The sequence below is a fragment of the Candidatus Persebacteraceae bacterium Df01 genome, assembly GCA_030386295.1.
Lineage (GTDB): Bacteria > Pseudomonadota > Gammaproteobacteria > Tethybacterales > Persebacteraceae > Doriopsillibacter > Doriopsillibacter californiensis.
Map to the genome: position 1 here is coordinate 229,975 of JANQAO010000003.1, position 57,671 is coordinate 287,645.

The 57,671-nt window shown below is 46.3% G+C and carries 56 protein-coding genes (2 of these 56 only partly in view); 27 read left to right on the forward strand and 29 right to left on the reverse strand.

The features are described from left to right. The 5 genes in view from dapE to NQX30_05835 are tightly spaced (at most 39 nt apart) and all read right to left on the reverse strand, a layout consistent with a single transcriptional unit that may run on beyond the window. Window positions 1-672, reverse strand: the 5' portion of a protein-coding gene (gene dapE / locus NQX30_05815; protein MDM5147882.1) for a succinyl-diaminopimelate desuccinylase. 471 nt of this gene lie to the left of the window's left edge; the window shows 672 of its 1,143 coding nt (coding positions 1-672); the start codon lies at window positions 670-672; its stop codon lies beyond the left edge, outside the window. Then, complete coding sequence (ispF, locus tag NQX30_05820) at window positions 665-1,147, reverse strand: 2-C-methyl-D-erythritol 2,4-cyclodiphosphate synthase (protein MDM5147883.1); 483 nt, start codon at window positions 1,145-1,147, stop codon at window positions 665-667. The genes dapE and ispF overlap by 8 nt, the downstream gene beginning before the upstream one ends. Beyond that, complete coding sequence (gene ispD / locus NQX30_05825; GenBank protein MDM5147884.1) at window positions 1,144-1,806, reverse strand: 2-C-methyl-D-erythritol 4-phosphate cytidylyltransferase; 663 nt, start codon at window positions 1,804-1,806, stop codon at window positions 1,144-1,146. Before ispD ends, ispF begins: the two co-directional genes overlap by 4 nt. 39 nt (window positions 1,807-1,845) lie before the next feature. Continuing rightward, window positions 1,846-3,369 (reverse strand): bifunctional phosphoribosylaminoimidazolecarboxamide formyltransferase/IMP cyclohydrolase, encoded by a 1,524-nt coding sequence (gene purH, locus NQX30_05830; protein MDM5147885.1) that lies wholly within the window; start codon window positions 3,367-3,369, stop codon window positions 1,846-1,848. Window positions 3,370-3,381: 12 nt separating this feature from the next. Continuing rightward, entirely contained in the window at window positions 3,382-3,633 is a 252-nt protein-coding gene (locus tag NQX30_05835; GenBank protein MDM5147886.1) for a Fis family transcriptional regulator, read from the reverse strand. Between the two features lie 472 nt (window positions 3,634-4,105). Between NQX30_05835 and NQX30_05840 the strand changes: the two genes are divergently transcribed. Continuing rightward, window positions 4,106-4,987 carry a DMT family transporter gene (locus NQX30_05840; GenBank protein MDM5147887.1) on the forward strand — a complete coding sequence of 294 codons (882 nt, stop codon included), beginning with the start codon at window positions 4,106-4,108 and terminating at the stop codon, window positions 4,985-4,987. A gap of 123 nt (window positions 4,988-5,110) precedes the next feature. Here the strand turns inward: NQX30_05840 and NQX30_05845 are convergent, their stop codons facing one another. Continuing rightward, window positions 5,111-5,734, reverse strand: coding sequence for a superoxide dismutase (locus tag NQX30_05845; GenBank protein MDM5147888.1), 624 nt, complete (start codon window positions 5,732-5,734; stop codon window positions 5,111-5,113). 85 nt (window positions 5,735-5,819) lie between these two features. Between NQX30_05845 and ribF the strand changes: the two genes are divergently transcribed. Then, window positions 5,820-6,749: a riboflavin biosynthesis protein RibF gene (gene ribF / locus NQX30_05850; GenBank protein MDM5147889.1), complete on the forward strand. Its 930-nt coding sequence runs from the start codon at window positions 5,820-5,822 to the stop codon at window positions 6,747-6,749. A 5-nt stretch (window positions 6,750-6,754) separates the two neighbouring features. Here the strand turns inward: ribF and NQX30_05855 are convergent, their stop codons facing one another. Next, the gene (locus tag NQX30_05855; GenBank protein ID MDM5147890.1) at window positions 6,755-7,129 is read right to left on the reverse strand and encodes an MTH938/NDUFAF3 family protein; all 375 of its coding nucleotides are present in this window, start codon (window positions 7,127-7,129) and stop codon (window positions 6,755-6,757) included. 70 nt (window positions 7,130-7,199) lie between these two features. Between NQX30_05855 and NQX30_05860 the strand changes: the two genes are divergently transcribed. The 5 genes from NQX30_05860 to NQX30_05880 all read left to right on the forward strand — a co-directional run bounded on the left by NQX30_05860 (window position 7,200) and on the right by NQX30_05880 (window position 12,728). Then, on the forward strand, window positions 7,200-8,519 hold the full coding sequence (locus NQX30_05860) for a homoserine dehydrogenase (protein ID MDM5147891.1): 1,320 nt from the start codon (window positions 7,200-7,202) through the stop codon (window positions 8,517-8,519). Continuing rightward, a complete protein-coding gene (gene thrC / locus NQX30_05865; GenBank protein MDM5147892.1) occupies window positions 8,516-9,622 on the forward strand; it encodes a threonine synthase in 1,107 nt (368 codons plus the stop codon). Before NQX30_05860 ends, thrC begins: the two co-directional genes overlap by 4 nt. Further along, window positions 9,619-10,947 carry a peptidoglycan DD-metalloendopeptidase family protein gene (locus tag NQX30_05870; GenBank protein ID MDM5147893.1) on the forward strand — a complete coding sequence of 443 codons (1,329 nt, stop codon included), beginning with the start codon at window positions 9,619-9,621 and terminating at the stop codon, window positions 10,945-10,947. Before thrC ends, NQX30_05870 begins: the two co-directional genes overlap by 4 nt. Continuing rightward, window positions 10,944-12,011, forward strand: coding sequence for an anhydro-N-acetylmuramic acid kinase (locus NQX30_05875; GenBank protein MDM5147894.1), 1,068 nt, complete (start codon window positions 10,944-10,946; stop codon window positions 12,009-12,011). The genes NQX30_05870 and NQX30_05875 overlap by 4 nt, the downstream gene beginning before the upstream one ends. A gap of 399 nt (window positions 12,012-12,410) precedes the next feature. Next, window positions 12,411-12,728, forward strand: a complete 318-nt coding sequence (locus NQX30_05880) for a (2Fe-2S) ferredoxin domain-containing protein (protein MDM5147895.1) — start codon at window positions 12,411-12,413, stop codon at window positions 12,726-12,728. A gap of 27 nt (window positions 12,729-12,755) precedes the next feature. Here NQX30_05880 and apbC read toward each other — a convergent pair whose 3' ends face one another. After that, complete coding sequence (gene apbC, locus NQX30_05885; protein ID MDM5147896.1) at window positions 12,756-13,829, reverse strand: iron-sulfur cluster carrier protein ApbC; 1,074 nt, start codon at window positions 13,827-13,829, stop codon at window positions 12,756-12,758. A gap of 108 nt (window positions 13,830-13,937) precedes the next feature. On the opposite strand from apbC, the gene rpsO reads away from it, so the two are divergent. The 5 genes from rpsO (at window position 13,938) to NQX30_05910 (ending at window position 19,320) form a co-directional block, all read left to right on the forward strand. Continuing rightward, on the forward strand, window positions 13,938-14,210 hold the full coding sequence (gene rpsO, locus NQX30_05890; protein ID MDM5147897.1) for a 30S ribosomal protein S15: 273 nt from the start codon (window positions 13,938-13,940) through the stop codon (window positions 14,208-14,210). Between the two features lie 94 nt (window positions 14,211-14,304). Further along, window positions 14,305-16,422 (forward strand): polyribonucleotide nucleotidyltransferase, encoded by a 2,118-nt coding sequence (pnp, locus tag NQX30_05895; protein MDM5147898.1) that lies wholly within the window; start codon window positions 14,305-14,307, stop codon window positions 16,420-16,422. A 128-nt stretch (window positions 16,423-16,550) separates the two neighbouring features. Next, window positions 16,551-17,192, forward strand: coding sequence for a 3-isopropylmalate dehydratase small subunit (gene leuD / locus NQX30_05900; GenBank protein MDM5147899.1), 642 nt, complete (start codon window positions 16,551-16,553; stop codon window positions 17,190-17,192). Beyond that, the gene (leuB, locus tag NQX30_05905; GenBank protein ID MDM5147900.1) at window positions 17,189-18,265 is read left to right on the forward strand and encodes a 3-isopropylmalate dehydrogenase; all 1,077 of its coding nucleotides are present in this window, start codon (window positions 17,189-17,191) and stop codon (window positions 18,263-18,265) included. Before leuD ends, leuB begins: the two co-directional genes overlap by 4 nt. 5 nt (window positions 18,266-18,270) lie before the next feature. Continuing rightward, on the forward strand, window positions 18,271-19,320 hold the full coding sequence (locus NQX30_05910; GenBank protein ID MDM5147901.1) for an aspartate-semialdehyde dehydrogenase: 1,050 nt from the start codon (window positions 18,271-18,273) through the stop codon (window positions 19,318-19,320). A 14-nt stretch (window positions 19,321-19,334) separates the two neighbouring features. Here the strand turns inward: NQX30_05910 and NQX30_05915 are convergent, their stop codons facing one another. The 8 genes from NQX30_05915 to moaA form a co-directional block, all read right to left on the reverse strand. After that, window positions 19,335-19,463, reverse strand: coding sequence for a hypothetical protein (locus NQX30_05915; GenBank protein ID MDM5147902.1), 129 nt, complete (start codon window positions 19,461-19,463; stop codon window positions 19,335-19,337). 105 nt (window positions 19,464-19,568) lie between these two features. Further along, window positions 19,569-19,715, reverse strand: a complete 147-nt coding sequence (locus NQX30_05920) for a hypothetical protein (GenBank protein ID MDM5147903.1) — start codon at window positions 19,713-19,715, stop codon at window positions 19,569-19,571. A gap of 197 nt (window positions 19,716-19,912) precedes the next feature. Continuing rightward, on the reverse strand, window positions 19,913-20,653 hold the full coding sequence (gene phbB / locus NQX30_05925) for an acetoacetyl-CoA reductase (GenBank protein MDM5147904.1): 741 nt from the start codon (window positions 20,651-20,653) through the stop codon (window positions 19,913-19,915). 14 nt (window positions 20,654-20,667) lie between these two features. Next, window positions 20,668-21,849, reverse strand: coding sequence for an acetyl-CoA C-acetyltransferase (locus NQX30_05930; protein MDM5147905.1), 1,182 nt, complete (start codon window positions 21,847-21,849; stop codon window positions 20,668-20,670). 11 nt (window positions 21,850-21,860) lie between these two features. Further along, on the reverse strand, window positions 21,861-23,588 hold the full coding sequence (phaC, locus tag NQX30_05935; GenBank protein ID MDM5147906.1) for a class I poly(R)-hydroxyalkanoic acid synthase: 1,728 nt from the start codon (window positions 23,586-23,588) through the stop codon (window positions 21,861-21,863). Between the two features lie 97 nt (window positions 23,589-23,685). Beyond that, entirely contained in the window at window positions 23,686-25,449 is a 1,764-nt protein-coding gene (xsc, locus tag NQX30_05940; GenBank protein MDM5147907.1) for a sulfoacetaldehyde acetyltransferase, read from the reverse strand. Window positions 25,450-25,687: 238 nt separating this feature from the next. Beyond that, complete coding sequence (locus NQX30_05945; protein ID MDM5147908.1) at window positions 25,688-26,518, reverse strand: formate dehydrogenase accessory sulfurtransferase FdhD; 831 nt, start codon at window positions 26,516-26,518, stop codon at window positions 25,688-25,690. Continuing rightward, window positions 26,515-27,573 (reverse strand): GTP 3',8-cyclase MoaA, encoded by a 1,059-nt coding sequence (gene moaA / locus NQX30_05950; protein ID MDM5147909.1) that lies wholly within the window; start codon window positions 27,571-27,573, stop codon window positions 26,515-26,517. Before moaA ends, NQX30_05945 begins: the two co-directional genes overlap by 4 nt. 228 nt (window positions 27,574-27,801) lie before the next feature. Between moaA and NQX30_05955 the strand changes: the two genes are divergently transcribed. The 3 genes from NQX30_05955 (at window position 27,802) to NQX30_05965 (ending at window position 30,014) form a co-directional block, all read left to right on the forward strand. Continuing rightward, window positions 27,802-28,449 carry a hypothetical protein gene (locus NQX30_05955; protein ID MDM5147910.1) on the forward strand — a complete coding sequence of 216 codons (648 nt, stop codon included), beginning with the start codon at window positions 27,802-27,804 and terminating at the stop codon, window positions 28,447-28,449. Beyond that, window positions 28,434-29,099, forward strand: a complete 666-nt coding sequence (locus NQX30_05960) for a glycosyltransferase (protein ID MDM5147911.1) — start codon at window positions 28,434-28,436, stop codon at window positions 29,097-29,099. Before NQX30_05955 ends, NQX30_05960 begins: the two co-directional genes overlap by 16 nt. A gap of 72 nt (window positions 29,100-29,171) precedes the next feature. Further along, complete coding sequence (locus NQX30_05965) at window positions 29,172-30,014, forward strand: phosphonoacetaldehyde hydrolase (protein MDM5147912.1); 843 nt, start codon at window positions 29,172-29,174, stop codon at window positions 30,012-30,014. An 87-nt stretch (window positions 30,015-30,101) separates the two neighbouring features. On the opposite strand, the gene oadA is transcribed toward NQX30_05965, so the two are convergent. The 6 genes from oadA to NQX30_05995 form a co-directional block, all read right to left on the reverse strand. Then, window positions 30,102-31,943 carry a sodium-extruding oxaloacetate decarboxylase subunit alpha gene (gene oadA, locus NQX30_05970; GenBank protein ID MDM5147913.1) on the reverse strand — a complete coding sequence of 614 codons (1,842 nt, stop codon included), beginning with the start codon at window positions 31,941-31,943 and terminating at the stop codon, window positions 30,102-30,104. 12 nt (window positions 31,944-31,955) lie between these two features. After that, entirely contained in the window at window positions 31,956-33,374 is a 1,419-nt protein-coding gene (locus tag NQX30_05975; protein MDM5147914.1) for an acetyl-CoA carboxylase biotin carboxylase subunit, read from the reverse strand. A gap of 187 nt (window positions 33,375-33,561) precedes the next feature. Continuing rightward, window positions 33,562-34,155 carry a DUF3726 domain-containing protein gene (locus NQX30_05980; protein ID MDM5147915.1) on the reverse strand — a complete coding sequence of 198 codons (594 nt, stop codon included), beginning with the start codon at window positions 34,153-34,155 and terminating at the stop codon, window positions 33,562-33,564. Then, window positions 34,155-35,771: a hypothetical protein gene (locus NQX30_05985; protein MDM5147916.1), complete on the reverse strand. Its 1,617-nt coding sequence runs from the start codon at window positions 35,769-35,771 to the stop codon at window positions 34,155-34,157. Before NQX30_05985 ends, NQX30_05980 begins: the two co-directional genes overlap by 1 nt. Before the next feature lie 38 nt (window positions 35,772-35,809). Then, window positions 35,810-36,787, reverse strand: coding sequence for a dipeptidase (locus tag NQX30_05990; protein MDM5147917.1), 978 nt, complete (start codon window positions 36,785-36,787; stop codon window positions 35,810-35,812). A 4-nt stretch (window positions 36,788-36,791) separates the two neighbouring features. Next, window positions 36,792-38,237 (reverse strand): aldehyde dehydrogenase family protein, encoded by a 1,446-nt coding sequence (locus tag NQX30_05995; protein MDM5147918.1) that lies wholly within the window; start codon window positions 38,235-38,237, stop codon window positions 36,792-36,794. Between the two features lie 385 nt (window positions 38,238-38,622). Here NQX30_05995 and NQX30_06000 point away from each other — a divergent pair, with 385 nt between their 5' ends. Next, window positions 38,623-40,182 (forward strand): hypothetical protein, encoded by a 1,560-nt coding sequence (locus tag NQX30_06000; GenBank protein MDM5147919.1) that lies wholly within the window; start codon window positions 38,623-38,625, stop codon window positions 40,180-40,182. Between the two features lie 37 nt (window positions 40,183-40,219). Here the strand turns inward: NQX30_06000 and NQX30_06005 are convergent, their stop codons facing one another. Continuing rightward, window positions 40,220-41,461 carry a DUF4147 domain-containing protein gene (locus NQX30_06005; GenBank protein ID MDM5147920.1) on the reverse strand — a complete coding sequence of 414 codons (1,242 nt, stop codon included), beginning with the start codon at window positions 41,459-41,461 and terminating at the stop codon, window positions 40,220-40,222. Further along, complete coding sequence (locus NQX30_06010) at window positions 41,462-42,463, reverse strand: trypsin-like peptidase domain-containing protein (protein MDM5147921.1); 1,002 nt, start codon at window positions 42,461-42,463, stop codon at window positions 41,462-41,464. A gap of 114 nt (window positions 42,464-42,577) precedes the next feature. Between NQX30_06010 and dctP the strand changes: the two genes are divergently transcribed. The 5 genes from dctP (at window position 42,578) to NQX30_06035 (ending at window position 47,823) form a co-directional block, all read left to right on the forward strand. Further along, a complete protein-coding gene (gene dctP, locus NQX30_06015; GenBank protein ID MDM5147922.1) occupies window positions 42,578-43,684 on the forward strand; it encodes a TRAP transporter substrate-binding protein DctP in 1,107 nt (368 codons plus the stop codon). Window positions 43,685-43,750: 66 nt separating this feature from the next. After that, window positions 43,751-44,278, forward strand: a complete 528-nt coding sequence (locus NQX30_06020) for a TRAP transporter small permease subunit (protein ID MDM5147923.1) — start codon at window positions 43,751-43,753, stop codon at window positions 44,276-44,278. Between the two features lie 6 nt (window positions 44,279-44,284). Beyond that, window positions 44,285-45,652: a TRAP transporter large permease subunit gene (locus NQX30_06025; GenBank protein ID MDM5147924.1), complete on the forward strand. Its 1,368-nt coding sequence runs from the start codon at window positions 44,285-44,287 to the stop codon at window positions 45,650-45,652. A 91-nt stretch (window positions 45,653-45,743) separates the two neighbouring features. Further along, complete coding sequence (locus NQX30_06030) at window positions 45,744-46,559, forward strand: ion transporter (protein ID MDM5147925.1); 816 nt, start codon at window positions 45,744-45,746, stop codon at window positions 46,557-46,559. A 31-nt stretch (window positions 46,560-46,590) separates the two neighbouring features. Beyond that, window positions 46,591-47,823: a molybdopterin molybdotransferase MoeA gene (locus NQX30_06035; protein ID MDM5147926.1), complete on the forward strand. Its 1,233-nt coding sequence runs from the start codon at window positions 46,591-46,593 to the stop codon at window positions 47,821-47,823. Window positions 47,824-47,843: 20 nt separating this feature from the next. Here the strand turns inward: NQX30_06035 and NQX30_06040 are convergent, their stop codons facing one another. Further along, window positions 47,844-49,115, reverse strand: a complete 1,272-nt coding sequence (locus NQX30_06040; protein ID MDM5147927.1) for a GGDEF domain-containing protein — start codon at window positions 49,113-49,115, stop codon at window positions 47,844-47,846. Between the two features lie 190 nt (window positions 49,116-49,305). On the opposite strand from NQX30_06040, the gene NQX30_06045 reads away from it, so the two are divergent. From NQX30_06045 to rraA, 6 genes are all read left to right on the forward strand, one after another. Beyond that, a complete protein-coding gene (locus NQX30_06045) occupies window positions 49,306-49,920 on the forward strand; it encodes a LysE family transporter (protein ID MDM5147928.1) in 615 nt (204 codons plus the stop codon). A gap of 125 nt (window positions 49,921-50,045) precedes the next feature. After that, on the forward strand, window positions 50,046-50,804 hold the full coding sequence (locus tag NQX30_06050) for a transporter substrate-binding domain-containing protein (protein MDM5147929.1): 759 nt from the start codon (window positions 50,046-50,048) through the stop codon (window positions 50,802-50,804). Between the two features lie 39 nt (window positions 50,805-50,843). Continuing rightward, window positions 50,844-51,536 carry an ABC transporter permease subunit gene (locus NQX30_06055; protein ID MDM5147930.1) on the forward strand — a complete coding sequence of 231 codons (693 nt, stop codon included), beginning with the start codon at window positions 50,844-50,846 and terminating at the stop codon, window positions 51,534-51,536. Further along, window positions 51,529-52,251 carry an ABC transporter permease subunit gene (locus NQX30_06060; GenBank protein ID MDM5147931.1) on the forward strand — a complete coding sequence of 241 codons (723 nt, stop codon included), beginning with the start codon at window positions 51,529-51,531 and terminating at the stop codon, window positions 52,249-52,251. Before NQX30_06055 ends, NQX30_06060 begins: the two co-directional genes overlap by 8 nt. Window positions 52,252-52,356: 105 nt before the next feature. Continuing rightward, on the forward strand, window positions 52,357-53,055 hold the full coding sequence (locus tag NQX30_06065; GenBank protein MDM5147932.1) for a DsbA family protein: 699 nt from the start codon (window positions 52,357-52,359) through the stop codon (window positions 53,053-53,055). Window positions 53,056-53,173: 118 nt separating this feature from the next. Then, entirely contained in the window at window positions 53,174-53,665 is a 492-nt protein-coding gene (gene rraA, locus NQX30_06070) for a ribonuclease E activity regulator RraA (protein MDM5147933.1), read from the forward strand. A 112-nt stretch (window positions 53,666-53,777) separates the two neighbouring features. Here the strand turns inward: rraA and NQX30_06075 are convergent, their stop codons facing one another. The 4 genes in view from NQX30_06075 to NQX30_06090 are tightly spaced (at most 12 nt apart) and all read right to left on the reverse strand, a layout consistent with a single transcriptional unit that may run on beyond the window. Beyond that, a complete protein-coding gene (locus tag NQX30_06075) occupies window positions 53,778-54,425 on the reverse strand; it encodes an energy-coupling factor ABC transporter ATP-binding protein (protein ID MDM5147934.1) in 648 nt (215 codons plus the stop codon). Next, window positions 54,422-55,111 carry an ABC transporter permease gene (locus NQX30_06080; protein ID MDM5147935.1) on the reverse strand — a complete coding sequence of 230 codons (690 nt, stop codon included), beginning with the start codon at window positions 55,109-55,111 and terminating at the stop codon, window positions 54,422-54,424. Before NQX30_06080 ends, NQX30_06075 begins: the two co-directional genes overlap by 4 nt. Window positions 55,112-55,123: 12 nt before the next feature. Continuing rightward, window positions 55,124-55,966 carry a substrate-binding domain-containing protein gene (locus tag NQX30_06085; protein ID MDM5147936.1) on the reverse strand — a complete coding sequence of 281 codons (843 nt, stop codon included), beginning with the start codon at window positions 55,964-55,966 and terminating at the stop codon, window positions 55,124-55,126. Next, window positions 55,966-57,671, reverse strand: the 3' portion of a protein-coding gene (locus NQX30_06090) for a M48 family metallopeptidase (GenBank protein ID MDM5147937.1). The gene runs 244 nt beyond the window's last position; only the last 1,706 of its 1,950 coding nucleotides appear in the window; its start codon lies beyond the right edge, outside the window — the gene reads right to left on this strand; it ends in the stop codon at window positions 55,966-55,968. The genes NQX30_06085 and NQX30_06090 overlap by 1 nt, the downstream gene beginning before the upstream one ends.

A 57,671-nucleotide genomic window follows, 5' to 3' on the forward strand; every position in this document is an offset into this window, starting at 1 on the left:
GCTTGCTTCCGCTGTCAAACAAGGCGGCCAGTTCTGCCGCATTGTTTCCAATGCATTGATAAGCTGGTGATTGGGATTGTCACCGCGGTGGGGATAAGCTACATGCGTTTGCTGTCCATGTACGATGATACGGGCGGTTAATGAACCACGCCGACCGGTTTTAATGGTGTCACCAAAAAATTCCTCGCAAGTAGGTTCGCCAACGATGGCATAGTCAATGCACTCTTCGTTATTTTTCTGCCACCATTCCACCACATGGCGAGTGCCATGCAATGCCGGTCCTTCTTCATCTGAAGTCAACAATATGGCGATGCCGTTAATACCTTGTTGCCGCAGGCGAGTCGCCGCACACAGCATTGCCGCCACACCGGCTTTCATATCTGCTGCACCGCGACCATAAATATAACCATCTCGCTCTTCGGCAATGAATGGAGCACTATGCCACGCCGTTTCATCGCCCGGTGGCACCACGTCTATGTGACCAGCTAAAAGCGCACGCGGGCAAGCGTTATCCGTCGCCCACAGATTATCCACTTCACCCGCAGGCAACCGTTGTACGGTGAAACCGGCTTTACTCAGTAATTCTTGTGCTAAATCTAGCGCGCCAGCTTGTACCGGGGTGATTGATTGGCAATTGATAAGTGATTTAAGCAAAGCAATAACGTCAATCATCTGTTACTTCCACTAATGCTACGGCAAAAGCAGCGATTCCTTCTTCGCGGCCGACAAAACCCAACTTTTCGGTTGTTGTTGCTTTAACGCTAACTTGTGATAATTTAATATTCATAGCATCAGCTAACCGCTCACGCATGGCACAAGCATATGGGGCGAGTTTAGGGTACTGTAACGCCACGCTAACATCTACATTAACCACGTATCCGCCTGCTTCTCGCAGCGTATTGACGGTTTGTGTCAGCAACGTTAAGCTGTCAGCATCTTTATGAGCGTTGTCACTATCTGGAAAGTGGACGCCAATGTCGCCAAGTCCCAGTGTACCTAATAAAGCATCACAAATGGCGTGTGTTAGCACATCAGCGTCTGAATGACCAGTCAGTCCGTGGGAATGGGCGATTTCCACACCGCCTAACACCAGCCGCCGCCCGACGGCAAAAGCATGAACGTCAAAGCCACAGCCAACACGAATCATTCCCTTGCTGCCAATATTGCCGATGCCAAAATAAAATCCTCGGCACGAGTGATTTTAATATTAGTTGTTTCGCCTTCCACCAGTAAGGGTGCATGACCAGCCAACTCCATCGCTTGCGCTTCATCATCTCCCTCACCCGCCAGTGCCAATGCCTTACGCAAGGGCTCAACGCGAAACATTTGTGGTGTTTGCGCTAGCCATTTATCATCGCGCGGCAAAGTCTGCTGTGTTCTACTACCATCAGTTTGTTTGAGGCAGTCAACCATTGGACACGCCAATAAACCGCCCACAGTATCAGTACTTGCGTGGTCCAATAAACGAGTTAGTGCCGCATCACTAAGGCAAGGACGGGCAGCATCATGCACTAAAACCCAATCATCATCATCCATGCCGCACAATCCATTTTGTACCGACTCTCGCCGTGTGCGCCCGCCAACAGAAAGCGGAAGCACTTTTTTAGGCAACCCAACCAAACAAGCCGCGGCTGTCTCCGCCATATCTGCCGCGATTACCACCCGCACCATATCAATCCGAGAATTACGCAAAAAAGGCTGGACACTATGCCAAAGCACTGAATGACCACACAATTCAATAAATTGTTTGGGCGAACCTGACCGCGAGCCTTTACCGGCGGCGACAATAACAGCGAAAAAAGCCATGCAGCGATTATAAAATTCCTGCCGCCGCGCGCCACTAATTTAATGGCGGAAATGGCGGCGTCCTGTGAACACCATAGCAATGCCAGCATTATCGGCAGCCGTAATTACTTCAGCATCACGCTTACTGCCACCAGGCTGGATGACAGCACTCACACCGGCTTCAATCAATTCATCCAACCCGTCGGCAAAAGGAAAAAAAGCATCGGATGCTGCGACACTATTTTCTAGCTTTAGACCGGCATCTGCGGCTTTCCGACAAGCAATTCTTGCGCTATCCACACGGCTCATTTGACCGGCACCAATACCCAACGTAGCTTCCTTTTTTGCCACTACGATGGCATTGGACTTCACAATGGCCGCCACACGCCAAGCAAAATCTAAGTCTCGCCATTCAACTTCGGTAGGGGCACGGCGAGTGACAATTTGAGATGATGCCTCGGGCGCCATCTGGTCTGGCTGTTGTGCTAAAAACAGTCCACCCAAACTGCGCCAAACGTTATGTATACCGATACAGTCAGGAGGCATGAGTAACACCCGCAGGCGATCAGAATGAGCAGCAAATTCTTGCTTGGCTTCAGCGGTAAATTGAGGTGCTAGAACGACCTCAAAAAAACCTTCAGTAAGTGCTTGTGCCGTGTCACCGTCCACTTCTCGGTTAAGTGCTACTACACCGCCGTAGGCTGATACCGGATCGCAGCGCCGCGCCATATAAAAAGCCTGTCGCACGTTATCCGCAATTGCAGCACCACAGGGATTATTGTGCTTGACAATAACTGCCGCCGGCTCCGCCATCATTCCGACCAGTTCACTCGCCGCCTGTGCGTCCAACAAATTGTTGTACGACAGCGTTTTACCGTGCAACTGCGTGTAACCGCCACTTTCACCAAAACGCTCGTAGCAAGCTGCGGCTTGGTGTGGATTTTCGCCATAATTTAATTCCATTTTTTTGTGTAAGTGTAAAAAATGATGTGACGAAAAATCACTGTCTGCACAGAAATAATTAGCAATAGCAGCATCTAAATGTGCCACCGTAACAAAAGCTTTAGAGGCCAACATGCGTGTCAATTCAGAGGAGATTTTTCCATCTCCACGTTCCATTTCGCCGATGAAAGTACGATAATCTTGAGGGTCAGTTAGTACCGCCGTATGGGCATGATTTTTCGCTGCCGCCCGCACCATGGACGGACCACCAATGTCAATATTTTCTATAATCGCTGCAGCATCGCCGCTTGCTACCACTCGTTCAAATGGGTAAAAATTAACTACGACTAAGTTAAATTTGGGTAAGTTGCGTTCTTCCAGTGCTTGGCAATGAGCAGGATTGGCGGCATCGGCCAAAATACCGGCATGCACATGCGGATGCAAAGTTTTGACGCGTCCATCCAACATATCAGAAAAACCAGTGAGATCGGAAATATCGGTAACTTCAGAGCCGACCTCGCGCAAGGCAGCAGCGGTACCGCCAGTCGAATATATACGCACACGCCGCTTAATCAAGGCAGCGGCAAGTTCGGCAAGGCCTGTTTTGTCGGCAACGCTAATTAGGGCGTTTTGAATGTTCATCAAAGTTTTAGGTTAGATAGCGGTTTCAATACCTTTTTTGCGCAACAAGGTAGTTCGGCTGATACCTAACATCTTGGCTGCCTTAGAGCGGTTACCATCATAATGATTAAGCGCAAAACTAATCAATTCCTCTTCCACTGTTGACATGACAAGACGGTGCAGATGGTGACATTGCTGACCGTTGAGGTTGCTAATGTATTCGGAAAGAGTTTCTGACAGGCTGTCGGTAAATCGTCGGTGCAGGGTATTGTTAGGAAATGGCATGGAAGTGGCGATTGATAAAAAAGCTTATTCTAATCCTTAATGCCAGATTGTTACGCAAAAAGCATCATTGTTTAGCGATGACCACAGGGTTATTATTACATATTTGCAAACAATAGGCTGTCATTAATTATTGGTTATACAATTATTTAAATGCAATTATTAATAAATTAAATTTGAACAAATGGTGTTTAGTATGTTTCTCTACGAATTGAAAAATTCACTTTTTGAAATCAAATATATAATTCCCTAATGGGTAAGTGCGGACAATATAACCATAGTTTTGAATTAACGAAATTAGTTGCTTAAATTATTTGCCCATTCCCCCTCTCCACCTTGATAGCTTAAATTTGGCATCACTTATAAATGCGAAGCGTTACAATGAAATTTAACCTAGTACTGGTATTTATTTATCCACTTTATGTGCAGCTGTTTTAACTGTCACTATTTCCGTACTGAGCCATCTTTTTAACAAATGAGTGCTACGCCGAGCAATAATCTACCTATCGCCTTAGGGCTAATGATAATAGGCGTAGTACTTGTGGCTTCTATGGATGTCGCTGCCAAAATACTTACTACCGAGTTACCATTAGCACAGGTGGTGTGGGCACGTTTTTGTTTCCACGTCTTATGGCTGACGCCAGCAGTATGGTGGACGGCAAGGAGGCGTGACCAGCGCGCCAATATACATTTTTTTAGAGGGCACACCCTGCGCGGCGGTATGTTGTTTGCGGCAACGATGTGTTACTTTACCGCCATCCGTGACAATCCCATTCCTGACACCATTGCCGTATTTTTTATAGAACCTATTATTGTCATGTTTTTAGCTGCCGCATTTTTAGGCGAACCGCTGCAGTTACGGCGGCTACTGGCAGCAATAGTTGCCTTTACTGGCGTCCTCGTTATTTTGCGCCCCGGTAGCAATGTATATTCGCCAACCATTTTATTTGCTTTACTAGCAGCGCTCTGTTTTGCCGGTTACATCGTTTGCACGCGAGCATCTTCAATCAAAGAATCACCTCTCATTGTCGCTTGGGGAACAGGATTTACCGGATTGATATGCTCCGCTCCGTTTTGCTTTATCGTTTGGACGTCGCCAAGCGGGCACGAATGGCTACTCATGTTTTTGCTCGGCGCGCTAGCAGCGGGAGGGCATTTGGGCATTACCGCCGCTTGCCGTTTTGCGAATGCTTCTTTGGTTGCACTGTTTCATTATTCGGAAATCATTGCTGCCACCATCTTAAGCTACCTAGTTTTTAGCTACACTCCTGATCGTTGGTTATGGGTAGGTTCTGCCCTCATCGTTGGGGCCAAAATTATTGTGACTATTTTGGAAATACGTGAAAAACGCCACTAATTCATTGCCGAATAATTTTTAAGTCGCAAATTACGTTGACTACCTAGTTTTCATTCCCAGAAACAAAAAAAAGCGCTTGACCAAACTGGAAAAGCACTTTTTTATAATTTTGAATTGTTAGGATTATTTCTCTTTATCCATCGCCGCCTCAAAGCGTTTGCTGGCACTCTGCCAATCGGCAATTTTCCAAAAATCGGCAATATAGTCGGGACGGCGGTTTTGATGTTTCAAATAGTAAGCATGTTCCCACACATCCAACGCCAATACAGGGATGCCGCGACAGGATTCGCTAACTTCGTCCATCAACGGGTTATCTTGATTGGGTGTGGATACCACCTTAAGCTTACGTTCTTGCACAATCAACCAAGCAAAGCCAGAACCAAATCGACTTATACCGGCGGCAGTTATTTCTTTGCGTAGCCCATCGGCACCACCAAACGAGCGGTCAATTTCTCCAGCCAATGCACCAACCGGATCACCACCGCCATCAGGTGACATTGAAGACCAATAAATATTGTGATTGTAATTGCCGCCTGCATTATTGCGAGCAATAGACCCTAGTGTGGAAATACCACTTAGCAAACGTTCAATACTCATCAGCGACGCTTCGCTACCATTCAGTGCTTCCGACATTTTGTCAAAATAAGCACGATGGTGTTTGCTGTAGTGAATTTTCATCGTCTTCGCATCAATATGCGGTTCAAGCGCGTCATAATCATATGGAAGGTCAGCGAATTGGAATCCCATAGTTTTTCTCCTTTGCGTATAGTATTTTGACTTATATTCTCAAATGATTATAGCATAGGGTATTTTTGCCGATACAATCGCCGCTGTGCAGATTATTCGTCATCACCGATTACCGGTTAACCGCCCTTTGGCGTTGACTATTGGAAATTTTGATGGAGTCCATTTGGGCCATCAAATACTAATTCGTCAATTGCGACAGGAAGCACAAACGCGCGGTTGGGATAGTGCGGCAATGACTTTTGAACCGCATCCGGTGACCGTGCTAGCCGGAAAACCGGCACACCGTATTGAGGGAGTAAGGAAAAAAATTCAACAGCTGGCTGCTACCGGTTTAGAAATACTCTATTTACCACGATTTAACAAACGTTTTGCTAGTCAAAGTGCTAAAGAATTCACCTCATTTTTGTTTACCCAGCTGGCAGTACGCCATCTTGTAGTAGGTGAGGATTTTCGCTTCGGTCAAGGTCGGCAAGGCGATGTGACAATGCTAAAAAAAGCAGCAGCAGCACACGGAGCAACGGTGTTAGGCGCAGAATTATTGTGGTCAGGCGACGCACCGATCAGTAGTGGACGTATTCGGGAATACTTACGAGCCGGCAATTTTATTGCAGCAGCGCAATTGTTGGGACGCGAATGGGTACTGGACGGACGAGTGGTGCGCGGTGAAGGCATTGGCCGCCGGTTAGGTTTTCCTACTGCTAATTTGCGGCTGAATTTTGTACCGGTATGCTCCGGTATTTTTGCTGGTGATACGGTTATTGACGGCGTCCGCTATCCGGCGGCGGTTAGCATCGGCAACAATCCGACAGTGCAAAATAGCTCACTGGTTCGCGCCGAAGCACATGTGCTTGATTTTGATGGTAATCTTTATCGTCGTCGACTCACCGTGCAACTGTTTGAAAAACTGCGTGATGAGGAAAAATATAATAATCTAGAGCAATTGCGCGCAGCGATTGCCGATGATGTAAAAACCGTGCGGCAGCGGTTTGACCACCGCACAAAAGCAGGCTATTAGATTGATTAAATAATGAGAATGGCCGCCGCAGCTCTGCCGTCGCCGTGCAACACTTGATAAGTACGACAGGCGGCAGATAGCGACATAACTTCCAGTGCCATACCCTGTTTGGCAAATGGAATTAGCCATTCACGTCGCATAGACGTTGATTGAGTGCATCCACCAAGCAAAAATAACTCCACTGCACCGCTCAAGCAGATAGCGTTTTGCAAATGACTTTCGCTAAGCAATTCAATATTGTTTGGTAAATCGGCATTAACAATACCGTTTGGCGTAAGCAGTAAACTATTTTTATAAGATACACCATCAATAACTACAAAATTATCTCCGCAAGCGTTGATAGCATGCGTAAGTGGCGTTTCATTAGGCTGTATTTTCATATGATAAAAGGCTTTGGAGCAATATTGATATTCTAGTCGGATATAATAACAAGCTTTCATTAAATTTGTAATGCTTACTTCTTTCTTCGCACCAGCTTCCCAACCACCACTTGGAATCGTTATTGTCGGCGCCGGAACGGTTGGCGGCAGCGTACTTGACGTATTGCGTGAAAACGCTCAAACCATTAGCGCGCGCAGCGGGCGAAATATTGTGGTGCGTGCCGTCGTTGTACGTAACATAGAAAAAGCTCGAACCCGCCTACACCCTGATATGGCAGGATTACTAACCGATGATTGGCAGGCGGCAGTGCAACGACCAGACGCCGAAGTGCTTTTAGAATTGATGGGAGGAGAAAGTACTGCAAAAGAATGTATTCAAGCGGCACTGACCGCTGGCAAGTCGGTGGTAACCGCTAACAAAGCGCTTTTGGCAACGTGCGGGGATGTCATTTTTGACGCTGCTCACGCTGCTGGCAAACCAGTGGCATACGAAGCAGCCGTCGCCGGTTGTATTCCAATTATTAAAACGCTGAGGGAGGCACTAGCCGGCGATACGGTACACGAAGTGGCCGGCATTATCAATGGCACTTCTAATTACATTCTCACCGCCATGGAAAAAGACGGTGTAACCTTTGCCGATGCGCTGGAAGCAACGCAAAAAATGGGTTATGCCGAGTCTGACCCTTCTTTAGATATTGACGGCGGGGATGCAGCGCACAAAATTTTACTTATCGCACGACTGGCATTTGGGGCTCATGCGACTATGAATGATGTTCCCGTTGTTGGTGTGCGAGACTTTAAATTACGAGACATTCGTTATGCAGCACAATTTGGTTTTTGTGTGAAATTGTTGGCACAGGCCGTGCGCCGTGACAACGGTATTGAATTATCAGTACAGCCAACTTTAGTGCCATGTACTCATCCTATCGCTTCTGTAGATGGAGCAATGAATGCCATTTTAGTACGCTCTGCCTATGCTGGCGAAACCCTATATTACGGTGCTGGCGCTGGTGCGTTTCCGACCGCCGCCGCCGTAGTAGCCGATGTGATTGATATCGCGCGCGGCAATGGTGCCTTGGCGCAACATGGTAATGGCACACCATTACCGTCGCTCATTCCGGCGGATGATTGTAGTGCACCGCACTTTTTGCGTTTGCGAGTATTAGATATGCCCGGTGTGCTAGCGAATATTGCCAGCGCGTTGGCACAACAAAATATCTCCATTGAAGCTATTCATCAAAATGAATCTGCGCCCGGACAAGAAGTAGATATTATTATGCTAGTACATGAAGCATCGCGCGGAAAAATATTTTCCGGTATAAAACAAATTGAAAATCAATCCACCACTGTCGGCGCTGTAGTGACTATGCCAATCAAACGTTTTTTATGAGTGGTCTTATTGCCACCTATCGCAACCGTTTGCCACTAGCCGCTGATGCACCGCCACTTTCGCTTGGAGAGGGAAACACGCCGTTGGTGGAATTAGTCAATATCTTATTGCCCGAAAGCGTGCGTCTTTGGGTAAAAATAGAAGGCGCGAATCCTACTGCCTCATTCAAAGACCGCGGTATGGCAGTTGCCATCGCCGCTGCGGTGGAACAAGGAGCGCGCTGCGTGATTTGCGCCTCTACCGGTAATACATCGGCTTCCGCTGCTGCTTATGCCGCGCGCGCTAAATTACCCTGCATTGTATTAATTCCAGCGGGCAAAGTAGCTGCCGGAAAAATCTCCCAAGCGGTGGCACATGGCGCAGAAATTGTACAAATCAGCGGCAATTTTGATGATGCGATGACGGTGGTTAAAAACTTTTCTGATAGCGGCGAAGTGGCAGTAGTTAATTCCATTAACCCCATGCGTTTGCAAGGACAAAAAACTGCTGCTTTTGAAATTATCACTGATTTACCGGGTGTTCCTGATTATCATGCATTGCCAGTTGGTAATGCGGGCAACATCACTGCGCACTGGCTTGGTTACAGTGAAGCGGCAGGAAAAGGTACGGCTGCTTGCACATTTTGTCGCGGTGAGTGTCGTTTTACCGACATGCCAGTGGCAAAACAACGCCCAACGATGTTAGGCTACCAGGCAGAAAATGCTGCACCCTTTTTGAATGGTAATCCGGTGCTCAACCCGGAAACCGTTGCCACTGCGATTCGTATTGGTAATCCTCAATCTTATGAAGTCGCCAAATTGGTACTGACCGAATCTGGCGGTTGGGTTGGCGCTGTGAGTGATGCTCAAATTTTACAAACGCAAAAATTATTGGCGTCACAAGAAGGCGTGTTTTGCGAACCGGCATCAGCAGCCAGCGTTGCTGGCGTGTTGGCGGATTTAAAATCTGAAAAGTTACGCGGACCCGCACGCATCGTTTGCACCCTAACCGGCCACGGACTAAAAAACCCAGAAATTTTTGGCGCGCCAGATACACGCGTTGTCGCTGCTGAAGTAGACGCCATACGAAAGTTAATTTACTCAACCATTCAGCAACGCCAGTGAACCATAATTGGATTGTTTTAGTGCGAGCTGCGCAAAGCCCGTTTTTTTCATTTGCTATTGCGTTGTTATTTTTAGCTGTCGTTGTGATTTTCAATTCACAACCGGCATCAATTGATGTAGAAGAAAAAGCGGAAACGAAGTTAACACAAAATGATGACATTACTGTCACGCCGCCAACCACTACCGCACTGGTAGAGCCGAGTGTTATTGCGCCTGCACCCACACCAGAAATCGTTGTACCGTGGCAGGAATACAAAATTCGCCGCGGTGACACGATGGGTGAAATTTTGCAAAAAATCGGCATCGATGACGAATCGCGCGTTTTTTTTCTATCGCAAAAATTAAAAAGTTATCAGCGTTTGCGTGTCGGTCGGTCACTTAAATATAAAAGCGATACGACAGGACGTTTGTTAGCACTGCTATACAAAACATCTCCTGATTATTATTTAATTGCGGAACGCGGCGACGACGGAGTCTGGCAAGTAGAAGAAAAGCCGCCGCAAATAACAATCAACAAGAAACTAAAAGGTGGACGTATTGAATCCTCTTTGTTTGCTGCAGCTGATCGTGCCGGAGTCGCCGATGCTGCCATTGATTTGCTTATCGAAGGGCTGGAATCACAGGTGGATTTTTATCGTGATGCACGGGGCGGCGATACTTTTCGCGTCATTTATGAAGAAAAACATGACGAGGATGGTGATTTTGTTGGCGTGAGTAATCTGCTGGCTTTTGAATATGTGAACTTGCGTAATCCCAACAAACCGCGAGTAGTTCGTGGCGCTTGGAATGCTGATGAGCGTGGCTATTTTTCCCCTGACGGCGAGAGCTTGCGCGGAGCATTTTTACGCGCGCCGTTAAAATTTCGCCGCATTAGCTCAAAATTTACCAATCGACGCTACCATCCGGTACTCAAACGCTGGCGTGCTCATCGTGGTGTAGATTACGCTGCACGCACCGGCACACCGATACGCAGCACTGCAGACGGCACAATTGTCAAAGTGGCAACCGAGCGCGGTTATGGCAAAGTGATAATGATTAAACATTTCAATATTTATACAACGGTGTACGGACACATGAGCCGTTTTGCCAAAGGTATGCGCAAAGGTCGAAAAGTAGCGCAAGGAGAGATTATTGGTTACGTTGGTCAGACTGGGCTTTCCACTGGACCGCATTTACATTATGAATTTCGAGTGCACGGCAAACACAAAGACCCACTGTCTACGGCTATTCCTCGTCGGCGTCCACCTCTTGAAGGAAAGGCACTCACTCATTTTCAAAATGCCTCCGCACAACTATTTGCTGAACTAAAAACAATTACTCCGTGAAGAATGCTTATTATGTCGGTGTAATGACCGGTACTAGCTTGGATGCTGCCGATGCCGTCTTAGTAGATTTTGATAACGGTAGTTGCCGCATTATCGCTGATGCTCAAGTTCTTATTCCGCTCAAACAGGCCGATGAATGGCGGCAATTGGCAACCGATGACGCTACGTTGGCACAAGCACTTACTGCTGCTAACGCCGTAGCAAAATTATGTGCCAAAGCGGTGGCGGCGTTGGGCGCGCCGCCGGACAATATCGTTGCCATTGGTTGTCACGGTCAGACGGTACTGCATCGTCCGGCACACGGATGGAGTGCACAACTACTTAACGGTGCCTTGTTGGCAGAATTGTGTGGTGCAGATGTGGTGTGTGATTTTCGTTCTCGCGACATTGCTGCTGGCGGGCAAGGTGCACCTTTAGCGCCGCTGTTTCACCGCGCTGCCTTTGCTACTTATAAACCTTGCGCCATTATCAATCTGGGTGGCATTGCCAACATTAGCGTGCTGGATACAGACGGCGGCGTGCGAGGCTGGGATACGGGACCAGCTAATATGCTCATGGATGCTTGGTATCGGCGGCATCAAAGTGGGCAATTTGATTTTGATGGTAGCTGGGCGACAAGTGGTACTATCGTGCCATCACTGCTACAAACGCTACTGGAGCATCCTTTTTTAGCCCTTTCTTCACCAAAGAGTTGCGGGCGAGAAGAATTTGATTTGCGCCATTTTGAAAATGAATTGGCGCATCATCGCCCAGAAGACGCGCAAGCAACATTACTAGAATGGAGTGCCCAAACAGTTACCATCGCTGTGCGCGATAGCAATGTGCCAGTGGTATTTTTATGTGGCGGTGGCGCACACAACACAGCATTGACAAACCGATTAAAAACGCTGCTGCCTGATTGCAATGTGCAATTAAGCAATGCAGCTGGACTACCGGCAGAACGAGTTGAGGCGACAGCATTTGCGTGGTTTGCTAAACAATTTATTGAAGGCAAAGCGTTGGATATTTCGTCCATTACCGGCGCACGCGGGGCGCGAATATTGGGCGCGCATTATCCGCGGTAATTATTGATTAGACCGTTTCTATTTGATTTGCAACAGCAATAAACCTAGCAAGGTGAAATTGTTTTTTAACTTTTTCTGACGAACGTTATAAACGTCATAATTTTTTTGCGCTCTTGTCATGTGCCGCCTAAATTTATTAGTCATGAAAAATCATAATACGCGAGATTCTACGATTTCGTTTTTTTAAATCTGTGCGCACTTTTGCAGTTTATGCTTTGTTCCTCATTTGGCGTAAAATTTTTTTATGGCTGTAAAAATTCTTCTTCTTGTCGCTTGTGCAATTGCGGTGTGGATGTTTACGCGTCCGCGCTTACGTCAACGCGCTAAGGAAACGCCTTTAGTACGCTGCACTTATTGTGGTGTCTACCATCCTCGCGATGATTCTTGTAGTTGTAAAAAATCATGACGTATTACCAACGACATATTTTTGTTTGCGAGAATCGGCGCGACAGTGGAGCTGCCTGTTGTGCACTCCAGCCGCAAGCGCCGGCAGCATTAAAACTATTGCGCAAAATTCTTAAAGAACGAGGCGCTTTAGGCTCTGGAAAAATTCGCATTAACCGTGCCGGCTGTATGAATCGTTGTGAGTACGGACCAGTGCTCGTAGTGTATCCGGAAAGCGTATGGTATCGTTATGACACCGAAGCGGATTTGCAAGAAATTGCCATTTCCCATTTGCTTGGTGACGTTCCCGTAGAACGACTGCGATTGAAGTAATTACTTGCCTTCGTTGCTAAAGATACGTTAATCACCTTTCACGATTTTTGGAAACGCCAAAGATCGATCCCGCGCTTTTTGTGCAACTCGCGCCCCAATGCGAGCTGCAATGTTGCGATAACGGCGGCTGATGTCACTATCGGGCTCGTTCACTACGCTAGGGCATCCTGAGTCGGCAGCAATGCGAATAGACGGATCAAGCGGAAGTCCTCCCAAAAAATCCACATCGTATTTTTCACATAATTTTGCTGCGCCGCCGGTGCCAAAAATAGATGCTTCGTGGCCGCATTGTGGACAACAGTACATACTCATGTTTTCCACCACGCCTAGTACAGGAATGCTAACTTTGTTAAACATCACTAATCCTTTTTGTGCATCTGAAACGGCAATTTCCTGTGGTGTAGTTACTACTACCGCACCGGTTACGGGAGCCTTTTGTGCTGTGGTCAGCTGAATATCGCCAGTACCCGGCGGCATATCCAACACTAAATAATCCAAATCATTCCAATGTGTTTCTCGTAACAGCTGCGTAAGCGCTCGCGTGGCGATAGGACCACGCCACACCATAGGCTGATCTTCATCCACCATAAAACCAATGGACATCACATCCATGCCATAGGCGTGCAGTGGCTCAATACCTCCTTTTTCGCCACCCTGCGGACGTTTATTCAGACCCAACATCAAAGGTAGCGAAGGACCGTAAATATCAGCGTCTAATACGCCTATGCGCGCGCCTTCATGAGCCAGTGCTAACGCCAAATTAACAGCAGTAGCAGACTTTCCAACACCGCCCTTTGCCGAACTTACAACAATAATATTTTTTACTCCGGACACTCGTTCCACACCGCCTTGCACTACATGCGGATGGATATTGATGGTCATTTTTACTTCCACCTTGGACAAACCTGCACCACGCAACTGAGATTTGATTTCTGTTGCTGTTTCTTCAAAAGCACTGTTAGCCGGATATGGGTAGTGCAAGCTAACATGTGCGCCACCGTCTACAAGACTCGCTTCGTGAACTAAGCCGGCGTCAATCAGATTTTTGTTTAAATGCGGGTCAATAATTTTCCCGAGAGAATCTTTAAATATGCGTTCCATTTCCGTATTGTAATATGCGAAACGACGTGTTGTTTTTACTTATTCGTTATGGCGTTGAATAGCGAATATGCGGTATAATTGCGCTTTTCAAAAGGCTTAAACTATCACATGAATGCAGAAGATATCGCTTCAACATCTGGAAAAATCAACGATTTGCGTTTGCATGACAAAGATGTCGGTTCGTCCCAAGTGCAAATCGCTCGCCTTACTGCTCGCATAATGCACTTAACCGGTCACTTAGCAAATCACAAAAAAGACAACCACACTCGTCGCGGCTTAATGGCAATGATTTCTCGCCGCCGCCGCTTAACCGCTTACCTCAAGCGTAACGCTCCCGACGTTCATAGTAAGACACTGGCAGCCCTTGGTCTGCGTAAATAAACTTTCTACTGCAACACTTCACGCATCAGCACGGTTGCAATTCTTCTGATACGCGCTTTTAAATTAATATTAATCTAGCAAAGGAATTTCGAACATGACTCTTTATAAAAAAACCTTTATGCTGGGCGACACGGAAGCCACAATGGAATTTGGCGAAATTGGTCGTCAAGCGGGAGCCACCGTTATCGTTAGCATGAATGACACAGTTGTTATGGTTGCCGCTACTGGTAGCCGAGAAGCTATGCCCAATGCTGGATTTTTACCGCTAACAGTTGATTATCAAGAGAAATATTATGCCGCAGGTCGTATTCCTGGCGGTTTTTTGCGCCGTGAGGGGCGTCCATCAGAAAAAGAAGTCCTCACCAGTCGCCTGATAGACCGTTCCATCCGACCATTGTTTCCAGATTTTTTCTATCACGAAACACAAGTAATAGCCAACGTATTGTCTTACAATCCTGAAGTCAATTCCGATATTCTCGCCATGATTGGTACTTCTGCAGCGTTGCGATTGTCTGGAATCCCTTTTAACGGTCCCATCGGAGCCGTCCGCGTTGGTTTTTCCAATAACGCTCCCATAATTAATCCGACACAAAGCCAAATAGAAAATTCAGAATTAGATTTGGTAGTCGCCGGCAGCCGTCAAGGTGTGTTAATGGTGGAATCCGAAGCCAAACAATTATCTGAAGCCGTCATGTTAAATGCGATCATGCAGGGACACAGCGCCATACAAGCCTCCATTGACGCTATTGAACATTTGGCTCAAGAAGCCGGAAAACCCGCGTGGGATTGGCAAGCTCCCGCACTCAATGATGAACAAAAAAACTCGTTGCGAACGGCTACCAATCAAGCTTTTGATGATGCTTATAACATTACCGAAAAGCAAGCGCGCAGCAATCGATTGGCGGAAATTCGTAAAAGCGGCACTGAGGCAGTATTGACCGAAAGTTCCACTCCGCTGGAAGGGAATTTGGTTAATTCAGAGTTAAAGAAAATTGAAGCTAGCATAGTGCGCGAACGCATTTTGTCTGGTCAGCCGCGCATTGACGGTCGTGGCACTCGCACAGTACGCCCTATTGCTATTCGCTTAGGTGTATTGCCGCGCACACACGGCTCAGCGCTGTTTACCCGTGGCGAAACGCAAGCATTGGTCGTCACTACCTTGGGTTCTACTCGTGATGAGCAAAAAATAGATGCACTGCAAGGCGAGCAGTTTGATTCCTTTATGATGCACTACAACATGCCTCCTTATGCCACTGGAGAAACCGGCCGCAATATCGGTCCCAAGCGTCGCGAAGTCGGTCATGGACGCCTTGCCAAACGCGGATTAGCAGCGGTTATGCCGTCAAAGGAAGATTTTGAATTTCCCCTGCGTGTGGTGTCAGAAATTACTGAATCCAACGGCTCCAGTTCTATGGCGTCGGTATGCGGCGGCTCATTGTCGATGATGGACGCAAGTGTGCCACTATCAGCACATGTTTCCGGTATTGCCATGGGATTAATCAAAGAAAATGATCGTTTTGCTGTACTTACCGACATTCTCGGTGACGAAGATCACTTGGGTGATATGGATTTCAAAGTTGCAGGTACTCGCAAGGGTGTGACGGCGCTACAGATGGATATAAAAATTGACAGCATCAATGAGCAAATCATGCAGGCAGCTTTAGAGCAGGCCAATGAAGGACGGTTGCATATTTTAGGATTGATGGAAGAAGCGCTGCCAGGTCCACGCGAAGACGCTTCGCCATATGCGCCGCGCATGCTCAAAGTCAAAATACCAAAAAATAAAATTCGCGATGTTATCGGCAAAGGTGGCTCGGTTATTCGTAATTTGACAGAAACCACAGAAACGCGCATTGATGTTAATGATGACGGTATGGTGACGATTTCCGGACGCAATTTAGAAGTGTGCGAAAACGCCAAAGAGCAGATTGAAAACCTTACCAAAGACGTAGAAATTGGTGCTATTTACGACGGGAAAGTAGAAAACATTCTGGAAAACGTAGGTGCTGTAGTTAGCATCCTGCCTGGTCGTGATGGTCTGTTGCACATTTCGCAAATTTCCAATGATCGCATTAATAAAGTGTCTGATGTGCTTAGTCTCAACCAAAGTGTCCGTGTTAAAGTTCTACGTGCCGATGACGGCCGAGTGCGCTTTACCATGCTTAACTTGGATGAGGCACCGCCGGTCTCAAAAGAACAAGACGCCGAATAATTTTTTGCAGGTTAAAGAAGGGCGGCTATAAGTAGTCGCCCTTTTTACGTTAATTATTCTAACCAGCGTTAGGAACCCTCGCCTACTACAATTTACCGATGATATAATTTTTAGTTTGATTAAATACTATGCAACGCTTTAATACGATTACTTCGGTGACAGTGCCTTTGGACTATCCTAATGTAGACACTGACCAAATTATTCCCAAACAATTTCTACGCTCTATCAAGCGTAGCGGTTTTGGACCGTATTTATTTGACGAATGGCGCTATCTAGACCGTGGTGAGCTCGGTATGGACTGCTCTAGTCGTCCCAAAAATCCCGATTTCATTCTCAACGACTCGCGCTACGTCGGTGCGAAAATTTTGCTGACGCGCGATAATTTTGGCTGTGGTTCATCACGTGAGCATGCAGTGTGGGCACTTATGGACGCAGGCTTTTGTGCCGTTATAGGACCGAGTTTTGGCGATATTTTTTCTGGTAACGCCGTAAAGAATGGATTATTAACGGTAGTTTTACCTGATGATGATATGGAACTGCTATTCGCTAGTGCCGGAGAATCAGTCACTATTGATTTAGCAACACAAACTGTTACCGCTAACAATAACGTTTATCGTTTTAATATCACAAATGACGACAAAAAACGCTTGCTCAATGGCTTAGATGACATTGCTATCACGTTGCAGCATGCTGATGCCATCCGTGATTATGAAAGTCAGCGTTATACCGAAGAACCTTGGCTTACTCTGGGTAGCAAACAATTACCATGAATAAGCGTCTTCTTTTATTGCCCGGTGATGGTATTGGTCCCGAAGTTATTGCGCAAGCGGAAAAAGTATTGCGCACATTGGTCACTGCCGGCGATTTGCCGTGCATTGATATCACCACAGGACTCATCGGTGGTTGTGCTATTGACATGCATGGCACTCCCCTACCCGATGACACCTTGGCGATGGCACAACATGCCGATGCGGTGCTGCTTGGTGCAGTAGGTGCACCGCAATATGACAATCTCCCCAATGACAAAAAACCAGAATTGGGTCTGCTCAGTTTACGCCAAGCTATGGGTGTTTTCGCCAATTTGCGCCCCGCTATCTGCCATTCGGCATTAGTGCATTCATCCTCTCTCAAACCCGACCTAGTGGCAGGACTTGACATTCTTATTGTCCGCGAGCTTATCGGCGGCATTTATTTTGGACAGCCACGCGGCATTATCGAAGAAAACGGCGAACGTGTCGGTATTAATACCATGCGCTATGCTGAACACGAAATCATCCGCTTGGGTCGCGCAGCTTTTGCAGCAGCACGGCGGCGGCAAGGGCGTCTATGCTCAGTAGAAAAAGCTAATGTGTTAGAAGTCGGCATGTTATGGCGCGATGTGATGACAGTACTAGGGCGTGATGAATTTCCCGATATAGAACTGTCCCACATGTACGCCGACAACGCCGCTATGCAACTGGTGCGTGCACCCAAACAATTTGACGTTATCGCCACCGGCAATCTTTTCGGTGATGTGCTCTCAGATGCAGCAGCAATGTTAACTGGTTCTATTGGCATGCTACCATCAGCTTCTTTAGATGACAAAGGGCGCGGCCTGTACGAGCCGGTACACGGCTCTGCTCCAGATATTGCCGGACAAGACAAAGCCAATCCACTAGCTGCGATATTATCTGTGGAAATGATGCTACGCTATTCGCTCAACGCATCAGTCGCTGCCGACAAAGTTTCCGCAGCAGTACGACAAACACTCAACGACAACTACCGTACGGCAGATATTGCTGGCGACGGTGACAGCATTATCGGCTGCGCCGCCATGGGACAGAAAGTGCTAGATTATTTATGAGCGCTATGACAACAACTGACACTCCTACTTTTGACATTGCCGTTGTCGGTGCTACCGGCACGGTGGGCGAACAAATGCTTGCCATTTTAGAAGAACGAAATTTTCCAGTGCGCACACTATATGCATTGGCCTCCGAACGCTCTGTCGCTAAAACAGTATCTTTTGGCAATAAAACGTTAACAGTTCAAGATTTGGCAAAATTTGATTTTTCACAAGTGCAAATTGCGCTGTTTTCTGCCGGCGGCAGTGTTAGTGCCGAACATGCTCCCCGTGCAGCTGCTTGCGACTGCGTGGTGATAGACAATTCATCCCACTTTCGCCGCGATGAAGGCATACCGTTGGTGGTTGCTGAAGTTAATCCAGAACAGGTAGATGATTATTGCTCCCGCAACATTATTGCTAACCCCAACTGTTCCACCATGCAAATGTTGGTAGCGTTAAAACCTTTGTATGATGCCGTCGGTATCACACGTATTAATGTTGCAACTTATCAAGCGGTATCAGGCGCTGGTGCTCGAGCTATAGATGAACTTGCGCAGCAGACAGCTGCACGGCTGGCAGGCAATAATATAGAACCTTCAATTTTTACCGCTCCCATTGCTTTCAACGTTATTCCCCACATAGATTCTTTTCAAGAAAACGGTTACACTCGTGAAGAAATGAAAATGGTGTGGGAGACAAAAAAAATTTTAGCAGATGACACCATACAGGTTAATCCGACAGCAGTGCGTGTGCCGGTGTTTTATGGTCACGCCGAAGCGGTACACATTGAAACGCTTGAAAAACTTGATGCCCAACAGGCACGAATGCTTTTGGCGGATGCGCCCGGAGTATGCGTGATTGATGAACATATAGCAGGCGGTTATCCAACGCCACAGCAACACGCTGCCGGCAATAATGAAGTTTTTGTTGGCCGTATTCGCGAAGACATTTCACATCCAAAAGGATTGAACCTGTGGGTTGTCAGCGATAATGTCCGCAAAGGCGCGGCACTTAATGCGGTGCAAATAGCGGAAATATTGGCTTTAAAACTTCTTGCTAATACAACATTTTAATAATATCGCTGGGATTACAATTCCCAACGCAAGACAAATGAGCTGGCAGTATTTTTGTTAACACCCGCCTGCGTATGCTCAATTCCCAACCCCATGAATAAATTTTTGCGCAACGAAAAAGCATAACCCAAAGCATATGTCATTGCTCGTAGTGCTGACAAGTCCACCTGCACTTCTTCAATTTCGTAGTCTGTATTTAACTCGCATTATAAATTTTCTACCAGCACAGCATCTGTGGCATAAGAATGCTATGCTTGCACCGTTCCTTCTATTTGAACCATGATAGCTGCCGAGACATTCACTAACCCATGGCCATACACATCCACGACGGCTACCGTTATTCCTTGTCCATAGTAGCCGTACTCATAAGCCGTTTCTGCGTGGATGTTATCCAATTGACTGGCATGTTTTTCATTTAACTCTGCAAGTTATTCTCGCATCTAACTCTTTATGGTTGTATTGGTAAAGTAAAGAGGCTATTAGTGACTGAAAAATTACCCTAAAACCGCGTTTTAAAAGTTTTTGCTAATTTTTTAGCCCTACTTTATAGCGACAAGCGACATAATTTACCCCCCCTTTTTTTCCATAAAGGTCAATACATGTGCTGACCACCGTTGGCGGCAATGTTTGCTCCAGTAATAAAAGCAGCATTTTCTGACGCCAAAAAGCTCACCACGCTAGCAATTTCTTCCGGTGTGCCAAATCGCCCTACCGGTATTTGTGCGCGAATTTTCTCACGCACTTCTTCAGCAATATTGTTGACCATGTCGGTGCCGATATAACCCGGCGAAATCGTGTTAATCGTTACTCCTTTGCTCACTACTTCCTGCGCCAATGCCTTAGTAAAACCGTGCATTCCGGCTTTTGCCGCTGAATAATTGGTTTGTCCAAATTGTCCTTTTTGCGCGTTCACTGATGAAATATTGACAACCCGCCCAAAACCACGATTAGCCATGTCTGGAACAAATTGTCGGCTAACATAAAAAACACTGCTCAAGTTAGTCACAATAACTTCGTCCCACATTTCCGCCGTCATCTTGCGAAATGTCGCATCGCGAGTAATGCCTCCGTTGTTAACTAAAATGTCTACACCACCCAAGTCCGCTTCCACCGCCTCTTTCAGTTTTGCACACGACTCCCATTGGCTGATATCGCAAAAGTAACCGTGAAAGCTATCAAACCCGTCAGCTTTTTGTTTTTCAAGCCATGACTGCAGCCGCACCCCGTTGTGAATATACGTTGCCGCTACCGTATAGCCATCGCAATGTAATTGCCGGCAAATCGCCGTGCCAATGCCTCCCAAACCACCGGTAACTAATGCTGTTTTTGCCATTGTGTAACTCCTTTTTAGTTGCGTCCAACGGTCAAGGCAATGCCCATGCCGCCACCAATACATAATGACGCCAAGCCTTTTTTGGCATCGCGCCGAATCATTTCGTGTAATAAACTTACCAACACTCGCGCACCCGAGGCACCAATGGGATGCCCCAGCGCTATAGCCCCACCATTCACATTAATTTTGCTTTCGTCCCATCCCATTTCACGATTAACAGCGATAGCTTGAGCAGCAAACGCTTCATTGACTTCAAGCAAATCTAAATCATCAGTACTCCAGCCTGATTTTTTCAGACATTTATTTGATGCCGGCGCCGGCCCCATTCCCATAACGGATGGATCCACCCCGCAACTCGCTGCCGAGTGAAATACTGCCAATGGCTGAATACCGCGCGCTGCCGCCGTCTCGGCATCCATCAGCACCACCGCTGCCGCACCATCATTAATACCAGAAGCATTGCCTGCCGTTACTGTTCCGTCTTTACGAAACGCTGGACGTAGCCCAGCCAACATTTCTGCCGAAGCGTCATAACGAATATATTCATCTTGATTAACTGTCAAGGGCGGTTTTTTGCGCTGAGGTACTTCTACAGTAGCAATTTCACTTTCAAAGCGCCCTGCCTGTTGCGCCGCCGCCGCTTTTTGTTGAGATGCCAGAGCAAAAGCATCCTGCTCTTCGCGGCTGATATCATATTTTTCTGCAACATTTTCGGCAGTAATGCCCATGTGATAATTGTTAAAAACGTCTGTTAAACCATCATTAACCATACTATCTATGAGGGCACCGTTACCAAGCCGCAAACCCAACCGCGAACCATTGAGTATATGCGGGCTGGCACTCATATTTTCTTGTCCTCCGGCAACGACCGTAGTCGCATCACCAGCGATAATCGCTTGCGCAGCCAAGTGCACGGCACGCAAACCGCTACCGCAAACATGATTAATTGTCATCGCCGGCGTTTCCTTTGGAATGCCTGCTAACATGGCCGCCTGTCGTGCCGGATTTTGACCAACGCCAGCAGTTAGCACTTGCCCCATAATGACATCATCTACTTCTGCCATTTCCACGCCGGCGCGCTGCAATGCCTCGGCAATAACTACGCTCCCAAGTTGTGCTGCCGAAGTAGATGCTAAACCGCCACCAAATTTACCTATAGCCGTGCGGCAAGCTGCAATAATTACAACATCTTTCATGATTTGCTCCTTTATTCTTTCGCTTCAACTTGTGATGTGACAATATCAGGACGTGGTACTGACACATAAGTGCCGGGGGCATCTTCAATGGGCGAATAACGCACATTGCCGACTCGTTTCGGTGCCGCCTTCTTTTTACCACTTTGTCGTGCCAGCCATCCGATCCAATCGTTCCACCAACCGCCCTCTTGCTGTTTGGCCGTCGCCTGCCATTGAGCAACGTTTTTAGGCAACACTCCGGCGGCGCTTGTTTGGTGCCATCCTTTATTCTTGTCTGGTGGATTAATAATGCCAGCAATATGGCCGCTAGCCGCAAGTACAAAACGCGCTTTACTACCTTTGCCTCCTAATAGTCGAGCACTTTCATAAGCAGTGCGCCACGGTACAATATGGTCTTTTTCACAGGAAACTGCATACAACGGCAAATGAGACAACGTCAATAGTCGCACTGGAACATTACACATTGTTGCTTTATCTTTAGCAATGCGGTTTTCTAGATAAGTATCACGCAAATAGCTGGAAAACATTGGTCCTGGAAGATTAGTTGAATCAGCATTCCAAAATAGCAAATCAAATGCTTGTGGTTTTTTGCCTAGATAATAATTGTCAATAAAATAAGGCCAAATCAAGTCGTTTGGGCGTAGTGCGGCAAAACCACGCGCTAAATTGCGTCCATCCAGCACTCCGCCATCAGCAAAACGCTGTTCATAATCGCCTACCATTTCCTTATCTACAAACAACCCGATTTCGCCAGCATCGGAAAAATCCAGCATCGTTGCCAATAAAGTAAGAGATTGCGCTGGGGACTCGTCTGATTTTGCCAGCACGGCCAAAGCACAAGCTAATAACGTTCCGCCAATACAAAAACCTAACGTATTAATTTTCTCTCCCTTACACACAGCACTCACAATGTCCAACGCCGCCATGACCCCTTCGCGCAAGTAAAAATCCCAATCAAAATTACGCTGCTTTTGGCCAGCGTTTACCCAAGACACTAAAAATACTCGATGCCCAGCAGCAATGGCGTGGCGCACAAAAGAGTTTTTCTGCTGTAAATCTAAAATGTAATATTTGTTAATACACGGCGGCACGATAAGCAACGGTCGGCAGTACACCTGCGCTGTTTGTGGAGCGTATTCAATCAACTGCATAACATCGTTTTGAGCGATTACTTTACCGGGCGTACAAGCAATGTTGCCACCGATAACGAACGATTCACGATCAGTGTTGCTTATCGTCCCATTTTGCGCGTCACTCATCAAATTTTGCATGCCTGTGACAAAATTTTCGCCGCCCGTTTGCATCGCCTCTTCCATCACCGTAGGATTAGTTGCCGGAAAATTAGACGGCGACATGGCGTCCACATACTGACCGATAGAAAAGCGTAATAACTTTTTGTCGCTTTCAGGCAAATTTACTTTTTCCACTACTTCGCGTACAGCCTCGCTGTTAAGTAAGTAATTTTGCATTAACATGGAAAAAAACGGATTTTCTCGCCACTGCTTATCGCTAAAACGCCGATCGCCCTTAGATGGCGACACAATCTCTTCTTTTTCTTCGTTTTTTGCACCTAGACTGGAAGTAACTTCTAGTTGCTTGCGCTGCACTTCAGTACAAATATTAATCCACAAATCAGGTTGTTGCGTCAACGCTTGCAAAAATCGCTGCCACGTAGCCGCCATTTTCTTGCCTCCCGGTATGACCGAGGATTCGGATAAAATATTTTTATGTTCCGTCATCTCTACGATGACTATGATTATACATTATTTTTGCGGCGCACAATTGATGCTTTTTTCAGCGCATTGTCACTGCACCGCAAAAAATCAGTATTTTAGATCAAACAAATTTCTTATATTTATCCAAGTGACGCACTGGATGCTTGAGAGCGTCACGCCGAAATGGATCACCCAATTCACGTGAACACATCATTTCCAATATCGTGGTTTTGCCTTGTTTTTGTGCATCGCAAGCTTTTTCCAGCGCTTCTCCCACTTGATCAACATTATCAACACGCACAGCTTCCGCACCCATCGCCTTGGCAATTGCCGAAAAATCAGTTGTATTTGGTGTATCTAAATTGACTCCCAAGAAACGATTGCCGTAAAAGTCCACTTGATTTTTCTTTTCAGCTCCCCATTGGCGATTATTGAATACCACCGCAGTAACTGGAATATTTTCGCGCACGCAAGTTAAAATTTCACCAAAGCTCATACCCCAAGCACCATCTCCCACATAGGCTACTGCAGGACGGTCCGGAGCAGCTAATTTAGCACCAATAATGGTTGGAAATGCATAGCCGCAGTTACCGAAACTCATAGCGGCAAAAAAGCTATTCGGTTGACGGAAACGCAGATAACTGTTGGAAACTGAGCAAATATTGCCAATATCAGTTGATACCATGGCGTTATCCGGCAATGCTTTTTCCAGCTCTCGCAGCATTTGGCGCGGGTGCATGCCACCACCGTCTTCGGTGTTCATCACTTGCACGCTCCAATCGTCTTTTTCGTGAGCCCAATCATCCAGTTCAGATTCCCATGTAGCTTTTTCTGATTTGATAGTTGCCAAACGCGAATCGCGGTTTTGGTCCACGGGCAAATTTTCCATACCCTGCAAGCGGGACAATATAGCCAACGCAGCTGCTTTGGCATCGCCACAAACGCCAACAGAAATCGGACGCGTCAAACCAATCATGCGGTGGTCAGCATCAATCTGAATAATCTTGGCATCTTTTGGCCAATAATCAATGCCATACTGTGGCAATGTGCCAAATGGTCCTAAGCGAGACCCCAAAGCTAAAACTACATCAGCTTGCGCCAGTAATTTCATTCCTGCCTTGGATCCTTGATAACCTAATGATCCAGCCCACAGCGGATGGTCACAAGGAAATGAATCGTTGTGTAAGTAGCTGTTAACAACGGCACAATTGAGTTGCTCCGCCAACGCTTTGCAAGCCTCTACGCCATTTGAGAAAATTACACCACCACCGGAAACAATAACCGGAAACCGCGCACCTGCTAATAATGCTGCTGCTTCATCTAAACTTTTTTTACTCCCTGCCCCTAGTGTGACATCACGCGGCGTAGGAATGGTGTAATCGGCCTCTCCGTAAAAGTGGTCGCGTGGAATATTGAGTTGTGTTGGGCCTCGCTCAGCTGTAGCGTATTCAAAACAACGCCCAGTGATTTCAGCCATGCGTTCCAAGCGAGCAACGTGTCCTTGAAATTTAGTAATTTTGGAAAATATTGGCAATTGCTCGGTTTCCTGAAAACCACCCAATCCCAAGCCCATACTACCGGTTTCCGGGGTAATGGCAACAACTGGAGTGTGTGCCCAATAGGCTGCGGCGATAGCGGTAACAAAATTGGTAATACCAGGACCGTTTTGTGCGATGCAAACACCATGCTTGCCGCTGGCGCGGGCATAGCCGTCCGCCATGTGTGCTGAACCTTGTTCGTGTATGGTGGGAACGAAACGAATGCCGGCGGCTGGAAAAATATCTAATGCGTCCATATATGCGGAGCCAACAATACCGAACACATCTTTTACGCCATAAGCAACGAGTGTTTCTACAAGTGCCTCACTGGGAGTCATTTTAGCCATTGGATTCTCTCTTCCTTCGTTGAATAAAAACTTTGATTATAATGATTAATTCACCTTACATAAAAAATAGTTGGCCCATAATTATTGCAGCGCGCACTTCGCTTCCGCCAAGATACTATTTTGTTTTAGGGTTCACGGCAACACGCTAAAAAACCTTCCTATTGCGCATTCAATTATTTTTCCAATAAACATTAAAATGAGTTGTCGTAGCCACAAAAAATATACTGAATCTCTTCTTTCATCTTTCAGGAACAAAATGCTTACCGCCGGTAAAAAGCAAATAACGGCGATTAACAGCGCGTCCAAACATCGTTAATCCGGTAGCGACAGCGATTTCATACCCCATGCGGGTAAGCCCCGAACGCGAGACCAAATACGGAATTTTCATCTGTGCACACTTAACAACCATTTCTGATGTCAGCCGTCCGGTAGTGTAAAACACGCAATCGGCACCTTCTACATCATTAATCCACATCCAGCCAGCAATGGCATCCACCGCATTGTGTCGTCCCACATCTTCAACAAAAATTTGTATCGCACAGCCAATGCCGTCAAAAAATGCCAACGCGCAAGCATGTACTGCACCGGCGGACTTGTACACGGTGTCACGGTTGCGAATATCCTCCAATAACTGTGCCAATGCTGTGGCGGTGAGTGAATGGCTACGAACAAAATTTACCTCTTGCACTTCTTCTAACAAATCACCAAACATAGTTCCCTGTCCGCAGCCAGAAGTTATCGTGCGCTTAGATGCTAATGGCACTAAGCCGCTTCTGGTGTATACGGCGGCAGAATTAACTTCCCAATCTACCATCACTTCTTCAATATCAGAGATAGACGACACCAACCGTTGATTGCGTAACCAGCCGACCGATAAAGCTTCTGGCATCTGTCCCAAGGTCATCAGAGTAACAATTTCACGCCCATCCACATACAGCGTGAGCGGATATTCACCGGTAATTTCAACAGTGCGAACACCACCGCTTTCATCCGCAGCGGTAACTTGTATGACCGCTGGTATTTGTGCGGAACTTAGGCTGGGCTTTGACGAAATAGAGTTAATGTTCAACCGCCCGTAGCGGACATAAAACGTACTACTTTGGCACCGTCAGCGTACACATCAAACTCGTGTCCTTTGGGTTTGATAGCCATTGTCTGCAAAATTTTATGGCGCAATACATCATCACTGCTCTCTCCCCGCAGTGCTGGTCTTAAGTCCACCATATCATTTTGTCCTAAACATGGATACAGTCCACCAGTAGCAGTTACTCGCACTCGGTTACAGGAAGCGCAAAAATTATGGCTGTGGGGCGTAATAAATCCGATTTTTTGCTCGGTACCGTCCACTTTCCAATAGCGCGCCGGACCACCACTGTCAAAATCGCTGGCACTCAAAGTGAATATTCTACGCAAATCGGTAAGCGCCTCATCCGCACTGTAATAGGTATCACCACGGCTGTGACCAATATCCCCCAGCGGCATTTCTTCAATAAAAGAAATATCCATCCCCCGCTCAATGGCAAATGTCGCTAGTTGCGGCAGTTCAAGGTGATTTACGCCACGCATCATTACAACATTTATTTTTACTCCGCCAACAAAACCAGCAGCTCGTGCCGCCTCTATACCCTCCAACACAACAGACAAACTGCCAGTACGTGTTAAGCGGCGAAAGTTGTTTGCGTCCAACGTATCTAAGGAAATATTAATCCGCCGAATGCCGGCACTGCGTAATTTACAAGCCAGCCGCGGCAATTGAGAGCCATTTGTAGTTATTGCCACCTCTCGCACTCCCTGCAGCTTCGCAATTTGCGCACACAACCATTCTACGTTAGTGCGAACCAGTGGCTCACCACCGGTAATGCGCACTTTAGTTACCCCTAGTTCGGCAAAAACGCGTGCTACACGCAAACACTCTTCTAATGACAAAATTTCCCGCTTGGGCAGGAATTTCATTTTCATCGGCATACAATATTGACAACGAAAATCACATCGGTCAGTTACCGATAAGCGAATATAACTAATGTGTCGCCCCCAGCGATCAATGAGCGTGCCGTCAGCATGTTGCGAGTCCGCTCGCGTAGTCGTTGGCGCGAAAGTAGCAGGTGGAATAGCGTTATCAGTCATATTTATTACAAATCAAGTTTTTAAGCTACATAACATTAACACAACTCTTGGCGTGGAAACAAATGATTGCTCTATAAAAACTCCTCCCGCAAAATAATATGACTTTTCTCTTTCCAATCTCCAGAATAACAAGCGCACTAAAAAAGTTTTTTTATTTTTATCAAGTAAAGAAAATCCAAACAATGATTGCCCTATTTTGAGCCAATACGTGATGCTATACTTTGCTACATGAGCGCACAAATGACCACTGTACGGGTGATTGTGCCACTGGCTGCCAATGAGGATACTTGGCGCACACTATTGCCATTACTACCTGAATCACTAGAAACATGGCTTGCTGCTGCTACGCCACCGCCAAACGATTGGCAAGAGTTACCAAACCGTCGCTGGTTACACTGCCCACAATCAGGACGTGGTGCACAGATGAACGCGGCGGCGGCGGTTTGTGGTGGAAATTTTTTATGGTTTGTGCACGCCGACACCCAGCTGTCAACAACAACAATAAGCGCACTACAGCATTCATTGACAACACAACCAGCTGCGTTACATTATTTTAGCTTACGCTTTTACGATGGAGGTTGGCGTATGCGCATTAATGAATGGGGAGTACTTTTGCGCTGCAGGTTATTTAAAAACCCTTTTGGCGATCAAGCCCTGTGTGTACCTCGATCGCTATTTGAACGACTAGGCGGCTTTCCTACTGAAGCGGTTGGAGAAGACCATTTGTTTGTGTTGCGCAGCGGTCGAGCCGGAACACATATAGCGCGTGTAAACGCCACAGTAGGAACTAGTGCCCGAACCTATATGCGCCACGGCTGGTGGTATACGGTAATTTCATATCAGCGAATTTGGTGGAAACAATGGCAACAAAAATAATCAACGGTGCACTGGCAGTGTTTGTCAAAACTCCAGAATATTCACCGATAAAAACACGGCTAGCAGCACAAATTGGTAAAACAAAAGCGTTGGCTATTTATAACGCTATGTTACACGTGGCGGCTGCAGTTATGCGAACAGTACAAGCACACGGTATCGCTGTGTGGTGGGCGGTGGCAGAAGAAAAAGCATTGGCACATCCACGTTGGAAAGAATTTCCTACTATGCACAGTGGTCAGGGCGGGCTTGGTAGCCGCTTGCATCATGTGTATTCCACTCTGCAGGCACAATATGGACGAGTTGCGCTTATCGGCTCGGACTGTCCGCAAATGTCAGCAACAGCAGTGGCAGAAGCATTGAATTTAGCGCGCAAAAATACCGTTATCGGACCATCACAAGATGGTGGATTTTATTTATTTGCCGCCGCCCGCGACATTCCCGCCAACGTATGGCTTGATGTCGCATACAGCCGCGACGACACGCTAACACAACTATTGCGAGCTTTAGATGATACAACTACGCGACTGCCAATATTAACGGATATAGATGATACTGATTCGTTACATGTTGCCACAAAAAAATTACGCCATGCTGATTTGCTTGAGCAACGAAAATTAGCTGAGGTATTAACCAATATTAAACAAGTCTGACTATGCGTAGAGTATAAACATTTCCCGTTGGCACTAACATTATGATAACTCATTAACATCAGCATGAAAATCATGAATAATCCAACCCATCGAAAAAAATACCGCGGACCAGTCAAAGCAGCGATTATGGACTGGAGCGGCACACTGGTGGATGCTTATGTTGTTGCACCTAGCGTTGTTTTTGTTGAAATTTTTAAAAAATACGGTGTATCCGTTACTATGTCAGAAGTGCGCGGACCAATGGGGCTGCGCAAAGACGCACATATTCAAAAATTACTTGAAGATCCGGAAATACGTGCGCGCTGGATGACATCTCATGGAAAACCACCTAATGCCGATGACGTAGCGGCAATGTATATTGATTTTATTCCACTGCAATTAAAATGTCTTGCTCAATATGGCACGCTATTACCCGGCGTTGCCGGTGCGGCGAATGTCTTGCGGCATAATTACAGCATGAAGCTGGGCGCAACAACTGGTTTTACTCGCGCTATGATTGACGTGCTACTAGTGGAAACAGAAAAGCAAGGATTGCATTTAGACGCCACTGTTGGTGGTGATGAAGTCATCAACGGCTCACGCCCACAACCATTTATGCTATATCGCAATTTAGATTTGATGAATATCTCGCCGATACAGGCTGTTATGAAAGTGGATGACTCAATTGCTGGGATTGACGAAGGGTTAGCAGCCGGTTGCTGGACAGTCGGGGTATCACGCTACAGCAATTACATGAACATTGATTCCGTCGCCGATGCTGAAAAAGTGTCAGCAAAAGAATTAGACTCTCAACACTCACATGCCAAAAAATTGTTACTACAAGCCGGCGCGCACTATGTTGTGGATAGTGTTGCCGAGCTGCCACAAGTAGTAGAAGATATTAATGTTCGTCTAAAACGCGGCGAACAAGCATAAATTTATATTTAAAGCATTATGTTTATTACCCTCTAGAATCTCTAAAATACCGCAAAAAAGCAGTGGAACAATTCCTGCAGCTAAATTTTACTCACCAATTTCCATCAATATTTCGTCGGGTGTAACGGCATCACCTTTTTGCACCAAAATCGCAGTTACTTGACCACTGACAGCCGCCTGAATTTCGTTTTCCATCTTCATCGCTTCCATAATCAGCAAAGGTGTGCCAACTTTCACGGCATCCCCTAATTTAACCAGCAATTCCAGTACTGTTCCCGGCATAGCCGTTGCCACATGCCCTGGCGCACTGGGACGAGGCCGACCGCCGGCACGCGTCACTGGAGTTACTGACTCATTAGCAGTAGCGTGAATTTCTTCCAACGTTTCTAACATGATTTCTGTCGGCACACCATCCAAAGTCATATAAAATGGACGCTCGCGAGAACCCTTATGGCCGGCACCAGTAACGCGAATGTGGTAGGTTTCACCGTGTACGGTTAAATTAAATTCGCTGGGCGCATTCGCAGGTTCAGGTTCCTTTTTTGTTTCCGGGTGCGGCAATAATGCTTCTGGTACAAGTGCATTCGCCGCGCGCTCTTGCAAAAACGTTTTGGCCAATTCGGGAAACATCGCATAAGTCAACACGTCTTCATCGCTTTTAGCCACTTGACCAATATCGCTGCGTAGTCGCTCCAGCTCGCCGTTCTCAAGCAAATCAGCCGGACGGCAAGTAATCGCCGTATCATCATCGCCCACCGCTTTAGCATATAGTTCGGCATTCACTTCGCCCGGAATGCGCCCGTACTGCCCCAGTAAATAATTCTTAACTTCATTGGAAACCATTTTGTAGCGCTCGCCCAACACCACATTAAGCACTGCTTGTGCGCCAACAATTTGCGATGATGGAGTGACCAGTGGCGGGTACCCTAAATCATGTCGTACTCGCGGAATTTCTTCTAATACCTCGTCTATTTTATCTAACGCGTTTTGTTCTCTCAGTTGATTTGTCAAATTGGAAATCATACCGCCTGGCACGTGATGTTTTAGCACCCGCGAATCCACTCCGGTAAAGGGACTTTCAAATTGCCAGTATTTTCCGCGCACACGGCGAAAATACAAGGCAATATCATCCAATAAGTTTGCGTCTACTCCGTGCGTAAAATTAGCATCCTCAAGAGCAGTGGCAATGGACTCGGTTGCAGGATGGCTGGCACCTTCGGCAAATGAGGAAATAACGGTGTCCACGATACTAGCACCAGCGTTGACAGCGGCAAGCAGACTGGCGGCTGCCAATCCAGACGTAGCGTGTGCATGCACGTGTACTGGCAACGCAGTGCGAGCCTTGATGGCGGTGACCAGCGCAGCGGCTGCGGTAGGTGTCATAATACCCGCCATGTCTTTAATCGCAATGCTGTCACAGCCAGCATTAGTAAAATCATCGGCAAGCTTAGCCAATACATCAATAGAATGCAGCGGACTAGTCGTATAAGAAATTGTTCCCTGCGCGTGTTTTTCTACCTTTTTTACCGCATCAATGGCAGCACGCATATTGCGAAAATCATTAAGCGCGTCAAATACGCGAAATACGTCCATACCGTTGGCAGCGGCACGCTCAACAAAGCCAGCGACGACATCATCAGCATAGTGCCGGTATCCTAGCAAATTTTGTCCGCGCAATAACATTTGCAATTGCGTATTAGGTAACGCCCGACGTAACTTGCGCAATCGCACCCACGGATCTTCACGTAAAAAGCGGATACAGGCATCAAAAGTGGCACCACCCCACACTTCCAATGACCAAAACCCGGACTTGTCCAAGCGATTGCATATTGGCAACATGTCTTCGGTGCGCATGCGTGTGGCGAGCAACGATTGATGACCATCACGAAGCACTAATTCTGTAATACCAATCTTTCTTTTTTGTTTCATAAGCCCCTCTCTTCACATACCAGCGTGACAAACCAGTGCTGCCGCTATCGCCAGCGCCTCGTCTTCAGTGCGCCGCAACGGAGCAACATTGGCCAATTCTGGATGCGCTGCAACAAATCCAGTATCAAAATCACCGCGGCGAAAATCATTGTGTTTAAGTATTTGCTGATAATATGGAATCGTCGTTTTGATACCAGTCATCACGATGTCAGCAAGCGCCCGCTGACCACGAGCAACAAGTGCTTCCCACGACAATGCCCAAACGGTAAGCTTAGCGCACATGGAATCGTAATAGGGAGGAATTACGTACCCGGTATATATAGCACCGTCGGTACGCACACCCGGGCCGCCTGGTGCATAATAGCGAGTAATGCGGCCAAAACTGGGGATGAAATCGTTACGTGGATCTTCGGCGTTAATGCGAAATTGCATGGCATAGCCGCGGTGATGAATGTCTTTCTGCCGCACCGATAACGGTTCACCAGCAGCAACGCGAATTTGTTCTTGTACGATATCTAAACCGGTAATTTGTTCAGTAACCGTGTGTTCCACCTGCAAGCGAGTATTCATTTCCATAAAATAAAAACGCCTGTCTTCGTCCAGTAAAAACTCTACAGTACCGGCGTTTTGATAATCGGCAGAAAGTGCAAGTTGAATTGCATAAGAACAAACTTCCTCTCGCTCCTTTTCGGTAAGCTGAGGCGATGGCGCAATTTCTATCAATTTTTGATTGCGCCGTTGAATGGAACAGTCACGCTCAAACAAGTGAACAATGTTACCGCTACCGTCGGCAATAATTTGCACTTCAATATGACGCGGATTGACAACACATTTTTCCATAAACACGTCAGCACGACCAAACGCTTTTCTAGCTTCAGATGAAGCACGATCAAATGAATGTCGGACTTCATCACTATTATCACAACGGCGAATCCCTCTCCCACCACCACCGCCGACTGCTTTGAGCATGACTGGATAGCCAATCCGCTCGGCTAGCTTGACGGCTTCATTTACGTTGACCAATGCGCCTTTGCTGCCAGGAACAACTGGTACTCCGGCTGTCTCAGCCAAAGCTCGAGCAGCAACCTTATCACCCATACGTTCAATAGACTGCGCTGAGGGACCAACAAATTTTATGCCGTGACGTGCACAATAACGCGGCAACAACGGACTCTCAGATAAAAAACCGTATCCCGGATGCACAGCATCGCAACCCAATGCGGCAGCAAGAGAAGTGATTTTGTCAGCGTTCAAATAGCCGTTAAGTGGGTGCGCACTGATACGATACGCTTCATCCGCTTTTTTAACGTGCAAAGCATTTTTGTCTGCATCGGAATAAATCGCCATGGAACGAATACCCATTTCAGCACACGCACGCACTACTCGTACAGCAATTTCCCCTCGGTTAGCGATGAGCATTTTTCTAAACATGACTATGATAATAACATACAGATTCGTAACGTATTTTTCAATTTCTCATTTTCAAATAAAAACATCAGCTTGTAATGATGCAAATTCTTATTTCCCAATACTGCTTTTGCGTTATAACCGTAATCTATTTAACCGATAAAAACATGCTTGAGATTTCAGCATTTTGCGGATAACCCGCATCAACTACTTATTCTCCTGCGCCTCGGCGAGACTCATTGCTGGCGGGAACATAACAATTAGCGGCTAATGATTCTAGTGCGCACCATTCTTTTTCATCTTGCTCACAGCCATAATTCGCAACGGACACTGGCACACCGGTTGGCTTTTCTTTGGAAAATGTCACATCTGCGACGGCAGCACTAATTTGATCTTGTTCAGACAAATACAGTTGTCCACGCCCAACAACCAAGGTTGTACCTGACCAGCGCAATGCTGTCCAATTTCTACTGGTAGAGAAAAAAAACGCTAGCCATAATGGCTGCGCGAGATTATTAATAATCAGTCCGTCACATACCGGTTGCCTATCACAAAGAAAAATGCCAGCCATAAGCGGACATAAAGGACTTGCACAAAATTCGGATTCATTAATGGCTCTTTCCATTTCCGTCGTTGATGCAAACATGTCACGATTTTGCAGCACTGTCATCAGCGATACCGGTAGCTGCCGTGCTGCTAGCCAGCGGGCGGCAACGCCAGTTTCTTCAGCTATTCCCCACGGTAGCCCAGCACCACGTGCTGCCTTACGCGCTAGTGTTTCAATTTCATTAAGCGAATAAATCACTATGCCGCTGACCACACCCAACCATCAGACGGCAGTGAGTTTATTTCGTGCGGATATGGCGCGCCCGCGTACATATTTACGCGCAACCAGCGGTCTGAACGCGGGCTAAAGCACGTCGCACCAAAAAACGACAACTTACAGCGCAATAAATCCAACGGCCGCATAGTCGCACTAATTAAATTGTCTTGAATTTCACCGTAAGGAAAGCGTGCGACAATTTGTTCTCTCCGCGCTACATGACGATGCTGCGGATACGCAAGTAAAAAACTTGCTAATGTTGAACTACCATCCGTTACTTTCAAATCGCACCAAAATGACTGCATGTCACGCATGATTGCCAGCGGTAGTTCTTGTCCCGCACCCGGTTCAGAAAATCGCTCACCCAGCCGAGGTTCCATTTTTTCTTCTGACGTGTACCAAAAACGAGCACTTTCATCTTTGTCGGAAAAATCACATCGCCATATCCAATCGTACTGCAGCTGCAGTCGCGCCAGCGTTTCTGTCACCGTCGTTTTTCCGTTAATAACAAACGTCTGTGCCTCATCATAGGCCATATCACCGGTCAAATCATCCACCAGCTCGCCATGCGGCTCCAATATCAATGACACTAGCATTTCGCGCCCTTCCGTTTGCATATGATCATCCGCCCAACGATACAGTAAATCCCACGGTCGTTGGCAATGCAGCAGACCTTTCATTAATGGCTGATCAATACGATGTAAATCCGCCGCCAAAGGAGTAATTTTGTGCTGCCCATCATCTACTGTCCATAACGCAACATCACGACGAGCTCGTTTTAATACATCAACAAAACACGCACGCGTTTGTGGCGTTGCCACCGATATCGCACGCACGCGTGCCAGCGCCGTTTCTCTGGCGAGAATCCAGTGATGCAACAATACCGGATGTGAAATTAAAAATGGCGCCATGCCCAACCCAGTTGAATTTCCAATTCCAAGCTGTCGCCGAGCTGCTATTGACAAACGCACAGCCTGCGGTGAACGCGCCAGCGCCATATGCTCCACCAAATCAACGGGGAAAGCACGAAACAGCCACACGGCCAACATTTCGACACGAAACGGCGCCGCAAATTCAATACGCTCCGCAACTCGCGCACGGTCAGCAATACCGAATTTACCATTACCATAAACAGCAGTTGTGCGCATTAAATAGCCCACTGCTTGCAGGTGTTTTTCGTCCGGTTGTTGCCCAGCAGCAAGTGCATCCACCACGCTCTCAAACAACCGTACGCTACGATTGGCACGCGATAGCACAAATTGTCGACAATCGTTGCGCCCCGCTTCTTGCAGTGGCACTTGCGTCCTCAATCGTTGCAAGTCATCCTTTGTTGGCACGCCGTCAAAAAGCGTAAAGGTAGCGTCCCATGCTTCGGCGATAACGCGATCGGATCGTTGCTGCGCAGATAAATTATGGCTGAATACCACCAGCGAATATACATGCTGCAGTCCTCTCGCTTCATAAACCGCATGACCAACTCCAGCGGCATTAATTTCCCACACAGGACGCGAAAAATGCCAGTTATTAATATCCCGCAATAAAGCACGCATAAAACTCAGTCGCGTCTGACTAAGTGCCCCCAGCACCTGAAGACACATAATCTCTTGCGGTGGTCGCAGACTTAATGTGTTCTCTGTCACACGTTATTTGCCGCAACAAAACTACGCACAAAAAATCGCTGCCAGTTCTCGCCTAACACGTTATCTACTTCTTGTTGATTAAATCCAACTTGCCGCAATCCGTCGTCCAAATTACCAAAGTCGGCGGCAGATTCAAACCACGGTGGCTGTGGTGGAAAAACGCCACCGCTTACATCCATGTCCTTGCTCCAACGCCCCGTACGCATCCACGCCACCACTAAATCAGGCTGACCACGACACAAATCAGAGCCAATTCCAATATTGTCGGCACCCATAATTTCGGCAGTACGAGCTACCATTTCACAAAAACTCTTCAATGTACATTGGCTGCCGTCTTTAAGGTGGTGTGGATACAAACTCAAGCCCAACATACCGCCTGATTTTGCCAATTCCAGCAATATCGTATCTGATTTGCTACGTGCCGCCAAACGCCAAAAGGAAGGATTGGCGTGAGTCACAGCAATCGGACGGGAAGATAATTCAATTGCTTCCAAAGTGGAGCGTTCACCTGAATGCGACATATCTATCACCATGCCTAACCGATTCATTTCGGAAATAACCTGCCGCCCCATGCGCGTAATTCCGCTGTCGTGTGGTTCATAACAGCCACCGGCAAGCAATGATTGATTGTTATATGTTAATTGCATAAAACATGCGCCCAAACTATGGCATATTTCCACTAGACGAATATCGTCTTCAATGGGTGCGCAATTTTGAAAACCGAAAAAAATCGCCGTGCGACCGCTCTCCTGTGCCGCACGCACATCGTCGGCACAGCGGCCATGAAAAATCAAATCTCTATGATGCGCAAACCAATCATTCCAGTGCGTAATATTAGCAACGGTTTCACGAAAATTTTCGTGATAACAAATAGTTACATGCACTGCGTCTAAACCGCCGGCACGCATTTCTTCAAAACGCGCGCGGCTCCAATTGCAATATTGCAGGCAATCTATACGTGTTGGCTTGTTCACGCCTTTAATCCGGCAGGCCGGCGTATGTATAAGCAGTTTTAACTGCGGTATAAAACTCGGCAGCAATGCGTCCCTGTTCACGCGCACCGTAAGATGATTTTTTCCTACCGCCAAAAGGCACATGATAGTCGGTCCCTGCCGTAGGCAAATTGACCGTCACACAACCCGTTTTGCTGTGCTGACGAAAATGGGTAGCACGAGATAATGAACGAGTAATAATACCGGCAATTAACCCATATTCAGTATCATTCGCTGCTGCCAACGCCTCTTCATAAGAATCGACGGCAATGACGCAAGCGATAGGCGCAAACATTTCCTCGCGGTTAATGCGCATAAGGTTATTGCTACCGGTAAACAGTGCCGGCGACAGATAATACCCATCTGTTTCCAACGTCAACTGTTCACCACCGAAAATATGCTGCGCACCTTCCTTCTGCGCTAACTGCAGATAATCCAAATTTGCCAGCAACTGTGTCTCGCTCACCGCCGGGCCAATTTGAGTGTCCTTCTCTAAAGCATGTCCAACTTTAAGATTGGTGGCGGCAATGGCCATCTTTTCCACAAATTCATCGTGCACCTTGCTGTGAACAATCAAACGCGACGAGGCAGTGCATTTTTGTCCAGTACCTCCATAGGCACCAGCGGTAGCACAGCTAACAGCAATATTCATATCAGCATCATCCATTACTACTAGCGGATTTTTGGAGCCCATTTCCATTTGTAATTTGGTTAGATTGCGTGCTGCATCTTGAGCGATAATCTTCCCTGTTTCCAACGATCCAGTAAACGAAATAGCGTCTATATCTGGATGCTGGGCTAGCGCGCGCCCAATGACAGTGCCGCCACCCATTGTTAAATTAAAAACACCAAGCGGGATATCCTGTTTGGCAATAATCGCAGCAAACTCAACAGCGACGGCAGGCGTTAGGTTTGCTGGTTTCCACACTACGGCATTACCAAAAGCCAGTGCTGGCGCAATTTTCCAGCAAGCCGTAGCTAGTGGAAAATTCCACGGGGAGATAACGGCAACAATTCCTACTGGCTCACGGCGCACGTCAATTTCAATGTTGGGGCGCACCGAATTAGCGTTCTCACCTAATTGCCGCAACACTTCGGCGGCATAATAAGAAAAAAACTGTCCGGCACGAAATACTTCGCCAACACCCTCGTTACGCGGCTTACCCTCCTCACGTGATAACAGCTCGCCCAATTCAGCGGCACGACTCATCAATTCCACACCAATGGCATTGAGTACGGCCTGTCGTTTTTCTAGCCCTGTCTCTGCCCACTGCGGCTGTGCTTTCCGGGCTGCGGCAACCGCTTGACATAATTGCTCGGTATTTGCCTGCGCATAATGCCCAATAATATCGGAGGTGTCGGACGGATTGCGGTTTTCAATCGTCTCCGTCGAATTCAACCACTCACCAGCAATGTAATTTTGACCTTTCATTCGCTCTCCTCGATTAGAAATAATAAGCCACCGTATTGTAAAGGAATACATACCGCGTATAACGATGTTTGCACGTGCTGAATTAATTTTTTGTAGATAAATAATAGCAAACACGCCGTCAAACTAGCGGCAGAATTGGTTTAGTTCAAGTGCTCATCGTTACAAAAAAATTGCACACCAGCAATGCTTTCAGAAATAGTAGCAATAGACAGTATAATATTTTATGAAAAGAAATAAATTGGGAGAATCAGCATTGCACGTCTTAAATTTTGACTATATTCGACACCATCTATGTAAATCTGACCAACAAAACTATCTATTTCTCCCGCAGGAAACGTAAAAAGTGAAAAATATTAATTCTTGGGGTCAATCTATCGGAAATATAATGTCAGCGTTGCGCCTACCAAACCATAATCAAGCGGCAGACGAACCCTTGTGGCGCAGTTTTTGGCTGTGTCTTATTGCCGCTTTTGGATTACGCCTGCTTTTCATTAGTAACGACGATGTTTATCGCGCAGATGAGGTATTTCAATATTTGGAGCAAGCACATCGCCTAGTTTTTGGCTCTGGTCATGTTATGTGGGAGCAAAGGCTTGGGATGCGGACACCACTTATCTACCTTCCCGCCGCTGCTATTCTTCAATTATTAAAAGCGACAGGTTTTGAGCATCCTGACTTTTATATCCCAGTAATCAAAATTTTTAATATCTTATGCTCCCTCATATTGCCAGCAGGAATGTATATTATTTCCCGTCGTTTGTACAGCGAACAGACAGCACGGTTGGCATTGTTTACGGGCATTATTTGGCATGAATTTTTGTACTTTTCCACACGCACTCTGCCCGAACTGTACGCCACTTATCTGCTTTTTGCAGCATTGATATTTTTCTCGAGCAATGCAAATTGGCTGCGGGCTGCAACAACGGGACTGCTAATCGGGTTAGCGGTCGCCGTACGTGTTCCCTATGCACCACCCGCCGCCTTGTTAGCCTTTATCTTACTACTGTCTTTTTCAACCGCCAGAGCTCAACGCAACTTTATTATCGGCGGTATCGTAGCTTTATTGCTTTGGGGAGCAGTGGATGCCATTTTTCTCGGTAGTCCATGGTTATCCATGATCAATTATTTTCGCGTTTACGTTTTAGCACCGAACGAAGTAGCACAAGTCAGATTACAGATAGACGGTGATCCGTTTCTTTATCTAAAACACTTGACAAAAAATAGTTTCTTGCTATTCCCTCTTGTTTTTGCTATTGGTTGCTTTTTTTGGCGAAGACACAAAATTTTGATAGCACTTATTATCGCTGTAGTGTTGCCTCATGTACATCAAATTTCTCTTACAGAAAGTTACATTTTTTTAGCGTCACCTTTTTTTCTAATACTGCTAGCTGATATAGCCTCCAAAAAACGATTAAGGGTGATTGTTATCAGTAGCGTTTTTTTAATATCAGCAATTTTCATTATCGGCATGCCACATATTTCCAATGGTCTTCTGTTTAAAAAATCGCCCTTTATAGAAACAAACCGCCGCCTTTCGCGTCAGCCGGAAAATGATGTTCGCTCCGTCTATTGGACAAGATTAGGAAATTTCAACTACAACATGTTAGCGCCGGGAGGATATTATTATTTCCACCATAAAGCTCCTGTCTTTTTTGAAATTTATTCCCAACATCAAAAATTATTCCAAGCAGCTGAAATGTCATTACAACAAGCTTTTAGTCATGTGATTTTAGATAGTTATGCTGATATATCGGGGTTTCATCTTATCAGCTCTTATCGCGGAATATATATATATCGTAATAATGACCCGCAACAAGTAACTCCACCTAATGACTATATTTACGATTATTTTAGCCCTCATTGGTATCCGGCTGAGAAAAAAATAATAGAACTTGGTATCATTCCACAGCCGCCGCTTACTCCCTTCGTGGCGGAAGAAAAATAATGTTGACTTATATAAGACTCGCTGCTCTTACGGCTTGCTAAATTAATAAGCATACTCGATAATCATTGACGTTAACACCGGTTGGACCAGTATTAATTAGTGTGTCCAACCGAGCAAAAAAATCACCTGAATTATTATCAGCCAAATAACCTTCTGCTAACAATTTCATTTCTACTGCCCTACGCTGCTCCTGCGGACCAAACATTGCCCCCGCCGCCGTTTGCTGACCATCTATACCGTCAGTATCACAGGAGAGCACGTGGGTTGCTACATTCTCTCTCCACAACGAAAGTGCAAATTCGGTATTACGCCCACCTCTACCACCACCGATAACATTCACCGTTGCCTCACCGCCGCTGATGAGTGCTATTGGATGCGGCTCGCTTTGCACTGCAAGTAATTTTTGCTTATGTGTCATCGCTAATTCATGAGCGTCACCAGCATGTTCTCCCCAATTAATAACAGTCTGCACGCCACCGCGCCGAAGAGTTTCCGCACCTGCTGCCAGTGCTTGTTCGGCACCGGCGATAATCCGGTTTTCCACATAAATAAAATGACCAGTGGGTGTTTCCGCCGTTCCATCAGCAAACATTGTTACCAGCGTCGGCGGGCAATCAACATTGTGAGCACTCAATACCGCAAGAGCGTCAGCACAGGTAGATATATCACCAGAAAAAGGGCCGGAAGCAATATCTGCCGGTGCATCACCGACAACGTCTGAAATAATAAGCGCCAATATCGGCGCACGACACATGGCAGCCAATCTCCCTCCCAGTGCCACCGACAAATGGCGACGAACAATATTAATATCACGCACGTCGGCGCCAGCCTGCAGTAATTGGTAAATAACGTGCCTACTGTCTTTCAAGGATAAACCGTCCAACGGCGCCCCTAATAAGCTAGAACCACCACCACTGACAAGCGCCAACACAAAATCGTCCGCGCTCGCTTGCGTTATTTCATGAATGAGGCGTTGTGTTGATTGAGCGCTGGCGTTATCAGGTAATGGATGAGCGCCTCTGAGAATATCAATGCGCGCAAATTGCGGCGCTGGTGTGCCATGCGGAATAATTATCGCTCCGCTAAGAGAAACGGATGGTGAATAATGCGCCTCAACTGCTTGTGCCATACCGGCAGCGGCTTTGCCAGCACCAACAATAATTAATTTTCCTGTCGGCGGTGGCGGCAAGTGGGAGGGAATAATTATCGCCGGATTAGCTGATGAAACGGCGGCATCAAACGACCGACGCAATAACTGTAACCAATAGTCAGCAGACACTCAGTATGGCGCAGGCAAGCGTAAAAAACGCTCTTCACCAGCACGCAATACCATAATATTGCGTAGCGACAACGGCAAGACGCCTGTGTCAGACACCGCCTGCGGCACGTCGCCATTAACTTCTAGTACGATATCACCGGGTAACAATCCTAATTTTTCCGCTGGCGTACCGCTCCACACCCGCGACACTAACATAACCGGCTGGCTAGCTGGAGTGAAATCCAAAATATCCTCTTGTAACCGCTCTGACAACGGGCGCAATTCTGCGCCCAAGGGATTGTCTGCCGGTGTTTTTGATTGTGGCAGAAAATCTTGTAATGAACGTCGCACTACATTTGCCCGCACGGCAAAACCAATGCCTTGCGGCGTGGCTTCGGGATGACGAGCAAAGAGAGCACTACTGATACCGATTAGCTCCCCGCTGGCATTGATTAGAGCACCACCAGAACTACCAGGGTTGATGGCGGCGTCAGTTTGAATAAAGTCTTCCTGATTAATAAGTCCTAACTGGCTTCTTCCGACAGCGCTAATGATACCCATGGATACCGAACGGTTGAGCCCAAAAGGATTGCCAATGGCAAACACTACGTCGCCTTGCTGCAAATTGGAATCATCAGCGAATTCAATGACTGGTAATTGTTTGGCGCCCGGAGCGCGCAACAAAGCAATATCAATTTCAGGAGCTAAACCCACTACTTCTGCCATTCGTTTATCACCATTGACGTCCACTTCCACCACAGCCATGTTAGCAATGAGATGGTAATTAGTAAGTACATGCTCTGCTCCAACAATAACGCCAGCACCGACACTGGTACCGCTTGAGGGCAAATCGGCATGGTGACGACCGTAAATACCTACCACTGAAGGTAACGCTCGCGATAATTTGTCGGCATATGAAGCTACGGGAACGCGCCAAAAAGTTTGCCACACCAGCGTAGCAGCGGTCAACACTGCCACCGTTTGAGCAAATAGTAACCATAGAGATTTAGCGTTTCGCTCCATTATTCATCGCTATTGTACGCGTCAAAAAGCTTTACATGTATAATAAATTGCAACTTAAAAAGCGGAAAAATATCGCCTAATTTTGTTTATTCAATTTCTTACAGAGGAGAATCCATGCAACGCAGAAAATTTATTACCGCCGGTTTAGTAACGGGAAGTGCCGCATTGGCAGCAGCATGCGGCAAGAAAGAAGAAGAAAAAGAACAATCTCCTGCGCCGGCAGTACGCAAAAAATATTCATGGCGAATGGCGACAACATGGCCTAAAGATTTCCCAGGGTTAGGCATTGGTGCTAATAAATTAGCAAAATATATTACTGATATGTCAGATGGCGAGTTGGAAGTCACCGTATATGGTGCCGGCGAAATTGTGCCGGCTTTTGAGTCTTTTGATGCCGTCTCAAAAGGCACCGTCGAAATGGGACACGGAGCGGCATATTATTGGAAAGGCAAATCACCAGCAACGCAATTTTTTGCCGCTGTACCTTTTGGTCTCACCGCTCAAGAAATGAATGCTTGGATTTACTATGGTGGTGGCCAAGAATTGTGGGATGAGCTTTATGCTTCCTTTAATTTGAAACCTTTTTTGGCCGGTAATACCGGTGTACAAATGGGGGGCTGGTTCAACCGCGAAATTAATTCCTTGGATGATATGAAAGGTCTCAAAATGCGGATGCCTGGCCTCGGCGGAGAAGTCATTGGCGCTCTCGGTGCCACCCCGAAGGCATTGCCCGGAGGAGAGATATTTACCTCTCTACAATCAGGAGCAATTGATGCCACCGAATGGGTGGGACCGTACAATGATATGGCATTTGGTTTGTACAAAGCAGCCAAATATTATTATTACCCAGGTTGGCATGAGCCCGGCACAGCACTAGAAACTTTTGTTAACAAGCAAGCTTATGATGCACTACCGAAACACTTACAGCATGTGGTTGCAACAGCGGCGCAAGCAGCCAACATGGACATGCTAAGTGAATTCGTTGCCCGAAACGGATCTGCTTTAGATACCTTGATTTCAGAACATGGCGTGATACTCAAGCGATTTCCCGATGAAGTAATGAAAGCGCTCAAAACAACGAGCGAAGAAGTCGTGAACAGTGTTGCGGAGAAAGATACCGCAAGTCAGAAAGTCTATTCTGCTTTTACCGACTTTCGTAAAAAAGTAGCGGGCTGGACGGATTTGTCCGAAACGCCATATTCTCAAGCACGCAATTTGTAAAAAAATGCTATTTACCACACGGCACTTATTTAATGCCGTGTGGTTATTGACAGTTATACTTGTTTCATGCGTATCTTATTAAATCGCTTTGCTGGTGCTGCAGATGCTTTTAATGAATACCTTGGTCGCGCATTATCATATTTTTTGCCTGTTATGGTGACGATAACATTAGTCATTATTATTTGCGCCACCGTGTTTCGTATTGGCTGGGTATGGCTACAAGAAACAGTTACCTATATGCATGCTATATTGTTCACTCTTGCTGCTGCTTATACGTTACGGCATGATGAACATGTGCGCATGGATGTTTTTTATATTGGGTTATCAAAAAAAAATAAGGCGTGGGTTAATTTATGTGGGGTATTATTTATGTTGACACCCACTTGTATTGTCACTATCTTCTATGCAGTACCCTATGTGCGTGATTCGTGGTCGGTGTTTGAGCATTCAATGGAAGGAGATGGATTACCTGCAGTATTTTTACTCAAAACTTGCATTCCGATAATGGCCGCCCTACTGTTGCTACAAGGAGCTGCTATAGCAGCCAAAGCGTTATTGATTATTTTTCCGCCCACAATAGCAAATACGGATTAAAAACACATGGAACTGTATATTGCACTGCTATTAGCGGTGGTAGGTGTGTGCCTGTTCAGCGGTTTTCCGGTCGCTTTTGCATTGGCCGGTGGTGCACTTATGGTTGCCGGCATAGGTCATTTGTTGGGCGATTTTGACACTTCTTATTTAGGAGCAACCCCATCCCGACTGTACGGCATCATGACCAATGAAACGCTGATTGCCGTACCGTTATTTGTATTTATGGGATTGCTGCTAGAGCGCGGAAAAATTTCAGAGGGACTACTAATAGCTATGGGACGGCTATTTGGCAAAATGCGTGGTGGGTTAGCAATCTCGGTCTGCCTAGTAGGCGCTATTTTGGCAGCTTCTACCGGCATTGTTGGAGCGACGGTGGTAACTATGGGGTTGATTTCTTTGCCGGTAATGTTACGTCATCATTATCATCCGGCACTGGCTTGTGGAGTTATCACCGCCTCCGGCACCTTAGGACAGATTATTCCGCCATCTATCGTGCTGGTAATTTTAGGTGACGTCATCAGTAATGCCAATCAAAAAGCACAACTGTCTATGGGTAATTTTTCTCCAGATACTGTGTCTGTTGGAGACTTGTTTTTTGGTGCTCTACTACCTGGACTGTTTTTGGTTGTTATTTATATTGCCTATATTATCGCCATATCACTGATAAAACCAGACTGGACTCCGGCAGTGCAAAAAGAAGATCCAGCAACAACTACTACTAGCGTGTGGCAAGCACTGGTATCACCAATATTACTGATTTTTGCCGTACTCGGTTCCATCCTCGCCGGCATTGCCACGCCAACTGAGGCGGCAGCGGTCGGTGCTGGCGGTGCTATGTTACTAGCTTTTTTCAAAAAAAGCATGACGCCCGAGTTATGGCGCGACGCGATGACACAGACAACACGCATTACTTGCATGGTATTTGTCATTCTTATTGGTGCCAGCATTTTTTCTTTGGTATTTCGCGGTTTTGGCGGCGACGACGTCGTTACTGAAGCACTAAAATCATTGCCCGGCGGTGTGATAACGGCTTTTTTCACGGTTATGTTGTTGATGTTTGTTTTAGGTTTTTTTCTGGATTTTTTAGAAATTATTTTTGTGGTCGTGCCGATTGTCGCGCCAGTACTGATTCAATTGGGCATGGATCCAATCTGGCTAGGAGTGATGATTGCAGTCAATTTGCAAACATCATTTCTTACCCCACCATTTGGCTTTGCTCTGTTTTATTTACGCGGCGTAGTACCCGAAAGTGTTTCCACGGGAACAATTTATCGCGGCGCAATACCTTTTGTTGCACTACAAATTTTAGTATTATTAGCACTATGGTTTTTCCCCGCCGCTGCCACTTGGCTACCACACAAAATATATGGCTAACGCAATATATTATTTTGTCGCACAGTTGCTACCTCATTTGCAGCAACTAATAAAATAATGAATTTTCACCTCTTTATTTTTAATGAAAAAAATGTTTAGACGTTGGCGCGCCCGCACAAGGCAATTGCGTAGCAACAAATCATTTGAGTGGTTTACCATCAGCGTCATCGTTTTGTCGTCAATGAGTGTTGGCGTTAAAAGTTACGATATGGCACCACTGATAGTATCCATATTAAAAATATTGGACTGGCTGGTAACCCTGTATTTTTTAGCAGAATTGGTAGTTCGCTTTTTGGCAGCAGGCAGCTGGCGCAGCTTTTTTAGTAAAGGTTGGAATATTTTTGATTTTCTCATTGTCACCGCAAGTTTGATACCAGTGGATGAAAGTGAATACGCTTTGTTAGCGCGATTATTACGGCTATTTCGTATGATGCGTCTGATTTATTTTGTCCCTCAACTACGCTTGCTGGTTAACGCACTACTACTGGCGGTACCGCGCATGGCCTATGTGGCGCTGATGATGTTTGTTATTTTTTATATTTATGGTGCTGCTGGAAATTTATTTTTTGCCGACGTTAATGAATATTTGTGGGGCAATGTTGGGCGCTCCATGCTAACCTTATTTCGGGTTTCTACATTTGAAGACTGGACGGATGTCATGTATGAAACAATGGAAATCTATCCCCTAAGCTGGACCTACTATCTAAGTTTTATCTTTCTATCCGCTTTTGTATTTCTCAACATGATGATTGGCGTGATTATCAACGTACTGCAAGAAGAGCATGACCGTGACATCGTAAACGCCCGGGAAAAAGAGCGTTTACAATTGCTATCGCAATTGACAGAAGTAGATAAGCGCTTACAAGGAATAGAAGCAGCATTGCACAACAAAATACCACCACCATAAAAAACCGATGAATGCCGCATAATCCCACTTTATGAATCAATGGACACCAGTAGCCGAAGCGCGACGGCTCATTCTCTCGCGCATTAAACCTATTAATGGCGAATCTTGGGTGCCGTTGCGTGATGCTCTGGGGTGCGTATTATCACGCGATATTGTTGCGCCATTTAATGTTCCCGGACACGATAATTCCGCTATGGACGGCTTTGCCTGTCGCGCTGCTGATTTGTCTGCAGAAAAAGATACGGCGTTACGCGTCGTTGGCGATTCATTTGCCGGTCATCCGTGTACGCAATCGGTAGACAGTGGCCAGTGTGTCAAAATTATGACTGGTGCACAAATTCCCATTGGTGCCGATATTGTAATTCCACAGGAAGAAACACACACTGGCGATGCCGGTGAAATCATTATTGTTTCAAGCGAGCGCAAAGTCGGCACACATGTGCGCGCCGCTGGTGAAGATTTGCGCAGAGGAGATGCCGCTTTGTCTGCCGGACAACTGTGCCATCCGGCAGAAATTGGGCTAATGGCGTCGTTAGGAATAGTGGAAGTGCCGGTCAAACGTAAATTACGCGTGGCATTTTTTTCCACAGGCGATGAATTAAAATCACTCGGCGATACGCTAATTGAAGGCGAAGTATACGATTCTAATCGCCATACATTGGCGGCGATGTTACAGCAATTAGGTATAAAAGCGACAGACTTGGGCGTGGTAGCTGATGAAGCCGCAGCATTGGCGGAAACTTTGGATGCGGCGGCGGCGCACCACGACGTTATCATTACCAGCGGTGGCGCCTCGGTAGGAGAAGCCGATTTTATTCGTCCGGTACTCGCCGAGCGAGGTGAAGTATTGTTTTGGAAAGTAGCCATGCGACCTGGACGACCATTGGCGTACGGCAAAGTTGGCAATGCCGATTTTTTTGGCTTACCCGGCAACCCAGTATCGGTAATGGTATGTTTTTATCAATTTGTGCGCGCCGCTTTATGGAAACGTGCTGGGCGCATCGGTGACGGAATGTTACCAACAATACCCGCTATAACACTAGCGCCACTCAAAAAAGCGCCAGGGCGAACGGAATTCCAACGCGGCATTATGTCACCAAAACAAGACGGTAACTGGACAGTACGCTCCACTGGCGACCAAGGTTCTGGAATTTTGTCTTCCATGACTCAAGCGAATTGCTTTATTGTATTAGAAGATTCGCGCGGCGCGGTGACTACTGGTGAAACTGTGCAAATACAGCCGTTTGAAGGCCTCGTCGGCTAAACAGCTTGGCTACCAGCGATTTATATCAAGCAAACTCGGTTGCGACCGCTGTTTTTTGCTTGATACAACGCCTTATCAGCATTGTCTAAGGTCATATTAATACCCCCTTTTTCATTGCCAATCTGAGAAACGCCGATACTGATAGTTAAATTTAACGTTAAGTCACCACTAACATAAGGGGAATTTTCTATGTTAGCGCGAATCTTTTCAGCAATCGTTACCGCGCCGCTGGCTACGGTATTTTGCAATAACACAATGAATTCCTCACCACCGAAACGAGCACAAATATCTGATTCACGCACAGTGCCCGCTATTATTGACGACACGTGCCGCAACACCTCATCGCCCACCAAGTGACCATGGATATCATTAACTGACTTAAAGTAATCCAAATCAGTCATCAGCAAACAAATTTGTTGCTTATTTCGTTTCGCAGTTTGAAGGGATTGTTCCGCTGCCTGAAAAAAATAACGGCGGTTATACAACCCAGTAAGTGCATCCTGAAAACTCATAATTTCCAAATCACGATAATTTTCATCCATATAGTCTTTCATGGAATAAAACTGACGAGCTAAAAAACCAATTTCATCTTTGTAAAACACTCGTTTTTCAAGCTTTTCTCCTCGCCACATGGTCTCAATCGTCTGTGTCAAATAAGAAATAGGTCGCAATATTTTTTTGTGCATGGTAATAAGTATGAGCACCGTAATAGTAATAAATACGACAAGCGCTACAATAATATAAAAATTCAACTTGTCCAGCATCATTTGTAAGGAGGTGTTTTTTGATTGATATCGATTTTCTATAGAAGTTGTCAACGCACTTAATTGTCGCGCAATGCTATCCTGAGCTTGATAATAATCACCAGTAAAGAGCTGAACAACTGCCGGCGACAGCGAAGTTGGCACCATATCAAACACTGTTGTTTCAATTTCTACTAACTGCTTAGCTAAATTAGCGCTGTTATTTAACCACGCTTGCTCACTATCGCTGAATGAAAAACTTTCAAATAGCTGGAAAAATAACTCATCAGTGACCAAAGCGCGATAATCATCCAGATACTGCTGCTTACCAGTTACCGCATACTGTCGTGCTAGACGGGTGCGAGAGATAATTTGCTGTTGAGCTTTATTTATTTTTCCTGTGACCTGCTGATACTCACGGCAATTCTCTACCCACTGATTGTAAAAGTGATTGCTCGCGTACAAAAAGCCACCAACGACCACCAATTGAAGCAAAACAAAGAGGCCGATAATGGAAAAGAAAACACGGATATTTATATTCCACACCATAGAAATATTCTACACCAAGGCAACAACCACCCAATAAAATGGGGACTTTCTAAGATAGCATTAAAATTCGTTATTTATGTATGACTCATCAAAAATTGTTCGTAATGCCGCGATAATCCACATTAGCTCAATGTAATATATGGTGTTGTGGCAGAATCGCTGAGTTATTTTTTAATTTATAGAATCATTTATGTTCATTGCTTTTTTACAAGGAATTGCGCTTAATGCTGGCCTTATCATCGCTATTGGTGCGCAAAATGCCTATGTCATCGCACAAGGAATGGAACGTCGCCATCCGTTTGCCGTCGCTTTCGTTTGTTCCTGCTGTGACGCACTGCTTATCGGTTGCGGATTGTTGCTCGCTGACGCTGCCGACACTGTTGGTAAAAATGTTTTGGCATCATTAACCCTAGCGGGAGTACTTTTCTTATTGTGGTTCGGTCTGCGGTCTGCATATGCGGCGCTGTCCGGTCAAATAACACAGACCAGTAGCTACAGCTCCCAGTCATTACGTCGAGCAATCGTTACCTCACTGGCTTTAAGTTTGCTCAATCCGCACGCCATATTAGATATGACAATTATTTTTGGCGGTGCTGCCGCAACACTACCAGCTGATAACCGGTTGCCTTTTGCCGTCGGTGGCATGATTCTGTCTTTTGCTTGGTTTTTTACGCTAGCCTATGGCTCAGCACGATTGTCGCCATTACTGACGCGGCCGATAGCACAACGGGTTTTAAACGCAATTGTCGCTACCATAATGCTTACAACAGCATTGCTGTTGATAACTCGGCTTCTTAATGACTGAGCGTAAAGAGTACTGCTGATTATTACCCTTATACAATTTTTGTAGACATGATTTTCTAATTGCTGAAAAAGTAGATTGCTCTCTTTTGTTATAATCAATCCTAATTTTCTAAATAGGAGAGTCCCATGAAAAATCCCATTGTCGCCATATTAACGGCGTTTTTTATTTTGTTGTCACCAACGGCAACGGCAGCCGATTTGCGTATTGGTGTGGAGGGTGCCTATCCGCCCTTTTCTGCTGTAGACGAAAAAGGTGAGCTTGTGGGTTTTGATATTGACATTGCCAAGGCACTGTGCTTTGAAATGCGCATGTCTTGTGATCTAGTACAACAAGATTGGGATGGCATTATCCCTGCTTTAGAAGCGAAAAAATATGATGCCATTATTGCATCAATGTCTGATACTGAAGAACGACGTGAAAAAGTTGATTTTACCGAGCACTATTACAAAGATGGCGCCAAATTTGTACGAAAAAAAGGTAGCAACGTTAAAGTATCGTATAAAGGATTGGCCGATAAAACTGTAGGCGTTCAGCGTGGTACGGTGACCGACAGCTTTATCACTGAAGAGTTTGAAGGTGCCGTTATTAAGCGCTATGACACACTTGAAAACGCACATCTAGATCTCACACAAGGACGGCTAGACCTAGTTTTGGCAGACCAATTCGTCCAGCAAGACTGGGTAAACAAAAATTCTGATGAATACGAAACCACTGGCGCAACCTACACCAACAGTGAATATTTTGGCAACATCTCCATCGCCGTACGCAAGGGAGAAGATGAATTACGTGAAAAAATCAATGCCGCCATTAAAGCAATTAGAGAGAATGGTGCTTATAAAGAAATTAACGACAAGTATTTTTCATTTGATATTTACGGACGTTAATATCCAGTACCACCTGCGTTAAATTCGCGTTTCATAGCCATGCAACCGTTGCTGGGCTATGAAGCGCGTTTTGTTGCCGGTTTTTTTATCACCTTAGGCGTTGCCGCGATAGCGCTTTTACTTGCTGTACTCTTGGGACTAGCCGGAGCCGCAGCAAAACTATCCGCCGGAAAAGTGACACAGAGAGTAGCTGGCACATACACCACTGTCGTTCGCGGCATTCCCGAATTACTTTTTATTTTAGTGGTGTACTACGATTTGCAACGATTGATTAATTTTGCTTATGCGCAGCTGGGAAACGATGGCGGATTTATCATTCCACCATTTTGGGCTGGTGCTTTGGGTATTGGTATTTTCTATGGCGCCTACATGACTGAAACTTTTCGCGGCGCCATGCTGGCAGTGCCACGCGGTCAACGAGAAGCTGCTTTATCGTTAGGATTACCTCCCCAGCTGCTTTTTTGGCGAATCATTTTTCCGCAAATGTTGCGCCACGCCTTGCCTGGCATTCGCAACAACTGGCTGGTGCTACTCAAAGCAACAGCGTTAGTATCAGTTATCGGTCTTTCCGACGATATGATGGCAGTAGCCAACCAGGCCAAAGCCAAAACGCGAGAACCTTTTTTATTTTATTTTGCCGCTTCTATCGGTTATTTACTGCTCACCGCCGCTTCGGGTACGATATTTAATTTTTTAGAAAAACGTGCTCGGCGAGGGCTTGACGATGCTTGATTCTTTTACTCTCATTTTACAGAAGTATGGCACACTCTATCTTACCGGACTTTCAATGACCGTGCAGTTGACGGTGCTATCGTTACTAATTGGCTTCTTCATAGCATGGCCGCTGGCATTGATGTTGATGGCACGGCAGCGTCCTCACATATACTGGCCAGCACGCAGCTTTGTTTACTATATGACCGGAACTCCAATGTTGACACAGTTGTTTTTGGTGTACTTTGGCTTAGGGCAGTTTGAGATGGTGCGCGAAAGCGTTTTGTGGCCAGTGTTACGTGAGCCCTACTGGTGTGCCCTCATCGCTTTTTCACTTAATACTGCAGCGTATTCCGCTGAAATTTTTCGTGGTGCAATGGCTAATACGGCAACGGGAGAAATTGATGCAGCACGTGCATTTGGCATGGATGGATTGCGTTTATGGTGGCGCATTTTAGCGCCATCGGCATTTCGTCGCGCACTGCCAGCATATGGCAATGAATTAATTTTTCTTATGCACAGCACGTCTTTGGCGAGCATTATCACGTTGTTAGATTTGACCGGCGCGGCGCGGGAATCCGCGCGTGGCACTTTTGCATTCAGTGAATCTTATTTCATCGCTATCGCGCTATATATGATGTTGACCGGATCCATCGTACTCGCAGTGCGTTTTGCTGAACAGCGGCTACTTGCTCACCTTGGTGATTCTAAAAAATACAAAACAGCAACAAGGTAAAAGATAAAATATTTTTATTTGCTAAAAAAATTAACACACCAATTGCAACACCAGCTTTCTAATTTCACGTGATATAAGCCCGCACGACGGCAGTATAATGCTTTTATGAAACACCTTATAGTTATACCTACTTTCATATTGGCAATCGCGCTGACTGCCGACACATTTGTCGCAAATGCTGATGACGAACTATCTCTGAGGCAAGAACGGGCATTTCAAGAACTGTTTGATGCTTTTGCCGATGGCGCGGGCAGTGAATCTTTGTTGCATTTGCGCTATGCCTTTGATGAAAAATTAATAACCACCGTTATCAATAGTTTATCCATTCACGACAATACACCAATGCTCGGCAAAACAGGACCGTTACTAGTGGAATTTTCTGACTATCAATGTGGCTATTGCAAACGCATGTACTCGACATTGCAAGAAAAAATAGAAGCAGGGCGAGCACGGGTGCTTGTACTAGAATTCCCGATATTGGGTGAGCTCTCTGACACAGCGGCACGTTACGCTTTAGCCGCACAGAAGCAACAAAAATATGTCGCTTTTCACGATGCACTCATGCGCCAACACGGAGCAATTACAACGAATAATTTGAATAAGGTAGCAACAGCGGTTGGTTTGGACTTAACACAACTGCAGGCAGATATAAGCAGTGAAGAGATAGATCAGGAATTGAAAAAAAATTATCGCCTAGCGCTATTGCTAAACATACGAGCAACACCTTCTTTTGTAATTAATAACACCATTGTCCGCGGTGCTTTGCAACAAGAAGAATTACAACGGCTATTAGAAGGGCAATGACAACCCAACGTTATTGCTGATAGTTAACAGCATGCCAGCCGCAAATTAGCAGGACTGTCGCCACTAACGACAAATGAACAATCGGCGGTGATTTCTAGGAAAGAATAAGGAGAAAGCAATGACAAATTTCAATACCCCTGATTTGTGTGATGCAATTGAGAGCGCTGGCGATATACCGCAAGCAACAGTGGCATTTTCAGATTTTGGCGGCGTTTCGAATTTTTATGGTGCGATTGCCACAGTACTATGCTTTGAAGACAATGGTAAAGTGCGCACGATGTTGGAAACACAAGGCAATGGACGAGTACTGGTAGTAGATGGCGGTGCATCTAGGCATTGCGCATTGGTAGGCGGTAATTTAGCAGAATTAGCAAAAAAAAATGGATGGATGGGAATTATTGTTAATGGTTGTGTGCGCGACACGGAAGAGTTAGCGGCAACCGCTGTGGGCGTTAAAGCCTTAGCGGCCATGCCGAGGCGAAGTCAAAAACGTGGTAGTGGCGAAACCGATGTAACCGTACAATTTGACGGGTTAACATTTGTGCCTGGGCATTACGTCTATGCCGATGAGGATGGCATTGTTGTTTGTGAAAAACATCAATCTTTATAAAAAGCGCTCGCCGTAAATTATAAAAATATGAAAAGACATTAAAAATTTTATAAGTAGGTTTCTTCGTACAAAATAATTTTAACTTCAAAATAAACCTATTATTATAATTTAATCAAGAATTATGTGACCTTGATAACACATCACTGTCTTGCAGTTCCCACGTTTCTGTAAAAGGAAAATTACCAATATCATCATGTGCCGCGACGATAACGGTAGCACCTTGTTGCAACATATTTGTAATTAAAGCTTGAGTGAACGTTACGCTATCAGAATCCATATAGGCGGTCGGTTCGTCTAATAAATATAATTTTGCCTGTGCCGCCCATATTCGCGCCATAGCCAAGCGTTGTTGCATCCCTCCTGATAATTCCTGCGCTGACGCACCAGCAACATCAACCAATTCCGATTTTTTCAGTGCTGCTTCCACGACGGTTGCCGACTCACCAGCGTAACGAGCAGCGAAACTTATGTTATCGCGAACGCTACCAATAAACATGTACGGCGTTTGATGCAGGTATGCTACGCTGCGGATGCCATGCTGAGACGGTTTTTGAGAAAGTCCGTTAAATTTCCATGTCATGACCGAATCTGGTCGCAATAAACCGGCAATAATTTTAAGTAACGTTGTTTTGCCACTGCCATTAGCACCGCGCAATAACACACAAGTACCACGGTGTGCTGCTATTGTTTTTACTGATAAAATTTTCCGCCCGTTATATGATTTTTTCAATCCACGGATAGACAGCAGTGCTTCGCTCATTTGCCACCACCTTGCACAACTGCCAGCAAAGCGCTTGTGCCGAGTGCCAATATTATCAATACCAACCCCAACGCAATACCTTCGGCAAAAGCACCTTTACCCGTTTCTAGTGCGATAGCAGTGGTAATGTTACGGGTATGGTGGGCAATGTTACCGCCAACCATCAAAGCGCAACCAACTTCAGAAATTATGCGACCAAATCCTGCAAGCAATGCCGCCACTAAACCAAATCGGGCTTCACGCAAATCAATTAAAGCTGCTTGAAACCGCCCTGCTCCCAACGTAAATGCTGTTTCGCGAGCACGTGGGTCGTTTTTTTGCAACGCTGATAAGGCAAAGACAGCCAATACCGGAAAAGCGATAAGCATCTGCCCTACCGCCATCGCTTCGGGCGTGAATAACAATTGCCATGCGCCCAACGGTCCTTGACGAGAAAATAACATATACAGAAGCAAACCAATCACCACCGTTGGAAAAGATAGAAATCCCTGCAATAACGCAATGCAAAGGCGGCGTCCGATAAAATTGCTGACGGCGAGCACGTATGCTAGTAACAGCGCAAGCGGTGAGGCCGCCAAAAGCGCCAATACAGACACCCGCAACGATGTGAAAATAATCTCCCACAAAGCATCATCGCCGATAAACAGTAACGATAGCGCGTCGGCAGTGGCGTCAGCAATACTCAATGCCCAAAGCCGTTAATTGTTAACGCTGGGGACAAACAATTGTTCTCCATGATAACGATATTTACCGATGCGCTGCTGAGTTGCAGGCGCAACCAACCAGTCAGCAAAATGCGACGCTAATTCCACTTGAGTATGCGGGTGCCGTTGTGGATTTACTCGCATAACGCTGTACGGATTGCGTAACAGCGGGAAATTTTCCACTACAATGCGCAAATCAATTTTGTCGCGAAAAGCAAGATAGGTTCCCCTGTCCGAGAGTGTGTAGGCGCGTAATTCGTTGGCTATCAGCAGCACCTGCCCCATGCCAGTACCTGCAGATACGTACCAATCACCTGCAGGAAAAATTGCGAGGTTCTCCCACAACGTGCGTTCTTTTTTGTGAGTTCCAGATTCATCACCACGAGAGATAAAGGAACTTTCTTGTTTCTTTGAAAGCCTGAATAGTGCATCGGCAATATTCAAACCACCAATGTCAGCTGGATCGTGTGGCGGTCCCACAATGACAAAATCGTTGTACATAACGGCACGACGGTCCACACCAAAGCCTTCGGCGATAAAACGTTCTTCATCGTCCGGCGCGTGAGTAAGTAATAAATCCACATCACCGTTTTTTCCTAGTACCAGCGCTTTGCCACTGCCAACAGCAAGCACACGCACTTCGCAATCACATTGCTTTTTAAAATCCGGCAACAAATAGCCTAGCAGCCCTGAATTTTCGGTGCTAGTGGTTACCGCTAACAGTAAAGACCTATCTGCGGCGGCAGTGCTTACTGCCGCCGCACAAAGCAAATAACAAAATAATCGCAACAACAACGAGCGCAGATAAAAAGGCATCTGACCGTTAACAATGAACATTAGCTTAAACTTGCTTCTGATACTGGAGGCAATGGACAGTCCAACAAGGCAGCATAAGCTCGCAATAATTCTCCTTCATCAGAATTAATAACGCCATCATGAGCAGCACAGTTAGCAGCACTTTGCAAAAAACGCGCTTTTTGCTGTGATGGCATCGTGTTCAGTCGTCGCATAGATAAAGATAATTTTTCTGGTGAAAATGCTTCATCGGAAAATCGCAAGTTAAGTCCCTGCTGTGCCGTAGCAAAAGCAGTTGCCGCCGTTTGAGAGTGTCCAGCTTGTGCCAACATGGACAAAGCATAGGTCATTGCCTCTTGCGTAGTCGGCAAAGACTCCTTTTTTACCCTGCCAAAATAATCCTGTAAGTGGTGCAGTAACACCGCCTCTACGCTCCATTCAAACAAATCCACAGCAGCATCAGCAGAGATGAGCGCGAGTACATTGTTGGCAAAGCGCTCATATTGCACCGGCGACATAAGCCGCAAAGCCGGAGGTGTACGCAATAACAAAGGTAGACAAACCGCACGCGAAAGACGTACGATTTCTGGCTCTAAACGCATAGTTAATTTATAAACGCCAGCATCTGCAAAGTTGTGCAGATGTTCGCACTGGGTGCGACGACAGCCTTCATTATTGCGATCTAGCAACATCGCATACACCAGCGCCCGGGTGGAATATGAATCACTCAAAGCAGTTTGCAATATTGGCGAGAGGTTGTCAATCACACAACTAGCAGCAGTTAGTGCTGCAGCATGGGTTTTTCCAGCTTGGGTCGTGAGTTGCGTTGCCTTTTCATTTTTACCAAAAAGCATAGCAAATAAATCCGGCGGTGTTGCTTGTTGTGCTGTGCCTTGCTGGGTTGAGGCGAGATTACTGGAAAAATTAGCGGCAGCAGCATGAGTAGTAATCACATCTGGTGAAGCCACAGGCAGTTTATCCAACCCTGTACCAATAGCAGAAGTGCCATCCCATTGCGGCACAATACGCTGAATACGCTCGTTGAGCGGCGGGTGAGTCGCCATCAGTCCGGAAAACGACATGCCCGCTCCTTTAGCAAAAAACATGTGTGCAACTTCTGCCGCTTTAGGATTTTTGAGCATTCCGCTACGCACGCCAATTTTTTGGAGTGCGCCGCCGATGCCGTCAGGATTGCGGGTAAATTGCACAGCACTAGCGTCAGCTAAAAATTCACGCTGACGGCTAACAGCAGCACGAATCAAGCCACCAAAAAATGCACCGACTGCGCCGATAACAATCAACGCTAATCCTGCCGCTGGAATCGCCATTGCCGCCGCCCCACCCTCTCTGCTTGACGAACGCGACATAGATAGAAAAAACGATGACCGCAACAAAAAATAGCCTAAATATGACAGCAACATGATACCGTGAATTATGCCAATCAGACGCATACTAAGTCGCATATCGCCGTTAATAATGTGACTAAATTCGTGCGCGATAACACCTTGCATTTCATCTCGACTAAAAGTGCTGAGCGCGCCAGCAGTAACACCAATAACCGCATTGCCAGGTTTGGTACCAGCAGCAAAAGCATTGACAGAGGTGTCGGGGATAAGATACACCTGCGGCACCGGACAACCTACTGCCAATGCCATTTCACCAACGATATTAAGTAACCGTCGTTCTTCTGGGTGATCAGTGGAAGGAAGTACTAACCTCCCGCCCATGCTCTGTGCAACAGCTTCGC

Bases quoted from the DNA above. Each gene is read 5' to 3' on its own strand.
- ispF (MDM5147883.1), bottom strand. From the start codon at position 1,147: ATGATTCGTGTTGGCTGTGGCTTTGACGTTCATGCTTTTGCCGTCGGG.
- ispD (MDM5147884.1), bottom strand. From the start codon at position 1,806: ATGGCTTTTTTCGCTGTTATTGTCGCCGCCGGTAAAGGCTCGCGGTCA.
- purH (MDM5147885.1), bottom strand. From the start codon at position 3,369: ATGAACATTCAAAACGCCCTAATTAGCGTTGCCGACAAAACAGGCCTT.
- NQX30_05835 (MDM5147886.1), bottom strand. From the start codon at position 3,633: ATGCCATTTCCTAACAATACCCTGCACCGACGATTTACCGACAGCCTG.
- NQX30_05840 (MDM5147887.1), top strand. From the start codon at position 4,106: ATGAGTGCTACGCCGAGCAATAATCTACCTATCGCCTTAGGGCTAATG.
- NQX30_05845 (MDM5147888.1), bottom strand. From the start codon at position 5,734: ATGGGATTCCAATTCGCTGACCTTCCATATGATTATGACGCGCTTGAA.
- NQX30_05855 (MDM5147890.1), bottom strand. From the start codon at position 7,129: ATGAAAATACAGCCTAATGAAACGCCACTTACGCATGCTATCAACGCT.
- NQX30_05860 (MDM5147891.1), top strand. From the start codon at position 7,200: ATGCTTACTTCTTTCTTCGCACCAGCTTCCCAACCACCACTTGGAATC.
- thrC (MDM5147892.1), top strand. From the start codon at position 8,516: ATGAGTGGTCTTATTGCCACCTATCGCAACCGTTTGCCACTAGCCGCT.
- apbC (MDM5147896.1), bottom strand. From the start codon at position 13,829: ATGGAACGCATATTTAAAGATTCTCTCGGGAAAATTATTGACCCGCAT.
- rpsO (MDM5147897.1), top strand. From the start codon at position 13,938: ATGAATGCAGAAGATATCGCTTCAACATCTGGAAAAATCAACGATTTG.
- pnp (MDM5147898.1), top strand. From the start codon at position 14,305: ATGACTCTTTATAAAAAAACCTTTATGCTGGGCGACACGGAAGCCACA.
- leuD (MDM5147899.1), top strand. From the start codon at position 16,551: ATGCAACGCTTTAATACGATTACTTCGGTGACAGTGCCTTTGGACTAT.
- leuB (MDM5147900.1), top strand. From the start codon at position 17,189: ATGAATAAGCGTCTTCTTTTATTGCCCGGTGATGGTATTGGTCCCGAA.
- NQX30_05910 (MDM5147901.1), top strand. From the start codon at position 18,271: ATGACAACAACTGACACTCCTACTTTTGACATTGCCGTTGTCGGTGCT.
- NQX30_05915 (MDM5147902.1), bottom strand. From the start codon at position 19,463: ATGACATATGCTTTGGGTTATGCTTTTTCGTTGCGCAAAAATTTATTC.
- phbB (MDM5147904.1), bottom strand. From the start codon at position 20,653: ATGGCAAAAACAGCATTAGTTACCGGTGGTTTGGGAGGCATTGGCACG.
- NQX30_05930 (MDM5147905.1), bottom strand. From the start codon at position 21,849: ATGAAAGATGTTGTAATTATTGCAGCTTGCCGCACGGCTATAGGTAAA.
- phaC (MDM5147906.1), bottom strand. From the start codon at position 23,588: ATGACGGAACATAAAAATATTTTATCCGAATCCTCGGTCATACCGGGA.
- xsc (MDM5147907.1), bottom strand. From the start codon at position 25,449: ATGGCTAAAATGACTCCCAGTGAGGCACTTGTAGAAACACTCGTTGCT.
- moaA (MDM5147909.1), bottom strand. From the start codon at position 27,573: ATGACTGATAACGCTATTCCACCTGCTACTTTCGCGCCAACGACTACG.
- NQX30_05955 (MDM5147910.1), top strand. From the start codon at position 27,802: ATGAGCGCACAAATGACCACTGTACGGGTGATTGTGCCACTGGCTGCC.
- NQX30_05960 (MDM5147911.1), top strand. From the start codon at position 28,434: ATGGCAACAAAAATAATCAACGGTGCACTGGCAGTGTTTGTCAAAACT.
- NQX30_05965 (MDM5147912.1), top strand. From the start codon at position 29,172: ATGAATAATCCAACCCATCGAAAAAAATACCGCGGACCAGTCAAAGCA.
- oadA (MDM5147913.1), bottom strand. From the start codon at position 31,943: ATGAAACAAAAAAGAAAGATTGGTATTACAGAATTAGTGCTTCGTGAT.
- NQX30_05975 (MDM5147914.1), bottom strand. From the start codon at position 33,374: ATGTTTAGAAAAATGCTCATCGCTAACCGAGGGGAAATTGCTGTACGA.
- NQX30_05985 (MDM5147916.1), bottom strand. From the start codon at position 35,771: ATGTGTCTTCAGGTGCTGGGGGCACTTAGTCAGACGCGACTGAGTTTT.
- NQX30_05995 (MDM5147918.1), bottom strand. From the start codon at position 38,237: ATGAAAGGTCAAAATTACATTGCTGGTGAGTGGTTGAATTCGACGGAG.
- NQX30_06000 (MDM5147919.1), top strand. From the start codon at position 38,623: ATGTCAGCGTTGCGCCTACCAAACCATAATCAAGCGGCAGACGAACCC.
- NQX30_06010 (MDM5147921.1), bottom strand. From the start codon at position 42,463: ATGGAGCGAAACGCTAAATCTCTATGGTTACTATTTGCTCAAACGGTG.
- dctP (MDM5147922.1), top strand. From the start codon at position 42,578: ATGCAACGCAGAAAATTTATTACCGCCGGTTTAGTAACGGGAAGTGCC.
- NQX30_06020 (MDM5147923.1), top strand. From the start codon at position 43,751: ATGCGTATCTTATTAAATCGCTTTGCTGGTGCTGCAGATGCTTTTAAT.
- NQX30_06025 (MDM5147924.1), top strand. From the start codon at position 44,285: ATGGAACTGTATATTGCACTGCTATTAGCGGTGGTAGGTGTGTGCCTG.
- NQX30_06030 (MDM5147925.1), top strand. From the start codon at position 45,744: ATGTTTAGACGTTGGCGCGCCCGCACAAGGCAATTGCGTAGCAACAAA.
- NQX30_06035 (MDM5147926.1), top strand. From the start codon at position 46,591: ATGAATCAATGGACACCAGTAGCCGAAGCGCGACGGCTCATTCTCTCG.
- NQX30_06040 (MDM5147927.1), bottom strand. From the start codon at position 49,115: ATGGTGTGGAATATAAATATCCGTGTTTTCTTTTCCATTATCGGCCTC.
- NQX30_06045 (MDM5147928.1), top strand. From the start codon at position 49,306: ATGTTCATTGCTTTTTTACAAGGAATTGCGCTTAATGCTGGCCTTATC.
- NQX30_06050 (MDM5147929.1), top strand. From the start codon at position 50,046: ATGAAAAATCCCATTGTCGCCATATTAACGGCGTTTTTTATTTTGTTG.
- NQX30_06055 (MDM5147930.1), top strand. From the start codon at position 50,844: ATGCAACCGTTGCTGGGCTATGAAGCGCGTTTTGTTGCCGGTTTTTTT.
- NQX30_06060 (MDM5147931.1), top strand. From the start codon at position 51,529: ATGCTTGATTCTTTTACTCTCATTTTACAGAAGTATGGCACACTCTAT.
- NQX30_06065 (MDM5147932.1), top strand. From the start codon at position 52,357: ATGAAACACCTTATAGTTATACCTACTTTCATATTGGCAATCGCGCTG.
- rraA (MDM5147933.1), top strand. From the start codon at position 53,174: ATGACAAATTTCAATACCCCTGATTTGTGTGATGCAATTGAGAGCGCT.
- NQX30_06075 (MDM5147934.1), bottom strand. From the start codon at position 54,425: ATGAGCGAAGCACTGCTGTCTATCCGTGGATTGAAAAAATCATATAAC.
- NQX30_06085 (MDM5147936.1), bottom strand. From the start codon at position 55,966: ATGTTCATTGTTAACGGTCAGATGCCTTTTTATCTGCGCTCGTTGTTG.